At 56.7% G+C, this 50603-nt stretch carries 47 protein-coding genes, 1 tRNA gene and 1 pseudogene; 25 read left to right on the top strand and 24 right to left on the bottom strand.

Features of this window, described 5'->3' with window-relative positions; translation table 11 throughout:
* Positions 1 to 333 (bottom strand): annotated as a pseudogene (locus Q0O07_RS09425) (hypothetical protein); the annotation flags it as partial.
* 71 nt (positions 334 to 404) lie between these two features.
* Here Q0O07_RS09425 and Q0O07_RS09430 point away from each other — a divergent pair.
* From Q0O07_RS09430 to Q0O07_RS09450, 5 genes are all read left to right on the top strand, one after another.
* Positions 405 to 1379 (top strand): Mrp/NBP35 family ATP-binding protein, encoded by a 975-nt coding sequence (locus tag Q0O07_RS09430; protein WP_295492857.1) that lies wholly within the window; start codon positions 405 to 407, stop codon positions 1377 to 1379.
* On the top strand, positions 1376 to 3652 hold the full coding sequence (locus tag Q0O07_RS09435) for a molybdopterin cofactor-binding domain-containing protein (RefSeq protein ID WP_295492859.1): 2277 nt from the start codon (positions 1376 to 1378) through the stop codon (positions 3650 to 3652). Before Q0O07_RS09430 ends, Q0O07_RS09435 begins: the two co-directional genes overlap by 4 nt.
* Complete coding sequence (gene hemH, locus Q0O07_RS09440) at positions 3652 to 4650, top strand: ferrochelatase (protein ID WP_295492965.1); 999 nt, start codon at positions 3652 to 3654, stop codon at positions 4648 to 4650. Before Q0O07_RS09435 ends, hemH begins: the two co-directional genes overlap by 1 nt.
* 89 nt (positions 4651 to 4739) lie before the next feature.
* A complete protein-coding gene (phbB, locus tag Q0O07_RS09445) occupies positions 4740 to 5462 on the top strand; it encodes an acetoacetyl-CoA reductase (RefSeq protein WP_295492861.1) in 723 nt (240 codons plus the stop codon).
* A 13-nt stretch (positions 5463 to 5475) separates the two neighbouring features.
* On the top strand, positions 5476 to 5703 hold the full coding sequence (locus Q0O07_RS09450) for a ribbon-helix-helix domain-containing protein (protein WP_295492864.1): 228 nt from the start codon (positions 5476 to 5478) through the stop codon (positions 5701 to 5703).
* Between the two features lie 116 nt (positions 5704 to 5819).
* Here the strand turns inward: Q0O07_RS09450 and Q0O07_RS09455 are convergent, their stop codons facing one another.
* From Q0O07_RS09455 to Q0O07_RS09495, 9 genes are all read right to left on the bottom strand, one after another.
* Positions 5820 to 6452, bottom strand: coding sequence for a LuxR C-terminal-related transcriptional regulator (locus Q0O07_RS09455; protein ID WP_295492867.1), 633 nt, complete (start codon positions 6450 to 6452; stop codon positions 5820 to 5822).
* A gap of 77 nt (positions 6453 to 6529) precedes the next feature.
* Entirely contained in the window at positions 6530 to 7810 is a 1281-nt protein-coding gene (gene murA, locus Q0O07_RS09460) for a UDP-N-acetylglucosamine 1-carboxyvinyltransferase (protein ID WP_295492870.1), read from the bottom strand.
* 36 nt (positions 7811 to 7846) lie between these two features.
* Positions 7847 to 8449, bottom strand: coding sequence for a 2-hydroxychromene-2-carboxylate isomerase (locus Q0O07_RS09465; RefSeq protein WP_295492872.1), 603 nt, complete (start codon positions 8447 to 8449; stop codon positions 7847 to 7849).
* The gene (locus tag Q0O07_RS09470; protein WP_295492874.1) at positions 8450 to 9178 is read right to left on the bottom strand and encodes an SDR family NAD(P)-dependent oxidoreductase; all 729 of its coding nucleotides are present in this window, start codon (positions 9176 to 9178) and stop codon (positions 8450 to 8452) included.
* Positions 9175 to 9516 (bottom strand): ATP-dependent Clp protease adapter ClpS, encoded by a 342-nt coding sequence (gene clpS, locus Q0O07_RS09475; protein ID WP_295492969.1) that lies wholly within the window; start codon positions 9514 to 9516, stop codon positions 9175 to 9177. The genes Q0O07_RS09470 and clpS overlap by 4 nt, the downstream gene beginning before the upstream one ends.
* A gap of 203 nt (positions 9517 to 9719) precedes the next feature.
* Positions 9720 to 10352, bottom strand: coding sequence for a phasin family protein (locus Q0O07_RS09480; protein WP_295492877.1), 633 nt, complete (start codon positions 10350 to 10352; stop codon positions 9720 to 9722).
* Positions 10353 to 10451: 99 nt separating this feature from the next.
* On the bottom strand, positions 10452 to 11591 hold the full coding sequence (locus Q0O07_RS09485; protein ID WP_295492880.1) for an acyl-CoA dehydrogenase: 1140 nt from the start codon (positions 11589 to 11591) through the stop codon (positions 10452 to 10454).
* A 139-nt stretch (positions 11592 to 11730) separates the two neighbouring features.
* Complete coding sequence (locus tag Q0O07_RS09490) at positions 11731 to 12924, bottom strand: acyl-CoA dehydrogenase family protein (protein WP_295492883.1); 1194 nt, start codon at positions 12922 to 12924, stop codon at positions 11731 to 11733.
* 62 nt (positions 12925 to 12986) lie between these two features.
* The gene (locus tag Q0O07_RS09495; protein ID WP_295492885.1) at positions 12987 to 14579 is read right to left on the bottom strand and encodes an alpha/beta fold hydrolase; all 1593 of its coding nucleotides are present in this window, start codon (positions 14577 to 14579) and stop codon (positions 12987 to 12989) included.
* A gap of 147 nt (positions 14580 to 14726) precedes the next feature.
* Between Q0O07_RS09495 and Q0O07_RS09500 the strand changes: the two genes are divergently transcribed.
* The 4 genes from Q0O07_RS09500 to Q0O07_RS09515 all read left to right on the top strand — a co-directional run bounded on the left by Q0O07_RS09500 (position 14727) and on the right by Q0O07_RS09515 (position 19070).
* Complete coding sequence (locus Q0O07_RS09500) at positions 14727 to 16553, top strand: DEAD/DEAH box helicase (RefSeq protein WP_295492888.1); 1827 nt, start codon at positions 14727 to 14729, stop codon at positions 16551 to 16553.
* An 86-nt stretch (positions 16554 to 16639) separates the two neighbouring features.
* Positions 16640 to 17851, top strand: coding sequence for an LL-diaminopimelate aminotransferase (locus Q0O07_RS09505; RefSeq protein ID WP_295492891.1), 1212 nt, complete (start codon positions 16640 to 16642; stop codon positions 17849 to 17851).
* Between the two features lies 1 nt (position 17852).
* Positions 17853 to 18317, top strand: coding sequence for a thioesterase family protein (locus tag Q0O07_RS09510; protein ID WP_295492894.1), 465 nt, complete (start codon positions 17853 to 17855; stop codon positions 18315 to 18317).
* 12 nt (positions 18318 to 18329) lie between these two features.
* The gene (locus Q0O07_RS09515) at positions 18330 to 19070 is read left to right on the top strand and encodes a class I SAM-dependent methyltransferase (protein ID WP_295492897.1); all 741 of its coding nucleotides are present in this window, start codon (positions 18330 to 18332) and stop codon (positions 19068 to 19070) included.
* A 267-nt stretch (positions 19071 to 19337) separates the two neighbouring features.
* Here Q0O07_RS09515 and Q0O07_RS09520 read toward each other — a convergent pair whose 3' ends face one another.
* The 4 genes from Q0O07_RS09520 to Q0O07_RS09535 form a co-directional block, all read right to left on the bottom strand.
* Complete coding sequence (locus tag Q0O07_RS09520) at positions 19338 to 19874, bottom strand: adenine phosphoribosyltransferase (protein WP_295492900.1); 537 nt, start codon at positions 19872 to 19874, stop codon at positions 19338 to 19340.
* 195 nt (positions 19875 to 20069) lie between these two features.
* Complete coding sequence (gene rplL, locus Q0O07_RS09525; protein WP_295492902.1) at positions 20070 to 20438, bottom strand: 50S ribosomal protein L7/L12; 369 nt, start codon at positions 20436 to 20438, stop codon at positions 20070 to 20072.
* A gap of 74 nt (positions 20439 to 20512) precedes the next feature.
* Positions 20513 to 21028 (bottom strand): 50S ribosomal protein L10, encoded by a 516-nt coding sequence (gene rplJ, locus Q0O07_RS09530; RefSeq protein WP_295492904.1) that lies wholly within the window; start codon positions 21026 to 21028, stop codon positions 20513 to 20515.
* Positions 21029 to 21513: 485 nt separating this feature from the next.
* Entirely contained in the window at positions 21514 to 22437 is a 924-nt protein-coding gene (locus Q0O07_RS09535; protein ID WP_295492906.1) for a hypothetical protein, read from the bottom strand.
* Between the two features lie 386 nt (positions 22438 to 22823).
* Between Q0O07_RS09535 and Q0O07_RS09540 the strand changes: the two genes are divergently transcribed.
* Genes Q0O07_RS09540 through Q0O07_RS09550 form a run of 3 tightly spaced genes read left to right on the top strand, consistent with a single transcriptional unit; the run spans position 22824 to position 24726 of the window.
* Positions 22824 to 23237, top strand: a complete 414-nt coding sequence (locus tag Q0O07_RS09540) for a ketosteroid isomerase-related protein (RefSeq protein WP_295492909.1) — start codon at positions 22824 to 22826, stop codon at positions 23235 to 23237.
* Positions 23234 to 23824: a GNAT family N-acetyltransferase gene (locus Q0O07_RS09545; protein WP_295492911.1), complete on the top strand. Its 591-nt coding sequence runs from the start codon at positions 23234 to 23236 to the stop codon at positions 23822 to 23824. Before Q0O07_RS09540 ends, Q0O07_RS09545 begins: the two co-directional genes overlap by 4 nt.
* Positions 23821 to 24726 carry a carbon-nitrogen hydrolase family protein gene (locus Q0O07_RS09550; RefSeq protein WP_295492913.1) on the top strand — a complete coding sequence of 302 codons (906 nt, stop codon included), beginning with the start codon at positions 23821 to 23823 and terminating at the stop codon, positions 24724 to 24726. Before Q0O07_RS09545 ends, Q0O07_RS09550 begins: the two co-directional genes overlap by 4 nt.
* 474 nt (positions 24727 to 25200) lie before the next feature.
* Here Q0O07_RS09550 and rplA read toward each other — a convergent pair whose 3' ends face one another.
* From rplA to secE, 4 genes are all read right to left on the bottom strand, one after another.
* Entirely contained in the window at positions 25201 to 25896 is a 696-nt protein-coding gene (gene rplA, locus Q0O07_RS09555) for a 50S ribosomal protein L1 (protein WP_295492916.1), read from the bottom strand.
* 4 nt (positions 25897 to 25900) lie between these two features.
* Positions 25901 to 26332 carry a 50S ribosomal protein L11 gene (gene rplK / locus Q0O07_RS09560; RefSeq protein WP_295492919.1) on the bottom strand — a complete coding sequence of 144 codons (432 nt, stop codon included), beginning with the start codon at positions 26330 to 26332 and terminating at the stop codon, positions 25901 to 25903.
* Positions 26333 to 27191: 859 nt separating this feature from the next.
* The gene (gene nusG, locus Q0O07_RS09565) at positions 27192 to 27728 is read right to left on the bottom strand and encodes a transcription termination/antitermination protein NusG (protein WP_295444148.1); all 537 of its coding nucleotides are present in this window, start codon (positions 27726 to 27728) and stop codon (positions 27192 to 27194) included.
* Between the two features lie 40 nt (positions 27729 to 27768).
* Positions 27769 to 27969 carry a preprotein translocase subunit SecE gene (gene secE, locus Q0O07_RS09570; protein ID WP_295492922.1) on the bottom strand — a complete coding sequence of 67 codons (201 nt, stop codon included), beginning with the start codon at positions 27967 to 27969 and terminating at the stop codon, positions 27769 to 27771.
* Positions 27970 to 28220: 251 nt separating this feature from the next.
* Between secE and Q0O07_RS09575 the strand changes: the two genes are divergently transcribed.
* Entirely contained in the window at positions 28221 to 29126 is a 906-nt protein-coding gene (locus tag Q0O07_RS09575) for a DUF808 domain-containing protein (protein WP_295492925.1), read from the top strand.
* Positions 29127 to 29641: 515 nt separating this feature from the next.
* Here Q0O07_RS09575 and Q0O07_RS09580 read toward each other — a convergent pair.
* From Q0O07_RS09580 to Q0O07_RS09590, 3 genes are all read right to left on the bottom strand, one after another.
* A tRNA-Trp gene (locus Q0O07_RS09580) sits at positions 29642 to 29717 on the bottom strand.
* A 79-nt stretch (positions 29718 to 29796) separates the two neighbouring features.
* Positions 29797 to 31170 carry a glutamate--cysteine ligase gene (locus Q0O07_RS09585; RefSeq protein ID WP_295492928.1) on the bottom strand — a complete coding sequence of 458 codons (1374 nt, stop codon included), beginning with the start codon at positions 31168 to 31170 and terminating at the stop codon, positions 29797 to 29799.
* Positions 31171 to 31268: 98 nt separating this feature from the next.
* Complete coding sequence (locus Q0O07_RS09590; RefSeq protein WP_295492931.1) at positions 31269 to 32012, bottom strand: 16S rRNA (uracil(1498)-N(3))-methyltransferase; 744 nt, start codon at positions 32010 to 32012, stop codon at positions 31269 to 31271.
* Between the two features lie 101 nt (positions 32013 to 32113).
* Here Q0O07_RS09590 and ubiA point away from each other — a divergent pair, with 101 nt between their 5' ends.
* Together ubiA and Q0O07_RS09600 are read left to right on the top strand one after the other, a co-directional pair.
* Positions 32114 to 33025 (top strand): 4-hydroxybenzoate octaprenyltransferase, encoded by a 912-nt coding sequence (ubiA, locus tag Q0O07_RS09595; protein ID WP_295492934.1) that lies wholly within the window; start codon positions 32114 to 32116, stop codon positions 33023 to 33025.
* A 12-nt stretch (positions 33026 to 33037) separates the two neighbouring features.
* Positions 33038 to 34057, top strand: coding sequence for an aldo/keto reductase (locus Q0O07_RS09600; protein ID WP_295492936.1), 1020 nt, complete (start codon positions 33038 to 33040; stop codon positions 34055 to 34057).
* 471 nt (positions 34058 to 34528) lie between these two features.
* Here Q0O07_RS09600 and Q0O07_RS09605 read toward each other — a convergent pair whose 3' ends face one another.
* Both Q0O07_RS09605 and Q0O07_RS09610 read right to left on the bottom strand, forming a co-directional pair.
* Complete coding sequence (locus tag Q0O07_RS09605; RefSeq protein ID WP_295492938.1) at positions 34529 to 35983, bottom strand: Ppx/GppA family phosphatase; 1455 nt, start codon at positions 35981 to 35983, stop codon at positions 34529 to 34531.
* Between the two features lie 5 nt (positions 35984 to 35988).
* Positions 35989 to 38142 (bottom strand): RNA degradosome polyphosphate kinase, encoded by a 2154-nt coding sequence (locus Q0O07_RS09610; RefSeq protein WP_295492940.1) that lies wholly within the window; start codon positions 38140 to 38142, stop codon positions 35989 to 35991.
* Between the two features lie 239 nt (positions 38143 to 38381).
* Between Q0O07_RS09610 and Q0O07_RS09615 the strand changes: the two genes are divergently transcribed.
* From Q0O07_RS09615 to Q0O07_RS09640, 6 genes are all read left to right on the top strand, one after another.
* Positions 38382 to 38570, top strand: a complete 189-nt coding sequence (locus Q0O07_RS09615) for a hypothetical protein (protein WP_295492942.1) — start codon at positions 38382 to 38384, stop codon at positions 38568 to 38570.
* A 106-nt stretch (positions 38571 to 38676) separates the two neighbouring features.
* Entirely contained in the window at positions 38677 to 39645 is a 969-nt protein-coding gene (locus Q0O07_RS09620) for a phytase (RefSeq protein ID WP_295492944.1), read from the top strand.
* A 48-nt stretch (positions 39646 to 39693) separates the two neighbouring features.
* Complete coding sequence (locus Q0O07_RS09625) at positions 39694 to 40128, top strand: hotdog fold thioesterase (RefSeq protein WP_295492946.1); 435 nt, start codon at positions 39694 to 39696, stop codon at positions 40126 to 40128.
* Between the two features lie 78 nt (positions 40129 to 40206).
* Positions 40207 to 41442 carry an alpha/beta fold hydrolase gene (locus Q0O07_RS09630; RefSeq protein WP_295492949.1) on the top strand — a complete coding sequence of 412 codons (1236 nt, stop codon included), beginning with the start codon at positions 40207 to 40209 and terminating at the stop codon, positions 41440 to 41442.
* 78 nt (positions 41443 to 41520) lie between these two features.
* Positions 41521 to 42606, top strand: a complete 1086-nt coding sequence (gene hppD, locus Q0O07_RS09635) for a 4-hydroxyphenylpyruvate dioxygenase (protein WP_295492951.1) — start codon at positions 41521 to 41523, stop codon at positions 42604 to 42606.
* Positions 42603 to 43154: a VOC family protein gene (locus Q0O07_RS09640; protein WP_295492953.1), complete on the top strand. Its 552-nt coding sequence runs from the start codon at positions 42603 to 42605 to the stop codon at positions 43152 to 43154. Before hppD ends, Q0O07_RS09640 begins: the two co-directional genes overlap by 4 nt.
* 150 nt (positions 43155 to 43304) lie before the next feature.
* Here the strand turns inward: Q0O07_RS09640 and Q0O07_RS09645 are convergent, their stop codons facing one another.
* A complete protein-coding gene (locus tag Q0O07_RS09645) occupies positions 43305 to 44555 on the bottom strand; it encodes an MFS transporter (RefSeq protein ID WP_295492955.1) in 1251 nt (416 codons plus the stop codon).
* A gap of 65 nt (positions 44556 to 44620) precedes the next feature.
* On the opposite strand from Q0O07_RS09645, the gene Q0O07_RS09650 reads away from it, so the two are divergent.
* The 4 genes from Q0O07_RS09650 to Q0O07_RS09665 all read left to right on the top strand — a co-directional run bounded on the left by Q0O07_RS09650 (position 44621) and on the right by Q0O07_RS09665 (position 50343).
* A complete protein-coding gene (locus Q0O07_RS09650; RefSeq protein WP_295492957.1) occupies positions 44621 to 44782 on the top strand; it encodes a hypothetical protein in 162 nt (53 codons plus the stop codon).
* 200 nt (positions 44783 to 44982) lie between these two features.
* On the top strand, positions 44983 to 45519 hold the full coding sequence (locus tag Q0O07_RS09655) for an invasion associated locus B family protein (RefSeq protein ID WP_295492959.1): 537 nt from the start codon (positions 44983 to 44985) through the stop codon (positions 45517 to 45519).
* Between the two features lie 403 nt (positions 45520 to 45922).
* Positions 45923 to 48466 carry a TonB-dependent receptor gene (locus Q0O07_RS09660; protein ID WP_295492961.1) on the top strand — a complete coding sequence of 848 codons (2544 nt, stop codon included), beginning with the start codon at positions 45923 to 45925 and terminating at the stop codon, positions 48464 to 48466.
* Positions 48463 to 50343: a phosphodiester glycosidase family protein gene (locus Q0O07_RS09665; protein ID WP_295492963.1), complete on the top strand. Its 1881-nt coding sequence runs from the start codon at positions 48463 to 48465 to the stop codon at positions 50341 to 50343. Before Q0O07_RS09660 ends, Q0O07_RS09665 begins: the two co-directional genes overlap by 4 nt.
* The last annotated feature ends 260 nt before the right edge of the window (positions 50344 to 50603 follow it).

Raw genomic sequence — 50603 nt, forward strand, 5'->3', positions numbered from 1 at the left:
AATACGGTGGATGCTTGTCCACACCAGCCACAGCGCCACTAAGGCGCCAATGATCAGCGGGAACCAGCTTTTACCATCGGGGCGTTGCGGTAAACCACCAAATCCACTGCCTTTTCTGCGCAGCAGATCCTCAAGCGATGGGCCGCGCGAACGGTTGCGTCCGGCGGGTTCGGGTGTTGGGTCCCACGGGTTAACGGGATCGGGCTTCGATCCGCCCCCACGTCCGGTTGCGTTGCTTGCGCCACCTGTTTGCCCAGAATCGGGGGAATCCCAAGGTCCTTTGCCATCTGTGGCCAATATTACGGGTCCTTGCTGGTCATTTTTTGTGCTCATAAACCCAGTATAGGGATGGTTTTTCAGAAAAACAGTGTCAATCCCGCAATTCTGAATCTATTCGGCATGATATGTCCGATTTTTCGATAATATCCGATGCAATTTTTGCTGTCGTAGGAATCCGCGCGAGCGGTTTAAAAGTCGCCGATGATAACGTCTCGCTGATGCTTGACGTGTCAGGCTTAAATGCAGAGCAGCGCGCGGAGATCGAAGCCGATGTCCGCACCGCAGCCACGAAGGCCGGTGCGCAATCGGTGCGTGTCATGTTGACCGCCGAACGCATTACGCCGCGCCTGATTGCGGTGGCGAGTGGTAAAGGCGGCGTAGGCAAATCTACGCTGTCGACAAATCTTGCTATTGCCATGGCACGCGCTGGCCGTTCGGTTGGTCTGGTGGACGCAGATATCTATGGTCCGTCGCAGCCAAGGTTGATGGGTGTGGAGGGCGTGAAGCCCGAAGCCGAAGGCAAGATGATTATCCCTGTCATGGGCGCAGGCGGTGTTCCGTTTCTGTCGATGGGGCAATTGGTCAATCCGGGGCAGGCTATTGCATGGCGCGGGCCAATGGCGGGGAATGCGCTGTCGCAACTTGTCGATGCCAAATGGGGCCATATCCGCGATATCGTTGTCGATATGCCGCCTGGCACAGGCGATATTCAATTGTCGATGATCCAGAAGCACAAGCCGATCGGCGCTGTGATCATCTCTACCCCGCAAGACCTTGCCCTGATTGACGCGATGCGCGCCATAAGCTTTTTCGACACGGCAAAAGTGCCGATCATTGGTCTTGTTGAAAACATGGCCGGGTATTTGTGTCCACATTGCGGGGAAATGAGCGATCCGTTCGGCTCGGGTGGGGCAGAGGCAGCGGCAAAGGAATTGGGCATTCCGTTCTTGGGGCGGATACCGCTCGACATCAAAATTCGTGTGGAAAGCGACGCTGGCACCCCGCCTGCATTGGGTGAAGGCCCGATCAGCGATGCTTATGCTGCGATAGCGCGGCAGGTCGCCAGTTGGATCGACTCGCCGAAAGATACCGCTGCATGAATGAAGCGCCAGCAGCAAAGGACGGCATCACCCGCCGGAAACTGCTAGTTGGCGGCGGCGCAGGCGTCGGACTCTTGGTGGCATGGGGCCTATGGCCGCGTCGCTATGCGCCAAATATGCGTGCCGCGGATGGCGAGCATCTTTTCGGGCCATGGCTGAAAATTGCGGAGGATGGCAAAGTCATTATCGCCATCCCGCAGAGCGAGTCTGGCCAAGGCGTATACACCGCGCTGGCGCAGATCGTCGCTGGTGAATTGGGGGCAGACTGGCGCTCGGTTGCTGTGCAGCCAGTTTCCGCCAGCCCAATCTTTGCCAACACATTGTTGGCGCGCGCGTGGACGCCCGCATTCTTACCAGAAAATATCGCGCTCGACGTGGATTTTGATCCCGTTGCCAACAGCATTAACGAAATCGCCCGCCGCGACATGTTCGTGGTGACGGGCGGGTCGTCCTCTATCCGGCAGTTTGAACGGCCCTGCCGCGAAGCTGGCGCTGCCGCGCGGACTGTATTGTGTCAGGCAGCAGCGGCGCGCTGGGGCATTGCATGGGAGCAATGCCGGACCGATCGTGGCTTTGTCATTGCCGGCCAACGGCGCTTGTCCTTCGCAGAATTGGTGGTGGAAGCGTCGGCGCTTGACGTACCGTCGCCCATTCCGCTTAACCCGTCGGCGCGCAACCGTCTTTCTGGACGCGATGCACCGCGCCTTGACCTGTCGGCCAAGGTGGACGGCAGCGCAAGTTTTGCAGGCGATGCCCGTTTGCCCGACCTATTGTTTGCGTCGGTTCGCGCCGGGCCAGCGGGCGACACCCGCTTGTTGTCGGCAGATGAGAAGGCTGCGCTAAATGTGCGTGGCGTCCTGCAAGTGGTGAAGACCGATAAGTGGGTCGCGGCGGTGGCAAGCAATTGGTGGGCTGCAAACAATGCCCTCGATGCCATGGCACCTGTGTTCCGTACCAAGGGCCGGATGGCAGACAGCACTGAAATTGTGCAGTCTTTGTCCAACGCAATTGCCAAAGGTCCCGGCTTTCGCGCCACCAAATTCGGAGATGTCGAGGCGGCCATGGCGCAGGAAGCCGGCGCGCGCATATTCAAGGCGGATTATACCGTCGGCGCTGCCGTCCACGCACCGATTGAGACACGCTCGGCAACCGCAGACTTTCGGGATGGGCGCTTACAATTATGGCTCGCGACCCAAGCGCCAGCAGTCGCGCGACTGGCGGCTGCGCAGGCCATTGGCATTAATGTAGATGATGTTGTTCACCATCCCGTGATGGCCGGCGGCAGCTTTGATCGCAATTTCGACAACAGCATTGCCGCGCAAGTGGCGGTGATTGCCAAGGCAGTGGGCAGGCCCATCCAATTGACATGGTCCCGTCCAGAAGATTTCATCCGCGATCACGTCCGCAGTCCTGCGTTGGGTAGGCTTTCGGCGGCCATGAATGCGGAAGGGGCGGTGACAGGCCTAACGGTTCGTGTCGCCGCAGCGTCTTCGATGCGTGAGCTCGCCTACCGGATGGATGGACAGCAGGCGGACAAGGCGCGTAAGTCGGCATCCGGCCAATATGACGTGCTGGCGCTGGAAGGCGCGCAAATTCCTTACGCTATTCCAAATATCACCATCGACCATTTCCCTGTGTCCATGCCTATGCCGACGGGGCCATGGCGGGGCCTTGCCAACAGCTATAACTGTTTCTTCGTTGAAGGGTTTATCGATGAACTGGCGCATAAGGCAGGGATTGAACCATTGTCGTTCCGTATGCAGATGCTGGTTGGCCAGACACGTTTGGCGCGATGCCTGACAGGTGTGGCGACAATGGCTGGCTGGGATGGCGGCATTTCGGGCCGCGGGCGTGGCGTCGCTTGCCACAGCATGCGCGGCAGCCATATTGCCGTCATTGTGACTGCCCGCAACAGTGAGACTGGCGTGCGTGTTGACCGCATTCACGCCATGGCCGATTGTGGCCGCTTGATTAACCCCGATCTTGCGCGCCAGCAGATTGAAGGCGGCATCGTGTTTGGATTGGCGCAAGCCTTAGGAGCTGCTACCGACTTTGAAAGTGGGCTTCCTACCGCACGGCGGTTACGCGATATCGACTTGCCCAAATTGGCTGATATGCCCGAAATCACGGTGGAACTTACGCCCAGTGATGAGGCGCCGGGCGGCGTTTCCGAATTGGGCGTGCCAGCCGTGGCGCCCGCAATTGCCAATGCCCTTTTCTCCGCAGCCGGTATCAGGCTGCGAGAATTACCTTTATTGTCCAGAGGACTATGATGACATTACCGATTAATCACCCCTTCGTCGCAACGCCGAAAATTGGGGTATTGCTTGTAAATTTGGGGACGCCGGACGCGCCAACGACGTCGGCCGTGAAACGCTACCTCAAGCAGTTTCTATCCGACCGCCGCGTGGTCGAAATTCCACCGATCATCTGGCAGCCGATCTTGCGCGGCATCATTTTGAATACGCGTCCCCAGAAATCTGCCGAGGCTTATGCAAAAGTGTGGACCGACAAGGGTTCGCCTCTGGCATTTTTCACCGCTGGACAGGCCGACGCGCTTCAAGCGCGCATGGGCGATGGTGCCGATGTCCGCTACGCTATGCGCTATGGCAACCCGTCGGTCGCGGATCAGCTTGCCGCCATGAAGGCAGCCGGCTGCAACCGCATCTTGATCGCGCCAATGTATCCACAATATTCCGGCGCAACGACGGGGACTGTGTTGGATGAGGCCTATGCCGCATTGACCGCTATGCGCTGGCACCCCGCAATACGGACCTTGCCGGCCTATCATGATGACGCGGCCTATATCGGTGCACTGAAAACGTCGATTGAGGCGTCGCTGGCGGGACTTGATTTCGAACCCGACGCTATCGTCATCAGTTTCCACGGCATGCCCGAACGCACATTGCAATTGGGGGATCCCTATCATTGCCATTGTCAGAAAACGGCGCGCTTGCTGTCTGAAGCTATGGGGCGCGCATTGGTTGTCAGTTTCCAGTCACGTTTCGGTCGTGCCAAATGGCTTGAACCTGCAACGGACGACACGTTGATGCGGTTGGCGCGTGAAGGCACCAAAAAGGTCGCAATTTTCGCGCCAGGCTTTTCCGTCGATTGCCTCGAAACGCTCGAAGAATTGGCCATGCAGGGGCATGAGCAGTTCGAAGAAGCTGGCGGCACCCATTATGCGTATATGCCATGCCTGAACGACGGTGATGTTGGCATGGACATGGTAGAACGCATCATCCGTCGTGAACTCGCTGGCTGGCTTTAGACAGCGGACTCAGGACTAACGTTAACGGCAACTTGCGCTAGCGGCAGTGCGCGGTAATCATCGTCAAAATTGAACGAGGGGTGCGGTATATGACAAGAGTGGCAGTAGTTACCGGGGGGACCAGAGGCATTGGCGAAGCGATTAGCCTAAAGCTGCAAGAAAAGGGCCGTCTGGTCATCGCCAATTATGGCGGCAATGATGCGGCAGCCAAGGCTTTTTCAGAGCGTACCGGCATTGCCGTTCGAAAATGGGACGTAGGCGACCATAAAAGTTGCATTGATGCCTGCGCCGCTATTGAGGGCGAATATGGCCAGATCGACATCATGGTCAACAATGCGGGCATCACGCGAGACGCGACAATGATTAAAATGACGTTTGAACAATGGGACGAGGTTATCCGCGTTGACCTTACAGGCTGCTTCAACATGGCCAAGGCGGTGTTTGCGGGCATGCGTGAACGCAAATGGGGCCGCATTGTCAACATAGGCTCGGTCAATGGTCAGGGCGGGCAAATCGGGCAGGTGAACTATGCCGCGGCCAAATCAGGCATTCATGGCTTTACAAAATCCCTTGCGGCAGAAGGCGCACGGCATGGCGTGACGGCCAATGCCATCGCGCCGGGATATATTGGCACCGAAATGCTGTCGACGATTCCGGAAAATGTGATGGAGAAGATTGTCGCGCAAATTCCCGTTGGCCGCCTTGGGCAGCCCGAAGAAATTGCGCGTGGCGTCGAATTTCTCACCAGCGACAATGCCGGGTTTATCACCGGATCGACCTTGTCGATCAATGGTGGCCAGCACATGTATTGATGGCCATTCAAGCTTGAGCGCATTCTATCACCCGCCTGTTAAACGCAGCATGACCGTAGCTGGGCATCAGACGTCAATCAGTCTTGAGCCATTGTTTTGGGACCGGCTTCGGGCGGCTGCGGAAGTCGACGGCCTACCGGTCAATGCGTTGGTGGCGCAGATTGATGTCGCGCGGCTTGAATCGCGAACGCCCTGTGGCCTTGCAAGCGCCATCCGACTGTGGCTTTTGGCGCGGGCATAAAGAAACGCAACAGATGTGAGTGGCGGGTTGAAAACACGGCATCTTCAAGACTGCGCTGTGGGTTCGTATATGTGAAGTGCCGAATATAGCCGATAGCTTGCACCAATAAGGTCGGATCAAAGACCGGCTTCGACAGCAATTCTCACCGCGTCTGCGGCGTTTGAAGTTGAAAGCTTTTTAAACATCAACATGCGGTGCATTTGAACCGTTTTTTCGCTCAGCGAAAGACGATAGGCTATTTGCTTTGTGCGGAAACCGCGCGCCATTTGCTGCAATATTTCGCGCTGGCGTGGCGATAGACGATCAACAATTTGTGCCGCTTTTTGTTGCCGCACGAGGCCAATGCTTTCTTCTTCCGGCAGCACCTCAATTTGCGACCCGACGAAAAGCTCCAGCTTTCCTTCGTCATCAAATAATGGCGCAATCATCACCGCGTTGCGAAAGGGTGATCCGTCTTTGCGATAGTTGATAAGTTCAGCCAAGGCAGGGCGTTGTCCATAGACTGCCGAGCGCAATTTCTCTGTCTGACCATTTTCGGTGTCGGGACCACGCAAAAACCGGCAGTTTAGCCCAATCACTTCTGCCTCAGTATATCCGGTCATCGCGCAGAAGGCAGCGTTAACGGCAATCAGGGGATTGTCCGTTTGAGTGGGGTCGCTGACGACCGTTGCAATCGGGCTAAAGCGAATCGACTCCAAAACCGGATGGCTGCTGGCTTTGCTTGCCTTCGAGAAAAGTTCGGATTTCACTTGTCGTTACGATGCAATAAAAATCGACAACTGGCAACTACTCCTTCGTTACATGCGCCAAGATTTAAGGATCACTCTCACTCTGCGCCAACGCGTTCGACGTCCGCGCCGACCAACTGAAGCTTCTCCTCAAGCCGTTCATAACCACGGTCAAGATGATAGAGACGGCTTACATGGGTTTCGCCCTCCGCGACCAAGCCAGCGATGACAAGGCTCATCGACGCCCGAAGGTCGGTCGCCATTACCGGGGCACCTGTGAGTTTCTTTACGCCATGGACAATCGCGGTGCGGCCCTTGGTCTCGATATGCGCGCCCATTCGATTAAGTTCGGGCACATGCATATAGCGGTTCTCAAATATAGTCTCGGTAAGCACGCTAGCGCCGTCTGCCATGCAGAGCATCGCCATGAACTGCGCCTGCATATCGGTGGCAAAACCGGGATAGGGCGCGGTGGAAATGGTAAGTGGCTTAAGTTTGCCGTCTGAAGACACCCGAACACCGGTTCCCGTATCTTCGACCTTCACACCGGCTTGACGCAAGGCATCCAATGTCGCGTCCATCTCGCTAGCTTTCGCACCAACAAGCTCGATATCACCGCCAGTTATGGCGGCGGCACATGCATAGCTACCTGCCTCGATACGGTCGCTCATCACGCGGTAGGTCGCGCCATGTAGGCGGTCTCTGCCTTGAATGATCAAATCGGAGGTGCCGATGCCTTCAATTTGTGCACCCATGGCAACGAGCAGATTGCACAGGTCGACAATTTCTGGCTCGCGCGCAGCGTTGTGAAGCACACATGTGCCCTTGGCGAGGCTGGCCGCCATCAGGGCGTTTTCGGTCGCACCAACGGATACGACGGGAAAGGTGTAGGTTCCGCCGGGAATACCCTTTTTGGCAATGGCTTTGACATAGCCGGCGGCCACTTCAATCTCGACACCAAAGGCCTCCAGCGCCTTGAGGTGAAGGTCAATAGGCCGGTTGCCGATTGCGCATCCGCCCGGCAGCGAAACGGTCGCTTCACCCGCGCGCGCCAGCATTGGGCCAAGCACTAGAATAGAGGCGCGCATTTTGCGGACAAGGTCGTAAGGCGCGATGTTGCTGGTAATCCGCGTAGCTTCTAACGTCATAACGCGGCCGAAATCTTCGGGGCGTGACCCAGCAACCGTCGTCGAAATGCCAAACTGGTTCATCAGATGCTGAAACCCGTCAATGTCGGCCAAGCGCGGCAAATTGCGCAAAGTCAGCGGTTCATCCGTCAGCAGCGCGCACGGGATCAGCGTCAATGCACTGTTCTTCGCACCTGAAATGGGAATCTTGCCTTTTAGGGCGTTGCCGCCACGTACGATTATCTTATCCATCGCACCGTATTTAGCGGGAATTGGATAAGGCGCAACTTAGGATTTGGTGAGCGCTGCCTCAACCTGCCCAAGCCGCTCCTTTCCCCAGAACATCTCCGCATCCACAAAGAAGGTCGGCACGCCAAATGCGCCGCGTTTTGCGGCGGCTTCGGTATTGGCAATCAGCTCCGCCTTCACCTCCGGGGCATCGGCCAGAGCCAGCAAGGCGGCGCTGTCGAGGCCAGCCTTGTCGAGAATATCGCGCACAACATCCAGATGGCCCAAGTCCGCCCCATCATGCCACATCGCCGCCATGACCGCGTCGACATAAGACTCGAGGCAGCCAAGCCTCTGGGCCGCAACTGCGCCGCGCATGACGTGGAGCGTGTTGAGAGGAAAACGGGGATTCATCTTAAACGGGATTTCATGCGCTTTTACGAAGCGTTGAAATTCCAGCATTTCATATTTTTGTTTAGCGGGCGTTTCGGCATAGCGCATCATCGGCGCCTGATTATTTGTAAGCTTGAACAAACCACCGAGCAGGATAGGCACATACACGACTTGCGCGCCGGTTCGGGCGCACATCTCTGGTAACATGTTGTAAGCCAAATAGCTATTCGGTCCGCCAAAATCGAAGAGAAATTCAAAACTTTTCGCCATCTAAAAACTCTCCGTCCAGGGGCGCAAATCCATTTCATGCGTCCATGCGCTGCGATGTTGCTTGTGCAGGGCAACATATTGCAGCGCAATCGCATCGGGCGACAATATGCCGTCTGCTACTTTTGCGGCCTCGAAATCGGGGCGGATACCGCGGATAAAGGCCGTATCGATGCCGCCATCGATGATGACGTGCGCGACATGAATGTTTTGCGGGCCCAACTCGCGCGCCATGGACTGCGCCAGCATGCGCAGCGCGCCCTTTGCGCCGGAAAAGGCGGAGAAGCCTTTACCGCCACGCATACTCGCCGTTGCGCCTGTGAAGATGATGGTGCCTGATTGGCGCGAGACCATGCGGCGTGCGGCCTCACGCCCCAGTAGGAAGCCAGCGAATGCCGCCATTTCCCATACCTTGCGGTACACTTGCGCGGTCATATCGAGTATAGAAAAATTAACGTTCGCGCCGATGTTAAAAACTGCGACCTCTATTGGTCCAACGTCGCGTTCAATCGCATCGACCATCGCAATGACTTCGTCTTCGATACGGGCGTCGGCAGGGTAAGCGCGGGCTTCATATCCCTCATCGCGGATCGATTGTGCGAGCGCCTCCAACTGCTCGGTATTGCGCGCGCGGCGGTTGACGCAAGCGATATAGCCTTCGCGCGCAAATGCCTTGGCGATTGCCCCGCCTGTGGCGTCACCGGCGCCGACAATCAGGGCTGCCTTAGTCAATCTTTCTCCAGCGTGCATTGCAACGGATGCTGGTTCTTCTGCGCGAAGTCCATGACTTGTGTGACCTTGGTTTCGGCCACTTCATAGGTGAAAATGCCGCAAACGCCGACGCCCTTTTGATGAACATGAATCATAACGCGTGTAGCCTGATCCGTATCCATCTGAAAAAACGCCTTGAGCACATGCACCACAAATTCCATCGGCGTGTAATCGTCGTTCAGCAGCAGCACTTTATACAGGCTTGGCTTTTGGGTTTTCGGGCGCGTGCGCGTGGCGAGGCCGACCCCAGGTCTGCCGCCATTTTTATCGTCATCATCTTGCGCCATCAAAATCTGCATAAGCCCAAAATAGAGCAGAGGAGGGGGACTCTGCAAGCCCCGTTCGTCATCTATTCTCTTGCACCAAAAAGAAACCGCCCTTTCCTTAACGGAAAGGACGGTTGCTTTGTGGAATTGCACCGGTTGATCTCGACGTCCTGCCACCAAAAGGAGGAGAGAGGGTGGTAGGTGGATGACCCACCGGCGCAATATCTTGAGAGAGCTTATGCAGCTTTCTTGAAAAGTTCGGTTGTCGCCGCAATGCGGTTCGAGATTGGCTGGAACATTTCGCTGACCAACTTGACCATCGCTTCGGTGTTCTTCGAACCCTGCGCAACAGCGGTATCGAAACCCTTGCGCGCCAGTTCACCCTGAAGCTTGACGAAGTCCGTTGGTGACTTGACTGAAGTCAGTTCCTTGACAGCCGCCTGGACTTCTTCGAAATTCTTCTTGGCGAAGTCCATGTTGGTCTTGCCGATTTCCTGGGCGCCCTTTGCAACAATCTTACCGGCTTCAACAACGGCTTCGACATTTGCCTTGTTGAATTCAACGGCGTCAGCAGCAAACTTCTTGCCCTTTTCAGCGGCTTCGGTAGCCTTTCCACGGATGTCAGCGAAAAATTCTGTTGCCTTTTCGGCGGTTTTTTCTGCAGTGGCTTTAACAGTGTCAGTCATATTGGATACTCCTTGAGCAAAGGGTGTTGTTTCAACAGACACGGATTTGGAAGGCGACGAAGCTGAAGGTGTTTCGACCTTAGTCTTCGCAACGGTGCTGGGAGCAGTTTTGACAAGCACGTCTTCTGGCGCTGCAACTTTTGCAGTTTTTGTCGAGACGTTGGCTTTTGTCTTGCCGGCCATGTGTAAGCACCATTTCTGTTGTGTTGCGCTGCACAATAAGGCAAATGCAAACTATGTCAACAAAAAATGTTGCAGTGCACAAAAACTGACTTAGGCGCCTTAATCCGCCAAAGTCAGCCGTTCAAAGCGTTCATAATGGTGATCCGCAGAGCCAAATTGGTTCTCGATCATCGTCGCCCGCTTAAAGAAGTGGCCAATGGCCAGTTCTTGCGTGATGCCAATGCCGCCATGCGTTTGAATGGCGTTCTGCCCCACAAACTGTGCTGAACGCGACACCTTCGCTTTGCATGCCGATACTGCGGCCATACGTTCCGCCGCTGGTAGATCGAGCTTGAGCGTTGCCATCGTGGTCATGGACTTTGATTGCTCAACTTCCATGAACATGTCGACCATGCGGTGCTGAAGCACTTGGAAGCGCGAGATCGGCTGACCAAATTGATTGCGCTGACGGGCATATTCCAATGTTCCCTGATGCAGCTTGGCAGTCACACCGCAGGATTCAGCGCAAACCGCAACGGTCGCTTCATCCACGATGCGTTCAATCAGCGGCAGGCCAGCGCCTTCATCACCCAACAAAGCGTCGGCAGGAATCGCGGCGTTTTCGAAATAGATTTCGGATGCTTGAAAGCCGTCAACAGTCGGATAATCGCGGCGAACAATGCCCTTTGCGTTGGCGTCAATGAGGAACAAAGACACGCCGTTTACATCGGTGTTAGCGCCGCCTGTGCGCGCGGTGACGAGCAAATGCGTTGCCCATGGCGCGGCGTATACAACGCCTTTATGGCCGTTCAATACATAGCCCGCGCCGTCCTTCTTCGCGGTCGTGCGGATATTGGCGAGGTTGTAACGGCCCTGCGGCTCGGCATATGCAAAGGCAATTATGACATTGCCATTGATGATTTCCGGGATCACGGCATCCGCCACTGCGCCGCCGACCGCCTTCAACGCGCCACCGCCCAGAACGACAGTCTGGAGATAAGGCTCAATCGCGATAACTTTGCCCAATTCTTCCATGATCAAGGCGTTTTCGAGATGACCACCGCCGAGACCGCCATGGTCTTCGCTGAACGAGGCTCCCAACATACCTAGATCCTGCGCCAAAGCTTTCCAGATGCCAGAATCACGTCCCGTGCTGCTGGCAATCATCTTGCCGCGGCTATCGAAGTCATAGGTGTCCGCCAAAAAACGGCTCAATGTGTCGCGGATCATGTCCTGCGTTTCGGTGTAGCTGAAATCCATGTGAAGTGTCTCTCCATCGTCGCCTTATTGGCGGTTGCATTCCCCTACCGCGTGCGGGAGGGGTCGGGGGAGGGCGAATCACGTCTTTCGCGGACGTAACCCTCCCCTAAATCCTCCCGCAGACGGGAGGGGGAAGCGTTTAAATCCCCAGCACCATCTTGGCGATGATGTTGCGCTGGATCTCGTTTGATCCACCGTAAATCGTCGTCTTGCGGGCGTTGAAATAAGTCGGTGCCGCGCGGTGCGCATAGTCCGGACCAATCGGGTGTTCATTGTCACCTTCGCCAAAGCCACGGAAATATGGCGCGCCATAATGGCCGACTGCCTCTAGGGCGAGTTCGGTAATCCGTTGCTGGATTTCCGACCCCTTGATTTTCAACAAGCTCGATTCCGGGCCTGGGCCCTTGCCCGCTGCTTCGCCAGCAAGGCTGCGCAATTCGGTGAATTCAAGAGCCGTGAGGTCAATTTCAAGTTCCGAAATCTTACGCTTGAAAAACGGGTTAGCGATCAGCGGGCGGTCGCCATCCTGTTCAGTGCGGGCAATTGCCTTAATCTTTTCAACGCCGCGCTTTGAACGGGCAACGGCAGCAATGCCGGTGCGTTCGTGCGCCAACAGGAACTTGGCGCAGGTCCAACCTTTATTTTCTTCATAAACACGGTTTGCAACCGGTACGCGGACGTCTTCCAACCAGACTTCATTGACCTCATGCTCGCCGCCCAAGGTAATGATCGGACGGACGGTTACGCCCGGCGACTTCATGTCGATCAATAAGAAGCTGATGCCCTCTTGCGCCTTGGCATCGGCATCGGTGCGCACAAGGAAAAAGCCCCAGTCGGCATATTGCGCCATAGTGGTCCAGGTTTTTTGGCCATTTACGATGTAATCGTCGCCATCACGAACAGCCTTGGTGCGCAGCGATGCAAGGTCGGAACCGGCGCCGGGCTCCGAATAACCCTGGCACCACCAATCATCGCCCGACAAGATACCGGGCAGGAATTTGGCTTTCTGCTCAGGCGTGCCGAAGGTGTAGATCACTGGACCAACCATCGACAGGCCAAATGGCATCGTACCCACGCAATCTGCTGCGGCGAGTTCTTCGGACCAGATGAAGCGCTCGGTTGCTGTCCAACCGGTGCCGCCATATTCAACGGGCCATGCAGGCGCGATCCAGCCCTTCTTGGCGAGAATGCGATGCCATGACAGGAAATCTTCCTTCGAAAGATCATGCCCTTCGTCTTGAACAGAGCGGAGATTTTCGGGGTAATTTTCGGCGATGAAAGTGCGCACTTCCTTCTGGAAGGCGATTTCTGCGGGGCTGAATTCCAGTTGCATCACGATTCTCCTAAAATATTGCGTTGAAACTAGTCGACGTTTACGTAAACGTCAATTGAATCTCATCGCGCCTTCACATAACTACCCGGAGCCGATTCTAGCGTCTTCAGAATGCCTTGGCCGGGTTGACGTGGACCGGTTGCTGGCACGTATGTGTCACCCTTCTCTGTCAGCCAGACGAGCCAATCGGGCCACCAGCTTCCCTTGGTCTCCGTTGCGCCTTCAATGAATGCCGCGAGCGAAGGTGGCGCAGCGTCATTGGTCCAATATTGATATTTCATCTGCGCAGGCGGATTGACCACACCTGCAATATGGCCGCTGCCCGCCAGCACGAATTTGGTCGGGCCAGCAAAATGCTCCTGCAATTTCCAGACGCTTTCGGCAGGCGCAATATGGTCCTCACGCCCGGCCTGAATATAGGTCGGCGTTTTCACCCGGCGTAGGTCAATTGGAGTGCCGAGTGCCGACATGTCATTTGGTTTTACCAGCCGGTTGTCGCGATAGAGGTCTACGACATAGTTGCGGTGCCATTTAGCGGGCAGGTTGGTGACGTCGCCATTCCAGTGCAGTAAATCAAACGCCGGATAGTCCTCCCCCAGCAAATAGTTTTTGACGACGGTGGACCAGATCAGGTCCTTGCCGCGTAGCATGTTAAAGGTCAGCGCCAGGAAGCGCCCATCCATATAGCCTTGCGGCGCGCTCAAGGCCTCCATCATCGCGATTTGCTGATCATCGATGAAGTGCAGCAGTTCGCCGCCTGAACTGAAATCGACTTGAGCGGTAAAAAATGTCGCGCTGCGGACCTTGTCGGCTGCGTCAGTCGCATCAAGGATTGAGAGCGTTGCCGCCAAGGTTGTTCCGGCGACACAATAACCTATTGCATGGACATCAGGCACATCAAGGCCTGCGCGCACCGTATCAAGCGCGTCGATCTGCGCTGCGATATAATCGTCCCAAATAATGTCCTTCATCGAAGCATCTGCCGATTTCCAAGACACAACGAAAACCGTAATGCCTTGGTCCACGCAATATTTGATGAAGCTTTTTTCCGCGGTGAGATCGAGAATGTAAAAGCGGTTTATCCATGGCGGAAAAATGATTAGCGGTGTTTCCAGCACATTTTCCGTTGTCGGGTCATATTGGATGAGCTGGTATAAAGGCGTTTGGTGCACGACCTTGCCCGGCGTTGCCGCGATGTTTTCGCCAAGCGTAAACGCGCTTGAATCGGTATGGGTCAATTGCCCGCGCTGCATATCCTGCATCAAATGCTGCATCCCCGACATCAGGCTCGAGCCCTTAGTGTCCAAGGCGCGTTCCAGTGCAACCGGATTGGTAAAGGGTGAATTTGCCGGGCTCATCGCCTCGATGATACTACGCAGAGCAAAGCCCATTTTTGCTTTATCATTTTCGGACAAGCCATCCAATTGGTCAGCGGCGGCCAACATATGTTCGGACATGACCTGATAGCTTTGCCGGATTAAGTCGAATATGGGATGCTCCCATTGCGGCGCGGCAAAACGGCGGTCTGTCGTATCGACCTTGTCCCGGCCCGCTTTGGCCAGCGGCTCCAACACGGTTCCCCAGGCATCCAAAGCAGCGCGATAGGCCTTTACCGGGTCGGTCGTGACCACAGCGGTTTGTTCAAAAAACTTCATGAACTGTTTAGGGTCCATAAAAGGGGGGATTTCGGATGAGTCGGCCATGTTGACAGGCATATCAAAGCAAATGAAATTGTCGAAGATTGTTTTGTTGTGCGGCGCAGCATGGACATTGTGTAAAAAAGAGCGCAAAGGCGCCGTATAATGACATTTGAAAATATTCCTCCGCTTCTCGATGAAGCGCTCACCGTGCGTGGCTATACTACGCTGACACCCGTTCAAAACGCCGTTATCGCGGAGGAGGCCGTCGGACGCGACCTCGTCGTGTCGGCACAAACCGGCTCCGGCAAAACCGTGGCCTTTGGCCTCGCTATGGCACCCCAAATCCTTGATGGCGGGCTAGTTAGCCTCGCACGTGAGCCTGCTGCACTCATCATCGCCCCGACCCGCGAGCTTGCCTTGCAGGTAAGCCGCGAATTGATGTGGCTTTATGCCAAAGCAGGCGTGCGCATCGCGACATGTGTTGGTGGGATGGACGCTTCGAAAGAACGCCGCACTTTAAACCAAGGCGCACAGATTGTTGTCGGCACCCCGGGACGACTGCGTGACCATTTGGAGCGCGGCGCGCTTGACCTGTCGGCTTTGAAAGTTGCGATCCTAGATGAAGCGGACGAAATGCTCGACATGGGCTTTCGCGAAGAGCTTGAGGAAATATTGAACGCTACGCCGGAAGGTAGGCGGACATTGCTGTTCTCGGCCACCATGCCGAAACCGATTGTTTCGCTGGCAAAACGGTATCAGCGCGATGCTTTGCGAATCTCGACCGTTGGCGAAGACCGGGGCCATGGCGACATCAGCTATCAAGTGGTTACGGTCGCTCCACCGGACATTGAAAACGCAGTGGTCAATTTGCTGCGTTTGCACGAAGCCGAAACCGCAATCCTGTTTTGCGCGACACGCGAAAATGTCCGCCGCTTGCACGCCAGTCTGACCGAGCGCGGCTTTAACGTCGTTGCCTTGTCAGGCGAGCATTCGCAGTCCGAGCGGAACCAAGCGCTTCAGGCTTTGCGTGACCAGCGGGCGCGCGTGTGCGTTGCAACCGATGTTGCTGCACGCGGAATCGATTTGCCGAACCTATCGTTGGTTGTGCATGTCGAACTGCCGCGTGATGCAGAAGGGCTTCAGCACAGATCAGGACGGACTGGCCGTGCAGGCCGCAAGGGTACCGCTGTGTTGATAGTGCCCTATCAGCGCCGCAAGCGCGTTGAATCCATGCTGCGCGGTGCAAAGATCGAGGCGGATTGGATCAAGGTTCCAACTGCTGCAGATATCCGCGCCAAGGACCATGATCGTCTGCTTGAAACGCTTTTGACCCCAGTTGAGGTTGAGGACGAAGACCGCGCTTTGGGTGCAAAATTACTTGAGACGATGTCTGCAGAAGACATCGCGGCTGCTTTGGTGCGCGTGCATCGGGCCAAGATGCCGCAAGCCGAAGACCTACTGGATGACGGCAGCCGTGAACGCCCACGCGACGACCATCGTGCAGGATTCGACGATTCCGTTTGGTTCAAACTGAATGTTGGTCGCCGCAACAATGCTGATCCCAAATGGATATTGCCATTATTGTGCCGCCGTGGCGGCGTGACCAAGAATGACATTGGTGCCATCCGCATTGCCGCGAATGAAACGCATGTCGGCATTGCGGCGGCGGCTGTGGCCAAGTTCACTAAAGCCATTGCCCAACCAGGGCATGATGAAGACAATGACGTCGAAATCGTGCAAGCCAATGGCCCGCCACGGGAAGCGGCGCGCGAAAATAAGCGTATGGGCCGCGATGGCGACCGCCCACAGCGTGCGCAACTGGGCGTCAATCCACGCGGCGACGGGCCACCACGCGGCGGTAACTTCCGCGGCGACGGACCACGTGCTGGTGGTGGAAACCGCGATGGCGCACGTCCTTTCCGTAAGGATGGACCGCCCCCGTCAAAGCATGGCGTCAAACACAAGGCCAAGGGCAACCGCCCGCGTTAATGGATGCGAATATAGTTTTTCTGGAAATGCGGTAAAACTTCGCGCATGAGGGCGGTCTTGAATTAACCAACCCGAAACGGGAGCTTATGTCCGAAGAATTCTACCGCATGAAGCGTCTACCGCCATATGTCATCGCTGAAGTCAACGCGATGCGTGCGGCGGCGCGCGGCGCGGGTGAGGACATTATCGATCTCGGCATGGGCAATCCCGATTTGCCGCCGCCGCCGCATGTGATCGAGAAACTGTGCGAAGTAGCACAGAAGCCTGATGCCCACGGTTATTCGGCTTCCAAGGGTATTCCAGGGCTTCGCAAAGCACAGGCAAATTATTATGGGCGGCGTTTCGGGGTTGATGTTGATCCCGAACATGAAGTTGTCGTGACGATGGGTTCTAAAGAAGGCTTGGCAAGCCTTGCCACCGCCATCACTGCGCCGGGCGATGTTGTTCTGGCACCGAACCCAAGCTACCCCATTCACACCTTTGGGTTCATCATTGCCGGCGCGACGATCCGTTCGGTGCCAACCACGCCGGACGAAAATTACTTCCGTTCGCTTGAGCGTGCCATGGCCTTCACTGTCCCGCGTCCGTCGATATTGGTGGTCAATTATCCATCCAACCCGACGGCTGAGACCGTTGATCTGGCGTTTTACGAACGGCTGGTCGCGTGGGCGAAGGAGAATAAGGTCTGGATATTGTCCGACCTTGCATATTCCGAGCTTTATTTTGACGGCAACCCGACACCGTCAATTTTGCAGGTGAAGGGCGGCAAGGATGTTGCCGTCGAATTCACGTCCTTGTCCAAAACTTATTCCATGGCCGGATGGCGCGTTGGTTTTGCCGTAGGCAACCGTGACCTGATTGCGGCGATGACGCGGGTGAAAAGCTATCTCGATTATGGGGCCTTTACCCCCATTCAGGCCGCAGCCTGCGCCGCGCTGAATGGTCCGCAGGACATTGTTGAACAAAATCGGCAGCTTTACCACAAACGCCGCGATATCCTTGTCGAGGCGTTCGGGCGGGCCGGTTGGGACATTCCGCCGCCAAAGGCGTCGATGTTTGCATGGGCCCCCTTGCCACCCGCGCTCGCGCATTTGGGCAGTCTTGAATTTTCCAAGCAGTTGCTGACCGAGGCGAAGGTCGCGGTCGCGCCTGGCGTTGGCTATGGCGAAGATGGCGAAGGCTATGTCCGCATCGCCATGGTCGAAAATGAACACCGGTTGCGGCAGGCTGCGCGCAATGTGAAACGCTATTTGCAATCCATGGGCGTAAACACCCCTGCGCAGTCCAAGGCGATCTGACATGGCCCGTGGCGATTTTGCTTTTCATCATAGCTTGCGCGTACGCTGGTCGGAAACCGACGCGCAAGGCGTAGTGTTTAACGCCCGTTATCTCGATTATGCGGATGTCGCGGTTACCGAATATTGGCGCGCGGTGCAGTTTCGCCACTATGCCGATGGGGCACCGATGGAATTTCATGTGAAGAAAGCCACCGTGACATGGTTTGCCCCGATCAAGCCCGATGAGATGATTGAAGTCATGGCGCGTACCGTTGCAACGGGGCGCACAAGCATGACGCAGCTTGTTGAAATTCATGGCCTCACCGAAGATGGTTCGGACGATGTGCGGGCGACGGTGGATTTGGTGAACGTGCATGTGGATCTCGACACGCATCGTCCCATTCCATTGCCCGATTGGGTGAAGGACGTTTTTACAGCGTTTGATAGCCAAGCAGCTAATCCGCCGTCTGCGTTGGCCCAAGCCTGAGGCGCGGCGGCAATGCTACGGAACGTCCTGCCCCATAAGTTCGCAGCCCTCATGCTTGGGCTGGCTCTGTTGGGCGCTTGTACCGAAAGCCCCAGTGGCGAGCAAAGCGCAACTGCATTAGATTTCCCCCGCGCCGACAGGACGGTATCGGCGATTGGCGATACCGAGTTTTCGACCGAAGCCGCCCGCGACGAAGCAGGCGAAGCCGAATATGTCATGGATTGGGCGGGCATTCAGTTGGGAACCACGGTTGCCGACATTGGCGCAGGCGAGGGTTATTACACCATCCGCCTTGCCGATCGCGTTGGCCCCAAAGGCCGCGTCTTGGCGCAGGATATTAACCGCGGCGCGCTCAATCGTCTGGGTGAGCGCGTGACCCGCGAGCAGCTCGACAATGTCGCGATCAAAGAAGGGGCGGTCGACGATCCCCGCCTGCCACAGAGCAGCTTTGACCGGATATTCATGGTGCATATGTATCATGAAATTGAAGAGCCTTATGCGTTTCTGTGGCGGATGCGGCCGGCGCTGGCAAAAGGCGGCCAAGTGATTGTCGTCGACCGGGACCGGGCTACGGACCGGCACGGCATAACGCCAAAGCTGCTATTTTGTGAATTTGAGGCGGTGGGCTACCGCCTGACCGGCTTTACCGAGCAATTGAAACTTGGCGGCTATATCGCCCGGTTTGAAGTCAGCGGCGATCGGCCCGAACCATCGGCCATAAAGACCTGCGCCAGCCGCTATCCGCAATCCTGAGCCGAGGGTCAGGACCACTTAAATCCACCTTCGCGGCGTCAAAATGGCAAAGATATCGAAGTAAAATGTCCGCCGCAGGCAGTAATTCTGCCTGCAAGGGCATTTTGCTTTGAGATCGAAGCCATTTTGGCGTCCTTCGGATTTGACCCATTTTGTCCATTGCTGCGTTGGCAAGCTTGGACTTAGAACCACTAAGCCCTGCGCTTGCCGCCTTGCACTGAACAGTATGGCCTCAAACCGCGAAGGTGGATTTAAGTGGTCCTGACCCTAGTCGCCGTCAAAGCCGATGAGGGCGTCGACGCGGATATTTTGCGCCCGCAATTTCTCTGCGCCGCCAAGGTCTGGCAAATCGACGATGAACAAGGCCTGTTCGACATGGCCGCCGCCTTGCCGGATGAGGTCAAGGCCAGCCAAAGCCGTGCCGCCTGTGGCAATCAGATCATCGACCAACAGCACTTTTTGGTCCGGCTGGACATGGCCGACATGCATTTCGATGCGGTCGGTGCCATATTCCAACGTGTAATCGGTGCCGATTTTGTCACCGGGCAACTTCCCCGGCTTGCGCAACATCAATTGCCCAAGGCCAAGTGCATAAGCCAAGGCCGACGCCACGATAAAGCCGCGCGCCTCGATACCGGCCACCAGCTCTGTATCGGGGTCAACCAAGGCCGCCAGCCGATCAATCGTTCTGCGATAGCCGCTTGCATCAAGCAAAAGGCTCGACACGTCGCGGAACATGATGCCGGGCTTGGGATAATCCGGAATGTTGCGGATCAGGGCCGCGAGGTCAGCGTTATTGTGCATATCGCATGACTGCCTGTTGCAGCGCAGGATTTCAAGCATTTCCGGCGCGGCGGTGTCCCTTGGTCTCCAACTCGTTTTCGTCATCCTGAAACACGTTCAGGATGACGAAAACGCGGCAGTTAAAAAACACGGCAACAAAAAAGGGCGGCCCATTGCTAGGCCGCCCCATTTGCATATCCCCAAAGGGAGACTGAATTACTTCAGTTCGACGGTTCCGCCAGCAGCAAGGATCTTCGCCTTGATGTCTTCGGCTTCTGCCTTGTTTACGCCTTCCTTGATCGCCTTTGGCGCGGACTCAACAAGAGCCTTTGCTTCGGTCAGACCAAGCTGGGTGATTGCGCGGACTTCTTTGATGACTGCAATCTTGTTTCCGCCGTCGCCGGTCAGGATAACGTCAAATTCAGTCTGCTCTTCAACAGCAGCAGCAGCAGCGGCAGGCGCAGCAACAGCAACAGCAGCAGCGGCGCTAACGCCCCATTTTTCTTCCAAAGCCTTTGCAAGGTCAGCCGCTTCAAGAACGGTCAAGGTTGAGAGTTGCTCTACGAGCTTTTCAATATCAGCCATTTAAATAACACTCCGATTTTCTGTCATATCTGTAGGGCTCGCCCAAATGGACGCAGCCGGTTTCATGTAAAAAGTTACGCTGCCTTTTGGTCAGCATAGGCACCAAATACCCGTGCCAATTTCGCAGCCGGTGCGGTCGTCAATTGAGCGATCTTCGTTGCCGGTGCTTGTACAAGCCCGATAATCGTCGCGCGCAGTTGATCGAGCGATGGCAATGAAGCCAGCGCCTTTACACCATTTACATCGAGGAAAGTGTCACCCATCGCACCGCCGACAATTTCTAATTTGTCATTGGTCTTGGCGAACTCGACCGCAATCTTTGCAGCGGCGACCGGGTCCGACGATGTGGCGAGCGCCGTAGGTCCAGTTAGCAATTCTGCTAACGCACCATAAGACGTTCCCTCAAGGGCGATTTTGGCAAGACGGTTCTTGGCAACCTTATAGTTTGCGCCCGCATCACGCATCTTCAAACGAAGGTCGGTCGATTGTGCAACTGTCAACCCGAGGTTACGGGTAACAACAACAACCGCCGCTTCATTAAAAGTGGCGTTCAGCGATGCAACTGTTTCGGTCTTTTCAGAACGGTTCATGCATTACTCCTTATTCGGGCCATTCCGGCGAACCGGTCAAGCCCAACACGAAAAGCGAAGCACCCGGATGGGCACTAACGCTGACTTGGTCCGTGGGGAAGTTTCATGCCGAACGCACACGACAGAGTGTCGGAGCAGTGGCGAAGGATGGCAAAGCCAATCCTGAAATCTCTATCCCCGTCTAGGCTGGACATTAAGAACGGCACATTCCGTTCACCAACTGTCTCGGACGGTTGCCGGTGAAGCCGTCGCTCCACCGAACAGGGGTGCAATTAGCAGGGTTGGACGCAGAGTCAAGGGTTCGCGCCGCTTGATCCTCCCCATCGACTTGCGATGGGGAGGGGGACCGTTCGCGCAGCGAAGGGTGGAGGGGCCTTTGACGTCCGAGGCCCCTCTGTCACACTTCCGCTTCGCTCCAGCGCGCCATCTCCATCCTGAGCGCAGTCGAAGGGCAAGTCGATAAGGTGGATGCGGGAAGGGCTCCCTCACGCCGCGGACCTTTCGCCAAACCACGCGTCGCGCGCCTTGGCCGCGGCGTCGATCCAGGGCTGTCGCTTGCGCTGCAATGCCTCCAAATGCGCGACCTCTTCGGCCTCGGTGAGCGTGCGTTCATAATCCGCATCGCCAAAAAAGCCCGTTTCGGTCAAAAATTCTGTGCCACGCCCATCGGGCTTAGGGTAATTTGTCCGCCATCCACGCACATCCTCATCAAACCATATGCCAAGCCGATCGGCAACGATAGCAGGTTCGTCGTCCAAAATATCTGGCACAGCCCTGTCACTGGCGGAAATCCTGCCAAGTTCACACCCAATTGCAGCATTGTGCGCGCCAGAAACTTCGGGCGCGGGACCATCGTCGCGCGCGGTGCAAAACGAAGCGGCCTGCGGCCCCGTGCCGCCCCCTTCAATGAGGTCGAGGAAGCTTTCAAAATCCTGCACGATACATTGTATATGCGCGTTCCGGCTGCCCCGCACCGCCTGCGCGTCGGCCAAACGGTCCAGCCGGTCGAGCAGGCTTTTGCTCAACCGGTTGTCAAACCGTCCGCGTAATGTGGTGCCATCGTCTTGCTTGGTCGAAATTTCCTCATAGCCGTTCACCGCGCGGTCCATGAGCATGTCCTGCAAGGCATAACGCGACACCAAAATCGCCGCGTCCCAACCCAAAGCAAAAGCCGCGCCGTCCCGCCGAAAGCGCAAACCATAGGCCGAGCGCGGCGATTTACAGACAGTCTTCGCCGCACGCAGGACGCTGCCACCAAAGGCAAGCGCCTCCAAAAAAGCGCGCTGGCACTGCGGGGTCCAGCGATAATCATTGCGGATTTCGGTCATGTCGGGGTCGGGTTCAATACGATCCCCAATCTCGCATACCCCGTTGTTTGCTTGTATTTGCTGCCATTCGTTATTCATCATCTTTCACCTCATCAGATAAAAGATATATAATAAATCACCATATAGGTTGTATGAAAGCAATTTTTGGGGATGGGATTTGGTGATGTGGGCGGGGGTGGTGATAAGAGAGCATGTTTCCCCCAAACGTCATGCTGAACTCGTTTCAGCATCCATCGTGCCACGTAGACCGATGTTTTCGGCTGATAAATGGACCCTGGAGCCGTAGGCGTGCAGAGCACAAACAAGTTCAGGGCGACGGTAAGGTTACCCTCTGTTTTGTATGAGGGACAAATGCACTGGCCAGCCCAAAACTTGTGTGGATTTGGATAATTAATCTTACTGGACAGGCTTTGCCGCGCTGACTTAATCAGGTCGTTCGAATGATCCAACGCAAGATAGGAGCAAATATGCCGAATGTCCGTGAAAATACTATGGCCCTGATAGAGCGTTATTATGCCGCGTTTAACGCCATGGACATTGACGCGATCTTGGCCTGTCTGACCGACGATGTGGCGCATGATATTAATCAGGGCGAACGCGAAACGGGTAGGAATGCGTTTCGCGCGTTTCTGGGGCGGATGGACCATGCCTATAGCGAGCAATTACGCGACATCGTTATAATGACCAGCACGGACGGCGCCCGCGCTGCCGCCGAATTCATGGTACATGGGGTATATAAGGTCGCTGACGAAGGTTTCCCGCCGGCGCATGGCCAAAGCTATGTTTTGCCGGCTGGCGGCTTTTTTGATATCACCGATGGAAAGATTTCGCGCGTGTCGGTCTATTATAATTTAACCGACTGGATTGCACAGGTTTCATGACAATCCGCGTCCGCAGTTTGACAGATCCGCACGCGCGTCACGCGGCGATACCGGCGCTGTCCGATCTGCGGATCCGTATCTTTCGGGGCTGGCCTTATCTGTACGACGGCACGGCGGATTATGAAGCGGCATATCTTGCGGAGTTTATCCGCGAACCCAATGCGGTGCTGATCGTCGCAACGGATGATGATGCGGTTATCGGTGCGGCAACGGCCTCGCCCATGGCGGGACAGAAGCCAGAATTCCAGTTGCCCTTGCGGGCCCTCGGGATGGATGTTGCGCGGATATTCTATTTCGGGGAGTCGGTTTTGCTGCCCGATTATCACGGGCAGGGCATCGGCCATCAATTTTTCGACGCGCGTGAGGCGGCGGCGCGGGCCGCAGGCGCGGTTCAAGCCAGCTTTTGTGCCGTGGTCCGTCCACCCGACCATCCGATGCGTCCCGATTCGCCCCGCGACCTTTCCCCCTTTTGGCGCGCGCGGGGCTATGCACCATTGGCAGGATTGACAACTATGCTGAAATGGCAGGACCTTGGCGAAGCTGACGACAGCGCGCATATCATGCAATTTTGGATGCGGGACCTATGACCGCGCCTGTGCGCATCGCCGCTGCCCAATATCCCATCGGGCAACCGACGAGCTTCGTCGAATGGCAAGACAAAGTCGCGGCTTGGGCGGCCGATGCGTTAGCGCAGCGCGCGCAGCTTTTGGTATTTCCCGAATATGCGGCGATGGAACTGGCGGCGATTGACACAGCAACCGCCAGCGACCTGCATGCATCCTTGCGCGCGGTCGTGGCGTTAGGGCCGCAAATTGACGCCCATTATATCGATATGGCTCGGCTTTTCGGGGTTGCGGTGCTGGGCGGAACACGCCCGCATGCTTTGGATGAAGGACGGGTTGTGAACCGCGCAAGCCTCTATTTTCCCGACGGGCAGAGCGGACATCAGGACAAGATCATGATGACACGCTTTGAACGGGAATCTTGGGACATCAAAAGCGGGACAGATTTGCGCGTTTTCCGCACGCCGTTGGGCATGATGGGCATTTCGACCTGTTATGATGTCGAATTCCCGATGATCGCGCGGACGCAGGCTGCTGCGGGCGCGCAGGTCATTCTCTGCCCGTCGTGCACCGACAGCTTGCAAGGCTATCATCGGGTCCGGATCGGCGCGCAGGCACGGGCCTTGGAAAATCAGATTTTCGTGGTGCAAGCGCCAACGGTCGGCATGGCACCCTGGTCCCCTGCGCTTGATGAAAATTACGGCGCAGCGGGTGTTTTCGTTCCCCCCGATGGCGATAGTCCGGATGATGGCGTGCTGGCCATAGGGACCGAGGGGCAGGGGGCATGGGTCTTTGCCGATGTGGATGTTGCCCGCGTTGACCGCTGGCGCAGTGCAGGGGCGGTGCGTCCGTTCGCGCATTGGCCCGAACAATATTACGGGGCAAAAGCCGATGATCTGCCCGTGGAAGTTGTGCCACTGGATTGAATGGCATCGATTATTTGCGACTGGGCGCTTTGCCTGCGCTGGGGCGACGAAAAAGGGTTCACGCAGAGGCGCGGAGATCGCAGAGTCGTCCCCAATACCAACCACCGTCGCTCCAGCGAAGGCTGGAGCCTATCACGCCTCGCCGGATAGCGCTGGGCTGGGACGATAGACGCGATAGGCCCCAGCCTACGCTGGGGCGACGGTGATAAGAGAGCGTGTTTCTCCCAACGTCATGCTGGAGCCGCAGGCGTGCAGAGCACAACTCGGTTCAGCATCCATCGTGCCGCGCGTACCGGAGATTAGAGACGAGAAATGGACCCTGAACCAAGTTCAGGGTGACGGTTGGGGGGGTGACGATGGGGGGGCATGGAGGTCGCGGCAGTATTCGGCGCAGTCGGCTGCGTGCGTGCCACCTAAACAAAAAGGGCCGGAGGTTTCCCTCCAGCCCCTTTTTTGTGCCTATTGCGCAGCGCGTTACGCGCCAGCGACGTCCGCCAGATCGATCTTAAGGCCTGGGCCCATGGACGAGCTGATTGCCACGCGGCGGACATATTTACCCTTTGATCCGCTTGGCTTGTTCTTGATGACGGCGTCGACCAATGCGTCGAAATTCTTGCGCAGATCGGAATCGGAGAAGCTTTTCTTACCGATGCCGCTGTGGATGATGCCCTGCTTTTCAACGCGGAATTCCACCTGACCAGCCTTTGCCGCCTTCACGGCTTCGGCAACGTCCATGGTGACGGTTCCAAGCTTCGGGTTTGGCATCAGGCCCTTTGGACCCAAGGTCTTACCCAAGCGGCCAACGATGCCCATCATGTCCGGCGTTGCAATGACGCGGTCATAATCGAGATTGCCAGCCAGCATATCTTCCATCAGGTCTTCCGCGCCAACCTTGTCCGCACCAGCGGCTGTTGCTGCAGTGGCCTTGTCGCCACGGGCGAACACGGCAACCTTCATTTCCTTACCGGTACCGGCTGGAAGCGAAACCATGCCGCGGACCATTTGGTCGGCATGACGTGGGTCAACGCCCAGGTTCAACGCAACTTCGATGGTCTCGTCGAACTTTGCAGTCGCCATTTCCTTGATTGCCTTCAACGCTTCATCAACACCGTATAATTTGTCCGCATCCAGATGCGCGAGCGACTTTGCTTTTTTGGTTAGCTTGGCCATGTTCTTAACCCTCCACAACTTCGAGGCCCATGGCGGTAGCCGAGCCTGCGATGATTTTTACAGCCGCGTCCATGTCGTTCGCGTTGAGGTCGGCCATTTTCAGGGTCGCGACTTCTTCCAGTTGCTTGCGGGTAATCTTACCAGCCGACAGCTTGCCGGGCTCTTTCGAACCGGCCTTCAAACCCAAAACCTTTTTAATCAAATAGGTTGCGGGCGGTGCCTTCATGATGAAGGTAAAGCTCTTGTCGGAAAAAACCGTAATCTTCGTTGGAATCGGTGTGCCTTTTTCCATGTCGGCGGTCGCCGCATTGAACTGCTTGCAGAATTCCATGATGTTTACGCCGCGCTGACCCAAAGCAGGGCCGATTGGCGGGGATGGTGTGGCTGAACCTGCAGGGACTTGCAGGCCGATATAGCCGTCAATTTTCTTTGCCATTTATGGCGTCCTTTCATTCTTTCCCCGCCAAAGCGTCAGCAACGGCGGGTCAAATTAAGCGGTCAAACGGTCGCGTCCAAATTTCTTTGGCAACTTCCTCCCGCACGGGTTCCGCTGATTCTCATCAGTGGAGGTGGGCAATTAGTCTAAGACGACGTTTAAATCAACACACTCGTCACGCTGGGGCGACGGGAATATTCGTTTACGTACCCCAATACCCCAAAATTGTCATTCCCGCGAAAGCGGGAACCCATGGTCTGACATGTCCGTGCGCGATACGTTTTTGGTTCGCACGAAGACACGAAGACCCGGAACAACTTCTTTATGCCTTCGTGCCTTTGTGCGAACCATTTCGCCGATAGTTCGGCTCATGGATTGACCTTACGGTCACTAAGTTCTCCGCTTTCGCGGGAATGACAAATCAAGGGGTTCACGCAGAGGCGCGCAGGACGCCGAGGTGCATTACCCTCAACGTCATGCTGGAGCCGAAGGCGTGTAGAGCACAACTTGGTTCAGCATCCATCGTGCCAGATAGACCGAAGATTAGAGAGGAGAAATGGACCCTGAAACAAGTTCAGGGTGACGGTTTTTTTGGAGGGCGACGGTTGGGTGGGGCGACGGTCGGGGGAGGTGGCGGGAATAAGAAGGCGTGTTTCTTCCCAACGTCATGCTGAACTCGTTTCAGCATCCATCGTGCCACGTAGACCGAAGGGTAGAGACGAGAAATGGACCCTGAACCAAGTTCAGGGTGACGGTTTGGGGTGAGGGCCAAGGCGGAAAAAGGAACACGCAGCGGCGCGGAGGACGCGGAGGGACAGTTAATGTCTCTGTGTCCTCTGCACCTCTGCGTGCACCAAAATCACTTCATCAATTCGACTTCTTCAAAGTCCAGTTCAACCGGCGTTGCGCGGCCGAAGATGCTGACGGATACCTTGACGCGGTTCTTGTCGAAGTCGAGTTCCTCGACCAAGCCGTTGAAGCTTGCAAATGGTCCGCCCAGCACCTTGACCTGATCGCCAATTTCATAGTCGACCGAAACGCGCTTCTTGGGCGCGGCTTCGAGTTCCTGCTTGGTGTTGAGGATGCGCGCGGCCTCGGCTTCGGTGATGGGCTGCGGCTTGTTACCCGCGCCCAGAAATCCTGTGACCTTTGGCGTGTTCTTGACCAAATGGTACACATCATCATTCATGTTCAGCTTTGCCAGAACATAGCCCGGGAAGAATTTACGTTCGGCCTTGATCTTCTTACCGCGACGCACTTCGGTGATCTGCTCGGTCGGAACCTCGATAGCTTCGACCAATTGCGTGAGGCCAATGCGCTCTGCTTCGGCCAGAATCTGGTCGCGAACCTTGTTTTCAAAGCCCGAATAAGCGTGAATGATGTACCAGCGTGCCATAATATATTTCTATTCCCCAAAACTCTCTATAGGGTCTGCCTTAGCCTTCGGCCAGCGCGAGCAATCCCTTTACGATTGCGGCAAACACCGCGTCGACGCCTAAAAAGAAGATGGCCAAGATGATCGTCATGATCAACACCATGATCGCGGTCTGCACGGTTTCCTGGCGCGAGGGCCATACCACCTTGCCGATTTCGGTCCGCGCCTGACGGATGAATTCACCGGGGCTATTTTTTGCCATATCGTTTCTTCCTGTTCGATCCCGAGGATAGCCGCCAGCGCTCCGACCGGCGGGTCGAGAGCGATATAGGTTCCTATTTCGGAAAGACTAGGCCTTTAACGAGGGATTCGCCGCAACGCAAGATGGCAAACAAAACGGAGCAAGCGGGTTTGGGAAAGCATATTGACCGCATAAGCGATGTCGAAGTGCCTTGAACTATCGCAGGTTTTGGGTATCTCCTAAGGCTCAAATTTACCAAGGAAACACCCCCCATGCCCTCCGGTCTTGCTGCGCTTCTTGATGATATTGCCACCATTGCAAAAGTTGCGGCGGCTTCCGTCGATGATGTTGCCGCCGCTGCGGGTAAGGCGGGCAGCAAGGCCGCAGGGGTTGTTATCGACGATACGGCGGTGACGCCGCAATATGTCACAGGCTTTACCCCTGACCGCGAATTGCCGATCATCTGGCGCATTGCCAAGGGGTCATTCTTTAACAAGCTGGTCATCATCTTGCCCGTGGCTTTGCTGTTGAGCCTGTTCCTGCCATGGGCGATCACGCCGATCTTGATGCTGGGCGGGGCATATTTATGTTTCGAAGGCGCGGAGAAAGTGTGGGAAAAAATCGCCCCGCATGCGGAAGTGGGCTTAGCCGAAGAGCTTGCAGAACTGACCAGCACCGAACATGAAACCGCGATGGTCAAAGGCGCGGTGCGCACCGATTTCATCCTGTCCGCCGAAATCATGGCGATTGCCCTTAATGAAGTGAAAGGCCTTGCCGAAACATCCATCTGGTTGGAGGCAGCGACATTGGCCTTTGTCGCTATCGCCGTCACCATCGGGGTCTATGGCATGGTTGGCCTGATCGTGAAAATGGACGACATCGGCCTGAAATTGGCTGGACGCGACAACGCCGGTTCGCAAGCCATTGGCCGCACGTTGGTAAAAGGCATGCCCAAATTGCTCGCCGCCTTGTCGACCATCGGCACCGCCGCAATGCTATGGGTGGGCGGGCAGATTATCGTCCACGGCTTTGGCATCCACCCCGCAGAGTTTTTGGGTCTATATGAAGGGGCGCTGGCCTGGGTCGCAGATGCGGCAATGAGCGGCGTTGTCGGCCTTGCCATCGGCGCGGTGATTGTGGTGGTGTATCATCAGGTGACTAAGCGCAAGGCGGGTTGAGGGTGTAGCCAGAATGTGGTGGGCGTGGGGGCTGCGTGGTGCCTGTTATTTTATCGCACAAAGACGCGAAGGCGCGAAGGCGCATTCCCCCCAACGTCATGCTGGAGCCGAAGGCGTGCAGAGCCCAACTCGGTTCAGCATCCATCGTACTACATAGACCGAAGGGTGCAGAGGCAAAACCAGATCCCTCCAAAAACACCGTCGCTCCAGCGTAGGCTGGAGCCTATCGCGTCTCGCCGGATAGCGCCGCGCTGGGACGATAGACGGGATGGGCCCCAGCCTGCGCTGGGGCGACGGGAAAGGTTCACGCAGAGGCGCAAAGGTCGCGGAGGCGCATTCCCCGCAACGTCATGCTGAACTCGGTTCAGCATCCATCGTGCCAAACAGACCGAAGGGTAGAGACGAGAAATGGCTCCAGGGTGACAGCTTCGGGGGCGGTGACGGTGTGATAAAAATGTGTGTCAAAATTGGCTGCGCCGGAGCGCGCAGTGATCATTTCTAAAAATGTAAGAAAATGGCAGGAGTTGGGGGACTCGAACCCACGACCCTCGGTTTTGGAGACCGATGCTCTACCAACTGAGCTAAACTCCTGCACTCCGCATTTCAGCGAAGAAGGGTGCCCTTAACGCCGATATGCGCACGGGGCAAGTCTGCTTTCGACAATAACGGGTTAGAAGCTCATCTCGTCATAGACGCGCGACACATCGCCGCCCCATTCGCCGTGATATTTCTCCAGCAACACTTCTGCGACGGTTTTGCCGCTGACGACGATTTCGCGCAGCGGGTCGAGATAGCCGGTTTCATTGTCACCGCTGGCGTTCAGGCAATTGCGCGCTGCCAAGCCGGATGAGGAGATATCGAGAATACGTCCCGCCAAATCCAGCAGCTTGCCACCGCCCGGTATCGCGGCGTTCAGGCCTTGGGCTGGCACCGCACTGCGCAGGGCCTCGCGCTCTTCCATCGTCCAATGCTTGACCTCGTCCCATGCGGCATCCAAGGCGCCTTGATCGTAGAGCAAGCCGACCCAGAAAGCAGGGAGCGCGCAGATACGGTTCCACGGGCCGCCGTCGGCACCGCGCATTTCGAGGAAGCTTTTCAACCGCACTTCGGGGAAGGCGGTGGACATATGGTCTTCCCAATCGCTGACCGTCGGCTTTTCGCCCGGTAGCACTGACAATTCGCCCTTTAGGAAGTCGCGGAAATCAAGACCTGATGCATCGATATATTTGCCGTCGCGATAGACAAAATACATTGGCACCTTGAGCATATAATCAACATATTGTTCATAGCCGAAATTGGCGTCGAATACGAACGGCAACATGCCCGTGCGTTGGGGGTCTGTGTCGGACCAGATATGGCTGCGATAGGAGAGGAACCCGTTTGGCTTGCCTTCCAAAAATGGCGAATTGGCGAACAAAGCGGTAGCAAGTGGTTGCAGCGCGAGTGATGTCCGGAATTTATGCGCCATGTCGGCTTCGCTGGCATAATCGAGATTGACCTGAATCGTGCAAGTCCGCAGCATCATATCGAGGCCCATGCTGCCGACGCGCGGCATATGACGCAGCATGATGTCATACCGCCCCTTGGGCATGATCGGCAGTTCCGCGCGCGTCTTGTCGGGCCACAGCCCCAACCCTAAAAAGCTGGTATTCGTCTTGTCGCCAATGGCCTTAACCTGCTTCAAATGCCGCCCGGTTTCAGCGCAGGTTTGGTGCAGGTTTTCAAGCGGTGCGCCCGACAATTCCAGTTGCCCGGCAGGCTCAAGACTGATGGCGCCGTCGCTGCCGCTCATCGCGATAACTTTGCCATTTTCGTACACAGGTTCCCAACCAAATTCGGTCATCGCCATTAACAAATCGCGAATACCGCCCGGTTCGTCATAAGATGGCGCGTGATGATCGCTGCGATTATACACAAATTTTTCATGCTCGGTGCCAATGCGCCAGCGGTCCTTGGGCTTTTCACCCTTGGATATTGCGGCGACCAATTGATCGCGTGATTCGATGACGGGATCGACGCGGTTGGAAACGGTTTTTGTGCTCATGGCGGCGGTTTAGAAATGTCGCGGCGATATTGCCAGCAGATTCATTTTATGACATTATTGTTGCAATATTGTCTCCGACGGCATGCGCTGATATGGCTTTACGCCGCCCAGTCGCCATTCTTGGCCATCCAAACCGATATTGCCGCAACCGCAGCGGTGTCCGCCCGCAATATACGCGGGCCAAGCGATACGGGCCGTGCGTTTGCATGCGCGCGAATCAAGGCATTTTCGTTATCGGTGAAGCCGCCCTCCGGCCCGATCAGCAGGGCCGCTGGTCCAGCGCTTATCGCCTCCAACATCGGCGCGCCGCCACGTTCATCGCAGAAGTATAATATCCGGTCGCTGGGCCAATCCTTCAGCACCGCGTCCAGTTTCGTCAGCGGCGCAATCTGCGGTAAGGCGGTGCGTTCGCATTGTTCGGCCGCCTCAATCATATGCGCGCGCAGGCGATCATCCTTCACCTTATCCACCACGCAGCGCGCGGTTAGCACAGGCACAAAGCGCGCCACGCCCAATTCGCACGCCTTTTCGGCGATCCAGTCAAAGCGATCCTTTTTGATCAGAGCTTGGACAAGCCACAGATCAGGCGTCGTTTCGCGTCCGCGCAGTTTAGCCTCGACGGTCAGGTCAAGGTCGCGTTTGCTTATGTTGGTGACAGTGGCAAGATATTCGCCCGAAATATCGTCAAACAATTTAACCGGCGCACCTTCTTTCAGGCGCATCACACCGATCAGATAATGCGCGCTATTGCCCGAAATGTTCAGGGTCGCGCCAAGCGCCAACACTTGTTCCACAAACAAGCGCGGCGTTGATTTTGGGGGCCAGGCGGGGGTTGCGGGCATGGCTTGCCTCTACCTGCAAAAGCGGGCGGCGTCATCTGCGAACTTATACGGATGTAACTTCGCAGATGACGCGCCGAATAAATTTTGGCAGGGCCTTTGCCATGACGTCTAAACTTGTCCCCGACAGCGAATTTACTGGCATCATTGCCCTGTTGCCGGTGAAGCTGCGCGCTTTGGTGCTTTTGGCGCGGTTGGATCGTCCGATTGGCTGGTGGTTGTTATTCTGGCCCTGTATATTCGGGCTGGCGCTTTCGGGCGGGCTGATTGCGCGTTGGGACCTTGCACTGTGGATGCTGCTGGGCGCAATCGTCATGCGCGGGGCAGGGTGCGTATATAATGACATTGTCGACCGCGATCTGGACGCGCAAGTCGCGCGCACGGCGTCGCGGCCATTACCAAGCGGTGATATCGGTGTGCGCGGCGCGTGGGTGTTTCTGCTTGGCTTATGCGCTTTTGGCTTGCTGGTGCTGGTGCAGCTTCGGTGGGAGGCGCAGATTGTCGCGGTGAGCAGCGTCCTTCTTGTCGCGGCCTACCCCTTTATGAAGCGCATTACTTGGTGGCCACAAATCTGGCTGGGGCTGGTGTTTAGCTGGGGCGCGTTGGTCGGCTGGGTCGCGATCATGGGGCAAGCCAATGTGGCGATGCTCTGGCTCTATGCAGGTTCGATATTCTGGGTCGTTGGCTATGATACGATCTATGCCATGCAAGACCGCGAAGATGACGCCTTGGTCGGGATTAAATCGAGCGCCCTGCGGCTGGGCGGCAGCGTCCGGTTGGGCGTGGCGGCATTCTATGTTTTGACGATTCTGGGATGGGGCATGGCGATTTGGAGCGTTCGACCCGAAAAGCAGGCGTTGGTCGCGCTCCTGCCGGTCGCCTTTCATTTGGGCATGCAAGTCGTATCGCTGAAATCCGATGGCAGCAACGCGCTTGGCCATTTCCGTTCAAACCGCGTGGCAGGGTTGCTTGCCGCGCTTGCCTTTTTGGTCGTTGGTGCGGCTGGTCAATATTAGGGAGAGAAAAATATGGAACATCGTCGCATCGGCAAAAGCGCCATTTACGTGTCCGACATTTGCATGGGCACCATGACCTTCGGGTCGCAAACCGATGAGGCGGAGGCGCACCGCATTCTCGACAAATGTCTGGATGCAGGCATCAACTTTTTCGACACCGCCGAAGGCTATCCCGTGCCGCCGGACATTAAATGGGTTGGCCGGACCGAGGATATTGTCGGGCGCTGGATGAAGGGGAAGAATCGCGACGCCATCATCATGGCAACCAAGGTTTCCGGCCCCAGCCACACGTGGTTCAAATCGCCCAAGCGCGGCGGCATGACGACGCTGGACCGCCACAATATCATCACCGCAGTCGAAGAAAGCCTGCGCCGTTTGCAGACCGATTATATCGACCTGTATCAAACGCATTGGCCCGACCATGGCCTTGCTTATGACGAAACGATGGAGGTGCTCGATGAGCTGGTGCGGTCGGGCAAGGTCCGCGTGCTGGGTTGTTCGAATGAGACAAGCTATGGCCTGATGAAGTCGCTGGCGACGTCGGAACGGCTGGGCGTGGCCCGTTACGAGAGCATCCAGAATAATTTTTCCATCAATAATCGTCGGTTTGAGGATGAGCTAAAGCAAGTCTGCCGCCAAGAGGGCATATCGTTGCTGCCATATTCGCCGCTGGGTGGCGGCGTGTTGTCAGGCAAATATCTCGACGGCGCCCGCCCCGAAGGCGCGCGTTTCTCCCGCTATCTCGAAATGGCCGGATCACGTCAGGTCGAAATGGCGCAGCGTTTTGCGGGCCCCCGCGCATTGGAGAGCACGATGCGGATTGTTGCGATTGCGCAAGAGGCAGGCATGTCGCCGGTGACGCTGGCAACGGCTTGGTCGAAACAGCATGATTTTGTCGCGTCGACAATGGTGGGCGTGAGCAAGGAAGAGCAGCTCGACGACATCTTTGCGGCGATTGACCTAAAGCTGAGCGATGAGGTGATGACCGCAGTGCACAAGGTGACGAAAGAGATATTATACCCGATGGGGTGAGGGGTAGGCGGGTGCCGAAACGCCTCGTCATTTGGACTAAAAAACCTCGTCATTCCCTATAAAAACCTCGTCATTCCCGCCTACGCGGGAATGACGAACTGAAAGCAAGTGGAAGGACTGCGATAGCAGGGAAACCAAAACCGAAGCTATTAAAGGGATTACGCACCCGTCACTGGAATTCCTGTTAACATAACTCCCTTTCGTCATCCTGAACTTGTTTTGGCTCTGCCAGCCTACGGCTCCAGGATAACAGGCGACGGTTTTTTGTTATCCTGAAACAAGTTCAGGATGACGATGGGGTATGTTCAGGATGACGATGGGGTATGTTCAGGGTGACGATGGGGGTATGTTCAGGATGACGCGTAAGGGATGACGGGTAAGGATGACGGGTAGGTGGGTGCAATTGGACGGCCCCATTGAGACAGGTTCAAGCTCAATAAAAATTTGTGCGGCAACGTGGTGTTACCCCCCCTAACCCATAATCTCCGCCTGCGCGTAGCCCAAAGCTTCGCCCAAAGCCTGCAAACGCCGCAACACGCTATTCGACTGCAACCGCACCGCCGAGCCGCTCAAGTGCAGCCGTAACGTCGCGCCGTCGCCGTCGATGCGGCTGTCGGGTAATGCGCCGCCGGTGCCGCCGTCGAGGCGGTGGGCCAAGCGGATGGCGAGGCCCCAGATGACCGCTTGGGCCAGCGCGCCGGGCGTGGCCAAGGCGGCCAGCATTTCGGGCAAGGTCCGCTTTCCGGCGTGCACCGTCCATAAGGCGGCGGCGATGACCGCGCGGTCGCTGGCGCTGACGCCGGGCCAACTGCCGTCCAATGCAAGGTCAAGCGCATGGTCGGCGCGATGTTCGGGGTTCACGTTCCACACGCTGTCGGACAGCAAGCACGCCGCGCGGCACAGCCTAGCGTCATGCGCGCTTTGCCCGGCAAAGACGGGCGCAATCCATTCGGCAAGCGCGTCGCCATGAAAGGGAAAACGGCCCAGCCGCTCACCTTCAAAGCGGGCCGCCGCGATCAACGGGTCTTGGTGGCGCTCATCTGCGGTCAGTTGTTCATACAACAAGCCCTCACGCAGGCCGTAAATGCTTGTTACAAGCTTGCGGGGCTTGAACAGCCCGATTATGCCACTCAACAACGCCGTCGCCCCGGGTAGTTCCGAAATACGGCCCGTAGCGATCACGTTCGACCGCGTCAGGGCGTCGCGGTCTTGCGCAAGCGGCGTGAGCAATTCAGGTGCCTCGGGCGGCATTTCATAATTGGCGAGGATGGTCAGTGGATAGCCGGTTGCATGCATGTGCAGCCGTGCAAAACTGCGCCACGAACCGCCGATCATGTAGAAGGGCAGGCCAGCCTCTATCGGAAAGGCGTTTTTGCCCATCGTCTTTGCAATATCATCGCGCAGCATTTGCGTGATTTGCTTGGGCGATTTTCCGGTCAATATGCCATGCCGCAATGTGCCCAGCGGCAAGGATATGCGCGCGCCCAATTTGCCGTCGGCTATGCGGATAAGTTCAAGGCTGCCGCCGCCCAGATCGCCGACATAGCCATTGGCGAGAGGATTGTCGCTGAGCACGCCATAGCCCGCCGCTGTGGCCTCAGCATCGCCGTCCAGCACATCGACGCGGATGCCCAAGGCGGCGGCCTTGTCGACCAATTCCTGACCATTTTTCGCTTCACGCGTTGCGGCGGTGGCGACCACGCGCATGCTGTCGACCTTCATCGCGCGGGCCAGCGTTTCAAAGCGGGCCAAGGCGGCCAGCGCCTTTTTCATCGTCGCTTTGTCAATTTCGCCGTCGCCTGCAAGGCAGGCGCCCAGTTTTACCCGGCTTTTTTCATTGTAAATGGGCAAAGGCGCACGCGGCGCGCCTGCATATACCACGAGCCGGACAGTGTTGGAGCCAATATCAATGACGGCCTGACGCACCGCCTTCATCTTTGTCGGACGAGGCTCAAAGTTGGAACCTTCTTGTCATCCGCAAGCGCGCCTCCGCGTCCTGAAAGCGACGCATTGGTCATGAAATAATGATGCAGATTAAATGGCATGCTACCCGCTTTTACCCTTTCATAGCGTCCGTCCGAACGCAGCATCCAGCTTTGCTGGTTGTCGAGCAGGTTTGCAACCATAACCTGATCAAGGATCTGGTCATGGACGGTAGGGTTCTCAATTGGCAGCATATATTCGACGCGGCGGTCGAAATTGCGCGACATCCAGTCCGCCGAGGAGATGAAGACTTTTGCGTCCCGATTGGGCAGATCAGCGCCATTGCCCATCGCCCAGATGCGGCTATGTTCCAGGAAACGGCCAACCACAGACTTGACGCGGATGCGCGATGACATGCCCTTGACCCCCGGTCGCAGGCAACAAATGCCGCGCACCACAAGGTCGATTTCCACACCGGCCTCGCTTGCCTCATATAATTTGTCGATCACGGCCTTATCGACCAGCGAGTTGACCTTGGCCCAAACCGCGCCGGGTCGCCCAGCGGCAACATGGGCGATTTCATCGTCGATCAACGACATGACTTTTTCCCGCAGGCCAAGCGGGCTCATGGTCAACAGCTTCAAATCCGTCGGGGGGATATAGCCCGTGATATAGTTGAAAATCTGTCCGGCATCATGGCCGACGCGCGGGTCGGCGGTAAAGAAGCTGATGTCAGTATACACTTTGGCGGTGATCGGGTGATAATTGCCCGTGCCCAAATGGCAATAGGTCCGGAAACCATCCGCCTCACGCCGGACGACCAATGAAATTTTGGCATGCGTTTTCATATCGACAAAGCCGTAGACCACTTGAACGCCGGAATTTTCCAACTGCGACGCCCAATGCAGATTTTGCTCTTCGTCAAACCGGGCCTTTAATTCGACAATCGCGGTGACCGATTTTCCGGCCTCGGCGGCTTCGCATAAGGCGCGGATCACGCCCGATTGCTTGCCAGCGCGATACAATGTCTGTTTAATGGCGACAACGTCGGGGTCCAGCGCGGCCTGTTGCAGGAAGGCGAGCACCACGTCGAAGCTTTCATATGGGTGGTGAATGACGATGTCTTTTTGGCTGATCGCCGAAAAACAATCGCCATCATGTTCCAATATGCGTTCGGGAAAGCGCGCAGAATAAGGCGGGAATTTCAGCGTTGGGCGGTCTTCGTCGACCAATTGGTTCAAATCGCCAATACCCAAGAAACCGACGGTTTCGACCACGATAGACGCGCCTGCGCCAAGTTCGGTGCGGATCAACGTGGCCAATTCGCTTGGCAGGCCTTTTTCCAGCTTCAGCCGGATAATCCGCCCGCGACGGCGGCGCTTGATCGCGCTGCGGAAATAGCGGACGAGGTCTTCGGCCTCTTCCTCCACTTCAATATCACTGTCGCGGATAATGCGGAATGCGCCAGCGGCGATCAGCCGATAATCGGGAAACATCTGGCCCACGAAATGCTTGATGAGCGCCTCAATGGTTACAAAACGCGTGCCGGGGCCAGGTAGTCGAACAAAGCGGGCCAGCGATTGCGGGATCAAGACCAATTGTCTTACGACTTCATTATCATCCTTGCGGCGCATATCGAATATCAGGCTAAGGCCTTGATTGGGGATGAAGGGAAATGGGTGGGCGGGGTCCAACGCTTGCGGGGTAAGCACCGGCAAGATTTGTTCGCGAAAATATGTGCCTACTTGCGCCTGTAAGTTTTTGCCCATGGCGGATGGTTGAACGATCTTAATGCCCGCTCTGGCCAATTCCCCCATCAGCTTGCGCCACAGCTTCTGTTGCTGGATCATCAACCGGTCAGCCGCGGCAACGGTGTCGGCAAGCTGCTCGGATGGCGTGCGGCCATCAATCGACAGCTCTAAAATCTGCCGTTGCTGCTGCCCGCGCAGACCCGCCACGCGGACCATGAAAAATTCATCAAGGTTTGTGCCCGAAATCGACAAAAAGCGCAGGCGCTCCAGCAACGGGTGCGCTGGGTTCGACGCCTCTTCCAACACGCGCTCGTTAAATTTTAACCATGACAGCTCGCGGTTAAAATAACGCGCATCAGTTGGTGTTTTTCGAGCTTTCAAACTGCTTGGAGCTGTCAGGGGCTTCACCAAAAATATTCCTTCTTCATCAATAAAGGTTCGGTGCCATGGAAACATTGCATATTTACGGCAGCAGAAAGGCTAACTGTAACAGTATCCCGACAAAATTGTCATTGCTTATATATCAAAAAGTGACACCTCCTACCTATAGGAAAATTGGCATCTTCACGGGCTAAATATATGCAAACGCGTTCTACACATGCACGAAGACTTTCATGCAACGCGATGTTTTGTGGCGCAGATTTTAGTTGATGGATAATGCCAATCTGAACATGATGAAGCAGGAAAGCCATAGCCTAGCTGGTCAGTTGCCACAGAAATGGTCGGCAGGCAAAACCAGCTTAAGGCTTGGCTATTCCCGTTGTTCCGCCGATCAGGTGAACACCGAGTTTGAGGTTGATTTTGACCGCAGCTTCGACGCATATGGTTTGGTCAGGTAAAGAGCAGGTCCAGATTCCAGATTATGGTCCAATTCACAATCTAATGCATAAACAGCTCCTCCTTGTGCCATTATTGCTCACAGGTTGCGCTTCGACGCAGCCGGTGATGAGTCTGTTGCCCACGGCGTCGGTTACGGCCAAGGTCGAGACGCAGCCGGTTGCGACGATGGAGGATGCGGCGGATGATCCTGCGATTTGGCGCAATGCCGCCAATCCAGCGCAAAGCCTGATCATCGGCACGGACAAGCGCGCGGGCATTCATGTCAATGATGTGCAGGGGCGTCAGGTCAGTTTTACGCCGTCGCCGCGCCTCAACAATGTCGATCTGCGCGATGTCGGAGGCAGCATCGGTGTCCTCGTGGCGGCCAGCGACCGTCAGGACCTTGCGCAGGCACAGATGGCGTTGTTCCGGCTGGACAGTGCGGCCCGCAAACTTGTGCCTTTGGTTACCCTGCCTGTTGGGGCTGGCGAGGCCTATGGCATGTGCTTGTGGCAACGCGCTAGCGACAAGGCATTGTTCGGCTTTGTCGTGCTTAAAGATGGCCGCATTGATCAGGTCGCGATTGATGTAAGCGGCCCTGTTCCCAGAGGCAAAGTCGTGCGCAGTATGAAATTGGGTACACAGTCCGAAGGCTGCGTCGTCGATGACCGCACCGGCATTTTATATGTCGCCGAAGAAGATGTCGGCCTGTGGAAATTTGACGCCGCGCCCGATGGTTCCAATGTCCCCACGGCTATTGCCAAGGCCGATGGCAAGGAAATCGTGATGGATGCCGAAGGCGTCGCCCTGGCTCCATCCGGCACCGATGGCGGCTATGTCATCGTATCGAGCCAAGGCGACAATGCCTATGCCGTCTTTAAATTGCCTGAGGCCAATTATGTGGGCCGTTTCCGCGTCAATGACGGGGCCATTGACGGCGTTCAGGAAACCGACGGCATAGAATTGATGCTGGGTGATTTTGGCCCTGACTTTCCGGACGGGCTTTTTGTCGTGCAAGATGGCGACAACCGCCCCGCGACCCAGAATTTCAAGATCGTCGATTGGGCCGAAATCAAACGCGCACTTGGGCTTTAGCGGCAACTTGGTCTAGACAGTTTCTGTTGCTTCGCGCATGGAGACTGCATGTCTATATGGTTTCACGAAAAGCTTGATCTTGCCGCGCTGACTGCGGGTAGCGCGCATTGCATGCCCGGTTTTGTCGGTATCGAATTCGTCGATTATGGAGACAATTGGATCAAGGCGCGCATGCCCGTCGATGCACGCACGAAGCAGCCTTATGGGCGGCTTCATGGCGGCGCATCTGTGGTTTTGGCCGAAACGGTGGGTTCCACGGCGGCGGCTATGACCGTGGACCCCAGCAAGTTTGCGACCGTGGGCATGGAAATCAACGCCAACCATATTCGCCCCGTGAAGGACGGCTTTGTTTTTGCCACGGCCATGTCGGAATCGATTGGCCGCACGACGCAAATCTGGTCAATCCGGATAGAGGATGAAGCCGGAAAGCTGGTCTGCATCTCGCGCATCACGATGGCTGTCATCGCCACTGACCGTGCATAAATTATTGCGTAAAACAGAGTAAGCGTGCACGGACCGTCAGAATATGACACCGTTAGACAGAATTTGGGGTTTAGGCGCATGTCGCTTCGTTATGTAAGAGAATTTAAGGGCTTCGCAGGCATCAGGCTTGAGGCCGACGATATTGGGTCTGCCGATGACCCGTCCATTGTCCTGCTGCATGGCTTTGGCCAGACCCGCAAAGTGTGGGAAGATGTGGCCATTGGTTTGGAACAGGCCGGACGCCATGTCATCAATGTTGACCTGCGCGGCCATGGCGGCAGCGAATGGCCATCTGACGGTCGTTATGACTTCAACGCGTATGTCGAAGATTTGCGCGCAGTCTTGGGCCAAATGCGGACGCGTCCCGTCGTTGTCGCGGCGTCGCACAGCGCGTGGATTGCGACAATGGCCTTGGCCGAAGATGCCGCGACCTTGGCATCAGGCTTGATATTTGTCGATCCGCCGGCGGACCATGATGCAAAGGCGGTGCGCGCGGCGGCAGACCGCATGTCCGCGGCGCTTGGGCAGGGGTTGAATCGCGCGGATTATGACAATGCTATTTTTGCCGCGTTCGACACCAATGACATCGGGGAAGCACTGACCGAAGCCGCGTCGCACATTGCGGTACCGTCGCTGGTCATTCGTGGTGCCTTAGGCCAAGTTGACCCAGATAGTGCGCAACCGGCTTTTGTGGACAGCCTGCTGAATGTTGAGGCCATTGACGTTGATGGTGGCGGCTTGTTGATTATGGCGGAACGGGCGGAAGCGTTTAACGGGCTACTCATCGACTTTTTGGAGCGCAAGCAACCGCGCTTTATTCCCGAATATCGTTCCGGATCCGACGCGCGGACATTGCGGGATGCCATGGGGTGTTTTGCGACAGGTGTGACGATCATCACCGCGCATGACTCGGATGGAAAGCCTGTCGGCTTGACCGCCAACAGCTTCACCAGCGTGTCGCTCGACCCGCCATTATTGCTGGTGTGCATCGCCAATAATTCCGGCAGCGCAGAGGTTTTGCGCGGCATTGACGATTTCGCCGTCAACGTGCTGCAAATCGGGCAGCAGCCCGTTTCCAACCTGTTCGCCGGGAAAAGTGAGGATCGCTTTGCCGGAACGCGGTGGGAAGTCGGCGAATATGGCGCGCCGATTTTACCAAGCTCGCTTGGCATGTTTGAATGCAAACGCCATGCCTTGCATGAAGCTGGCGACCATTTCATTCTGGTCGGTCGCGTCGAAAAAGCGAGCTTTGAACCGCGCCGTGACCCGTTGCTCTACTTTCGGGGCAAATACCGCCGCCTGCACTTTACCTAACCCGTCCTTGTGTTGACTCAAGGCTGCCGATGACCTAATCTGGTTGCAAATGTAACCATTTTTTGCAGGAGCGTGCCTATGACCGATTTGTTCGAAAACCCGTTGGGACTCGATGGGTTCGAATTCATCGAGTTTTCTGCGCCGGAAAAAGGCCTGCTGGAACCTGTGTTTGAACGCATGGGTTTCAGCCGCATCGCGCGGCATCGGTCGAAGGATGTCGACCTGTGGCGTCAAGGCGAAATCAACCTGATTGCCAATTACGAGCCGCAAAGCCCTGCCGCTTATTTCGCGGCAGAGCATGGTCCTTCGGCGTGCGGTATGGCGTTTCGGGTGAAGAATGCGCGTATGGCCTATGACGCAGCGATTGCGCGTGGCGCGGAACCGGTTGAAACGCGCACCGGCCCTATGGAACTGCGCTTGCCCGCCATTCGCGGCATTGGCGGCGCGATGATCTATCTTGTGGATCGCTATGGCGACGCCTTGTCGATTTATGATATCGACTTTGATTATCTGCCCGGTGTGGACCGCAACCCCGTCGGCGCTGGTTTTAAGATCATCGATCATCTGACGCACAATGTCTATGGCGGACGCATGGCGCATTGGGGCGGCTTTTACGAACGCGTTTTCAACTTCCGCGAAATCCGCTATTTCGATATTAAAGGCGAATATACCGGCCTCACCAGCCGCGCGATGACTGCGCCAGATGGTAAAATCCGCATTCCGTTGAACGAAGAAGGCAAGGCGGGGGGTGGCCAGATTGAGGAATATCTGCGCGCCTATAATGGCGAAGGCATTCAGCATATAGCCTTTTCCTGTGATGATTTGCCGGCGTGCTGGGACCGGTTGAAAGCGTTGGGCACGCCATTCGCACCGCCGCCGCCCAAGGCTTATTATGACATGCTCGAGGAACGCTTGCCGGGCCATGGCGAGCCAGTCGACGCGCTGCAGTCGCGTGGCATCTTGCTCGACGGGTCGACGCAAGATGGCGACCCGCGCTTGCTGTTGCAGATATTCTCGCAAACCATGATTGGCCCTGTCTTCTTCGAATTTATTCAGCGCAAGAAAGACGAGGGCTTTGGCGAAGGCAATTTTACTGCCTTGTTCAAAAGCATTGAGCGCGACCAGATTGAACGCGGCGCGTTGCAAGTCGAGCCTGTCGCATGACCGCGCCCGTAAAGCTCGAACGAATCCACCATGTTGCCTATCGCTGTAAGGACGCAAAGGCGACGGCGGATTGGTATGCGCATGTGCTGGGCATGGAATTCACCACCGCCTTTGCCGAGGATCATGTGCCGTCGACGGGCGCATATGACCCTTATATGCACATCTTCTTGGATTGCGGCGGGGGCAATGTCATCGCTTTCTTTGAACTGCCGAACCAGCCCGAAATGGGTAAAGACCCCAATACCCCGGCCTGGGTGCAACATATCGCGTTTGAGGTTGCGGATCTGGATGCGTTGTTGGCGGCCAAGGCGCATATTGAGGCGCAAGGCATAGATGTGGTCGGCCCGACCTTTCACGGCATATTCCGGTCGATCTATTTCTTTGACCTTAATGGCCACCGATTGGAGCTTGCCTGCAACATCGGCACGGCGCAGCAGCATGCCGAATTAAAACGCGTCGCGCCGTTGATGCTGCAGCAATGGAGCGAGACCAAAAAAGCCCCGCGCCATGCCGATTGGCTGCATGTTGATCCGGATAAGCAGGCATAATCTGTCACCGCGGCGCAGGCTGGCATCTGAGGTTCAGAACGCAAAATTGGCAGGCACGCGCATTGGACGGACACATGCTGCGGGTTCAGCATCAACCCGCGAAATGTACCAAAGCGGCTATTATCATGTTTTGCGGCGCGCGAAATTGACCTAATGCTTGGCGAAGGCTGGTGCCGTCTCAGGCATGTGCCAAAATACGATGATCACGCATAATGCGACACATGCGATCATTGCGCCGGGAGCAGCGGCCCATCCACTGTTGGTCACCAATAGATGCGCAACCAAAGGGGTAAGACCCCCGAATATGGCCGTTGCGGTTGTCGCGCCCAATGCAAGGCCGCTGAGCCTTCCCTCGCCGGGAAATTGCTCGGCAGTCGTGACTGCGCCGACGGCGCTCACTGCTCCGCCGAGTGCAGCCAAAACAATTGCGCCAGTCCAAGTCGCAGTTCCACCGCTTACCATTGCGGCAAAGATGGTAGTTGGCAATATTATGCTGCCAAGTGCGAGCGCCAGCAATGTAGGACGACGACCAAAACGGTCGGATGCAATCCCTATTATGGGGGTCACCAGAATAACCGTCAGCGCGGCCAAGACCGAGATCGACAGAGCGCGCGTCTCCGGCATGGTGCCAGTGGCATCAAGGAATGTCGGCACATAAGTGATGCCGACATAATAAGTGATTGAACCCAGCGCCGAGATCGCAAAGCCGCGTCCAATCGCGCCACGGTGTCGTTTCAGGGTCTGCCGGATCGGTTTTTCCGGCACGGTGCCAGCATCACGCTGGCGAAGAAACTCAGGCGTTTCTTCCAAAGTTGCGCGGGTTATCAGGACCAAGCCGGCAAGCGCTGCGCCGAACAGGAAGGGCAGGCGCCATCCCCATGAGACAAGCGACTCCTCGGGCACAGCCCAAACGGTCAGCGCCGCGGCGGCGGCCGCGAGCAGCGCGCCGATCTCGCTTGCCGCTGATGCGCAGCTGGTAATCAATCCACGCCGACTGTCTTTCGCGCCTTCCAACAAGTAAGCGACGACGCCAGTATACTCGCCGCCAACCGAAAACGACATTAAACAACGCAGCGCGATCAGCAGCACGCCGGCAAGCGGACCAATCTGCGCATAAGTCGGCAGCATCGCGGTCGCGAGCATCGCTACGGTCATCACAGACATCGAACCCAGCATCGTCAACCGCCGCCCCATCCGATCACCAAAATGCCCAAAAACGAGCGCTCCGACTGGCCGCATCAGGTAAGCGATCGCAAAGCCGCCGAGCGTTTCTATCATCGACTGCGGGCCTGTTCCAAAAAACACGCGCGCCAGTACCGTTGAAAAATACAGATATAGTGTGAAATCATACCATTCAACAACGGTCGAAAGGCCAGCGACAATCATGGATCGCCGCGACATCGGCGCGCGCAAAGCAGAAGAAGCAATGGGCGCATTTGGGTAAAGGATTTTAGCCACGAGGCAAGTTGGCGATTTTTGCGGCTGGTGACAAGGTCCCTTGGTCCGTCCGTCAGCTTATGATTGGTAACATCTGGGCCGAAGGCGGACGGTCTGGTTTTGTCAGTGGATCGCTGGATAGCTGCCGTGTTGGCGGATTCGAACGCTTGGAGGCTGTGGCTAAACCCTAGCTCCTTAATCGCTCCATTTTTGTGTTGCGCAACATTTTGGGACGACCTCAAGCACAGAGGCGAGCTCTAGCACTGAGACCAATAATGAGGATGATGACAATGCTGCGAGCGCAGGTGGCCAGCCAGCGAAGCCAAAAAGATAGGAAGACAATTCCCGGATACAGGCTTTAGGCTTCTAAAAAGACGATGAAAGAACCCAAATGATAAGAACTTTAACGCTTCTGCTTTTTGCAAACTTTGCCATTATCGCCGCAGCCAGTGCCGCCGATCCAATTGAAAAAACGGATCAAGTTGGTGACTGGACCGTACGCTGTGTTTCGCGTGCTGCATTACCGCCATGCGAGATAGTACAAGCGGTAAAACGTAAGGATGTTGAGCAAAACATTCTACAATTTTCACTCTCATACGCCGGTACAGACGATCGCTACGCAATTCAGTTTATGTTGCCACTTGGCCTTTTTATTCAAGGAGAAGCATTGGTACGTCTCGACGATAAGACAGACCTTAACGGCTACGTCTTTACACGTTGCGAGCCACAAGGATGTTTTATCGATAGGTTGACAACGCGCGCGGATTTGAACCCGTTCTTTGCCGCAAAAAAGGGCATTGTTGCGGCAAGGCAGACAAATGGCCAAACGCTGGTCGCACCAATTTCCTTTGAAGGGTTCGGCGACGCTGTGAAGATGATGGTCGCCAAAAATGAGGCTTGGGCGAAAGCACAAGGGGTTAAAAAATAGAGAGCTTGCGGTATTCATCCGTTCCTAGGACGCCCACTTTCCTGCGTCTGTTTTTGTATTTGATGGATAGAACATCGTCTATGTCGCAACTTGGGTCTGAAATGTTGACGCTCCGCCGTAGAACCGGGCAGTCCGCTCCCAGCTCATCTCATGCCGTTCTGCTATTCGCCCAACGTCCGTCATTCGGGGACTTGTCAGAATCGTGCAAAAGCGGCCGTTAATTCGCCACAACAAATTGGCAGCAATGGTAGTGGTTGGTGATTAAATGTTTAACTTTGCTGAACCAGTGAGCGCGAAAAGAATTAAGCACGCAGTGGCATTGCCGCGCCACTGATCACTGCCGCGTCATCTATTTGTCACTTTGAGTTAGTAACCGACGCCAAAGAATCACGGGGACAATGCAATGACTTTTAAAAATCAGGCCATCACAGTTCTTCTCGCATCGACATGCGCCGCTTGCCCCACCTTTGCTGTTGCGCAAGAAGCTGAAGAACAGATTACCGTCACTGGCTTTCGCGCCCAGAACCGGCTTGCAGTTCAGTCCAAGCGATCGAGCGAGCTGGTGGCCGAGTTCCTAAAAAGCGATGATATAGGTCAGCAGCCTGATTATAACATCGCCGACAGTTTCCGCCGCCTGCCGGGCGTGCAGACGGTGTTTGATGAAGACGAGGGCCGCTACGTGTCGGTGCGCGGACTTAACCCAAGCTATACGGTCGGCTCGTTCGATGGCGCGACAATGGCGACCGCCGAGCGCGGCAATCGCCAGCTCAACCTCGAGGCGATCCCGTCAACCGCGGTTGCTTCGCTCGAAGTCCTAAAATCGCGCACGCCGGAGATTGAAGGCAATGCTATTGGCGGATCGATCAACCTCGTCACACGTTCCGCATTCGACCGGCCGGGACTCTACGTGTTCGGTAACGCTTTCATCGGCACGTCGGATTCGAAAGGGGTGCCCGGTCGCGGCTTTGGACGCAACGGGGACGACGGGCTCAACTACCGTGCCGACGGAACGATCTCGACGCGCTTCGGGCCCGATGGCAATTTCGGCATCCTGGTTTCGGGTTCGTTCAGCCGTAAGCGCCGAGACCAGGAGCGACTGCTTCCGCAGGTGGTGCCAGTAACGACGCCGCAGGTCGGCGCGGGACCGGCTACGACGCCAGCGGGGGCGGGTACCAACCTGTTGTGGTCTAACTATCCCAATTCGGTCGATCGCTATGGCGGCACCGCGAAGCTCGAGGCGCAGCCCGCGCCGGGGCTAGAAGCTTCGATAGCCTACACTTACTTCGCGCAGGACGACAACGAACTGCGTCAATCGCAGCAGTTGCTTAACACTAGTGGCGGCAGCTTCGTGCGCTTCAATGATTTCCCGATCCGCAAGCCGCTGCATGTTGGCCAGGCGAAGCTCGACTATGAGACTGACGATGGCCACGACTTCGCACTACGCGGCTCCTATTCGAAAGCGACCTTCCTTGAGCCGTCAAACGAGACTGCGTTCAACCTGGTCTCGCCAGCGGCAAACTTTAACCTAGGGCTCGATGGCGAATATCCGGTGCTCACCGGCACCAGTCCGCGCGTCGGCGATCCCAGCCAATACCGCTTCACCCAATATCGCCCCTATGAGGACGATTCAACGGACAAGGTGACCGAGGGCCAGTTTGACTATGGCTGGAATCGTGCAAAGGGCGACGATGGCCTAGGATTTGGCACTGGCTTCAAGTATCGTCAGACTATCCGCGACAACCAGCGGACTCAGAATTTCTTCAACCCAGCGGCAGGCGTCGACCTGCGGCTGAGCCAGTTCAACCAAGCAGAGACCTACCGGCCGATTTACGCCGATTTCAACCAGCTTTTCGTCGATTTTCAGAGCTTCCTGACGTTCTTCAACGCCAACCCCGCCAGATTCACGCGCGACGCGGTGGCCAGTAACCGGCAGATCATCGGCGGCGACTGGCGCTTCAAGGAGGATGTCGGCGCAGGCTATGGTCTAATCCGCCACAAGGGTGAACGGCATTCGATTATCGTCGGCGTCCGCTATGAGAAGACCGACGTAGCAGCGACCAGCGTGGTACGGCGCACGGTGACGGGCACAGATCAGTTCACCACGGTGACACGTAACAGCAGCTATGATGACTTTTTGCCCTCTATCACTGGGTTGTACGACGTCACCGACCAACTGCGGCTGCGTGCGGCGTATTTCAAGGGGGTAGGCCGCCCCAACCCCAATTCGGTGGCGGGGCAGGAGTTGATCAACGCCGACGAGTCGATCAGCCGCCCCAACCCTGAGCTCGGCCCGCGCCGCGCCGACAGCTTCGAGGCGAGCGCTGAATATTATCTGCCCGACGAACTCGGCATCGTCGCTGTCGCCGCGTTCCGTAAGAATATAAAAGACGAAATCTACACCTTCGCGTCGCAAGAGACAATCGACGGCGTTGCGCGCACAGTCAGCCAGCCCCGCAACTCCGAGGGTGCGAAAGTCACAGGTTTCGAGGCCAATGTCATCCTCAACAAGCTGAGCTTCCTGCCTTGGGTGTTCAGTGATCTTGGCGTTTCGGGCAACCTGACCTTCTTGAACGGGAAGATCGACATCCGTGATGCGACCGCACGCCGGTCGCTTGACCAATTGCCCGGCCAAGCGGACTTCCTCGCCAACGCGGCGGTGTTTTATGAGCGCGGCCCGCTGCGCGCACGACTGACTTATTCCCACGTCGGCAAGTTCCGCAATTCTGTGAGTGCTTCCGCGCCCGCGAACGACCAGACCACGGCGGCGTTCGAACAGATTGATGCGCAAGCGCGGATCAAACTCATGGAAGGTATCGAAATCATAGGCGAAGCGCGCAACCTGACAAACGCCGCCCGTCTGGTCCTGACCGGGCCTAACCAAAACATCGCGCGCGACATCAATCGCTTCGGACGCCAATACTGGCTGGGCTTGACGTTCACGTGGTGAGCACGTGGCGCGCGGCTCTGGTCGCGGCTGCTACACTGGCAGTGCCTGTCAGCGCGGGAGAGCCGCAGCGCGCCGAGGCAGTAGTGTCGGGGCCGGTGGGGGTGGAACTGTGCCTTGGCAGCGGCGGTGAGCAATGCAGCGTGGCACCTGGGGTCACTTATCGTCGGATCGTGCGCGCCGGACCAACGCCGCTGGTAATGCATGTCGCCGAGGTTGATCTGGCCGCGCCAGGAATTCGCGTCGCGATGACGCCAGCCGATCGCTCGGCGGGGATGGAATATCGTGCGACGCCGGTCAGCACCTATGTTGCGCGCAGCGGCGCGGTGCTGGCGGTCAATGCCAGCTATTTCCTGCCGTTCGTCGGCGGATCGGCGGCAGGTGACAATTTCGTACCACAGCCCAGCGGCGCAGCGGACGCGTCGGGTGCGGTGCTGGCGGGCGGTGAATATGTTTCCAAGGCGGATGCCGTCGACGCGCGGGTCGATTCTATGGCCTGCTTTACTGTCGGCCGGGCGGTGATCGTAGAGGGTCAGGCTTGCCCGGCGGGCTTCCCCGAGGGCGTGTCGGCGGGGCCTCGGCTGCTTAACGCTGGAGCAGAGGTACCGCGCCGACCGATGGGACGCGACGGCGTGTTCCACGGTGCCGTGCCGCTGGCAGGCGAAGCGGCAGCGTTGGCCGAAGCGGCGGCATCTCCAGTGGCACGGGGCGGGGGGCCGCGCACCGCGCTCGGGCTAAACGAAGCAGGCACAAGGCTGTGGCTTGTGGTCGCCGACGGGCGGCAGCCAGGCTATAGCGAGGGTGCGACTAATGCCGACCTGCTCGCGCTGTTTCGCGAGGTCGGCGCGACGCAGGCGATGAGCCTTGATGGCGGCGGATCAGCGACAATGGCGGCAATGGGACCGTCCGGCTCGATCGTCCTCAGTCGGCCGATCCACACTGGCGTACCTGGTCGCGAGCGGCCCGTGGGCAATCACCTTGGTGTGTTCCGTGACGGGATGGCAACGACGGCGCGGTTCGGCGCGCTGCTCCCGCCTAAGGCTGAGCGGGTTGTGGCCCAATATGATGCGGTGCTTGAGCGGATTTACGGCGCAGCTGAGGCGCGGCAGGGGGTTGCGGTCGACGCGACGCATTTCTACGCGGTGGTGAACACTGCAATCGGCAAGTATGAGCGCACGACGGGACGCTTGGCTGCGCGTTGGGCGGGGCCGCGTGGCGGGCTGATTCGCCATCTGAATAGTTGCACCGTATTTGGCGCCCAGCTGGTTTGCGCGCACTCCAACCATCCTGAAGTGCCACACGGATCGTCGGTCGAGATCTTTGATACCGCGACGCTAAATCATGTGGGTAGCGTCAGCCTCGGTAATCGCGACGAGGGATCGTTGACGATCGTTGAGCCAATGGGTGACGGCTGGTTGCTTGGCTTCGCCCATTATTCCGATGAGACCGGCGTTCCCTTTAAGGGGCACGACTATTCGCAGTTGATCAGCACGGATAGCGAATGGCGTCGGCGCGAGGGTTGGCTAATTCCACCATTGATCCGCAAGCGGATGGCACCCCAGGCAGCGTCTGGCGGCGCGATCGGCGACGATGGCCTGCTCTATCTATTCGGCCACACAATGCCAGAAATGTATGTCTTGGCTAGGCCAAAGTCTGGCGCTGAGTTGATCCACGTCGCGACGATCAAGGTCGCTGTGGAAGGGCAAGCGTTCGGCTTCGATCCCTCCGACACGCGGAGGATCTTTGCGATAGATAGGCCGAGCGGAACTGTGCGCGTATTCAAACTGCCGACTGTTGGCGAACTGCCGGTCGATGCTAAATTGTTCGCGCGCCGACTGCCCGGAACTGGCAGCGTCAAATCGGCAATCAAGCCAAGGTAAAATTCATCTCTCCCAGGTCGCTCCGCCAGCCGTCGGCGCCCCCCGCAACCACATCCGCTTGGTTTCCGTCACAAACTCAATTCCAGCATTACGCTCCACCTTGCGTTTGTAAGGCTGTCGAGTATTGGGCTTCGCAACACCGCAACACCTTATAATGCCCATCAGCTGTAACGAACGTGTAATAGCGGATCGATAGTCCCATAAAATCTAGTCTGGACTTAATTTGAGTTTCTCGATTGGCTAGCCAGCGTTTTATCGGG

This window comes from Sphingorhabdus sp. EL138 (genome assembly GCF_945890115.1).
Taxonomy (GTDB): Bacteria; Pseudomonadota; Alphaproteobacteria; order Sphingomonadales; family Sphingomonadaceae; genus Sphingorhabdus_B.

What these genes read in the sequence shown, in the direction of transcription:
- rplA (WP_295492916.1), bottom strand. Translation starts at nt 25,896, where the DNA reads ATGGCCAAGCTAACCAAAAAAGCAAAGTCGCTCGCGCATCTGGATGCG.
- phbB (WP_295492861.1), top strand. Translation starts at nt 4,740, where the DNA reads ATGACAAGAGTGGCAGTAGTTACCGGGGGGACCAGAGGCATTGGCGAA.
- Q0O07_RS09575 (WP_295492925.1), top strand. Translation starts at nt 28,221, where the DNA reads ATGCCCTCCGGTCTTGCTGCGCTTCTTGATGATATTGCCACCATTGCA.
- Q0O07_RS09585 (WP_295492928.1), bottom strand. Translation starts at nt 31,170, where the DNA reads ATGAGCACAAAAACCGTTTCCAACCGCGTCGATCCCGTCATCGAATCA.
- Q0O07_RS09550 (WP_295492913.1), top strand. Translation starts at nt 23,821, where the DNA reads ATGACCGCGCCTGTGCGCATCGCCGCTGCCCAATATCCCATCGGGCAA.
- Q0O07_RS09485 (WP_295492880.1), bottom strand. Translation starts at nt 11,591, where the DNA reads ATGGATTTCAGCTACACCGAAACGCAGGACATGATCCGCGACACATTG.
- ubiA (WP_295492934.1), top strand. Translation starts at nt 32,114, where the DNA reads ATGACGTCTAAACTTGTCCCCGACAGCGAATTTACTGGCATCATTGCC.
- Q0O07_RS09540 (WP_295492909.1), top strand. Translation starts at nt 22,824, where the DNA reads ATGCCGAATGTCCGTGAAAATACTATGGCCCTGATAGAGCGTTATTAT.
- Q0O07_RS09600 (WP_295492936.1), top strand. Translation starts at nt 33,038, where the DNA reads ATGGAACATCGTCGCATCGGCAAAAGCGCCATTTACGTGTCCGACATT.
- Q0O07_RS09625 (WP_295492946.1), top strand. Translation starts at nt 39,694, where the DNA reads ATGTCTATATGGTTTCACGAAAAGCTTGATCTTGCCGCGCTGACTGCG.
- Q0O07_RS09640 (WP_295492953.1), top strand. Translation starts at nt 42,603, where the DNA reads ATGACCGCGCCCGTAAAGCTCGAACGAATCCACCATGTTGCCTATCGC.
- Q0O07_RS09660 (WP_295492961.1), top strand. Translation starts at nt 45,923, where the DNA reads ATGACTTTTAAAAATCAGGCCATCACAGTTCTTCTCGCATCGACATGC.
- Q0O07_RS09615 (WP_295492942.1), top strand. Translation starts at nt 38,382, where the DNA reads ATGGATAATGCCAATCTGAACATGATGAAGCAGGAAAGCCATAGCCTA.
- clpS (WP_295492969.1), bottom strand. Translation starts at nt 9,516, where the DNA reads ATGCAGATTTTGATGGCGCAAGATGATGACGATAAAAATGGCGGCAGA.
- Q0O07_RS09430 (WP_295492857.1), top strand. Translation starts at nt 405, where the DNA reads ATGTCCGATTTTTCGATAATATCCGATGCAATTTTTGCTGTCGTAGGA.
- Q0O07_RS09545 (WP_295492911.1), top strand. Translation starts at nt 23,234, where the DNA reads ATGACAATCCGCGTCCGCAGTTTGACAGATCCGCACGCGCGTCACGCG.
- Q0O07_RS09655 (WP_295492959.1), top strand. Translation starts at nt 44,983, where the DNA reads ATGATAAGAACTTTAACGCTTCTGCTTTTTGCAAACTTTGCCATTATC.
- Q0O07_RS09515 (WP_295492897.1), top strand. Translation starts at nt 18,330, where the DNA reads ATGCTACGGAACGTCCTGCCCCATAAGTTCGCAGCCCTCATGCTTGGG.
- Q0O07_RS09620 (WP_295492944.1), top strand. Translation starts at nt 38,677, where the DNA reads ATGAGTCTGTTGCCCACGGCGTCGGTTACGGCCAAGGTCGAGACGCAG.
- Q0O07_RS09505 (WP_295492891.1), top strand. Translation starts at nt 16,640, where the DNA reads ATGTCCGAAGAATTCTACCGCATGAAGCGTCTACCGCCATATGTCATC.
- rplJ (WP_295492904.1), bottom strand. Translation starts at nt 21,028, where the DNA reads ATGAACCGTTCTGAAAAGACCGAAACAGTTGCATCGCTGAACGCCACT.
- Q0O07_RS09490 (WP_295492883.1), bottom strand. Translation starts at nt 12,924, where the DNA reads ATGCAACTGGAATTCAGCCCCGCAGAAATCGCCTTCCAGAAGGAAGTG.
- Q0O07_RS09645 (WP_295492955.1), bottom strand. Translation starts at nt 44,555, where the DNA reads ATGTCGCGGCGATCCATGATTGTCGCTGGCCTTTCGACCGTTGTTGAA.
- rplL (WP_295492902.1), bottom strand. Translation starts at nt 20,438, where the DNA reads ATGGCTGATATTGAAAAGCTCGTAGAGCAACTCTCAACCTTGACCGTT.
- rplK (WP_295492919.1), bottom strand. Translation starts at nt 26,332, where the DNA reads ATGGCAAAGAAAATTGACGGCTATATCGGCCTGCAAGTCCCTGCAGGT.
- Q0O07_RS09590 (WP_295492931.1), bottom strand. Translation starts at nt 32,012, where the DNA reads ATGCCCGCAACCCCCGCCTGGCCCCCAAAATCAACGCCGCGCTTGTTT.
- murA (WP_295492870.1), bottom strand. Translation starts at nt 7,810, where the DNA reads ATGGATAAGATAATCGTACGTGGCGGCAACGCCCTAAAAGGCAAGATT.
- Q0O07_RS09510 (WP_295492894.1), top strand. Translation starts at nt 17,853, where the DNA reads ATGGCCCGTGGCGATTTTGCTTTTCATCATAGCTTGCGCGTACGCTGG.
- Q0O07_RS09480 (WP_295492877.1), bottom strand. Translation starts at nt 10,352, where the DNA reads ATGGCCGGCAAGACAAAAGCCAACGTCTCGACAAAAACTGCAAAAGTT.
- Q0O07_RS09495 (WP_295492885.1), bottom strand. Translation starts at nt 14,579, where the DNA reads ATGAAGTTTTTTGAACAAACCGCTGTGGTCACGACCGACCCGGTAAAG.
- Q0O07_RS09500 (WP_295492888.1), top strand. Translation starts at nt 14,727, where the DNA reads ATGACATTTGAAAATATTCCTCCGCTTCTCGATGAAGCGCTCACCGTG.
- Q0O07_RS09520 (WP_295492900.1), bottom strand. Translation starts at nt 19,874, where the DNA reads ATGCACAATAACGCTGACCTCGCGGCCCTGATCCGCAACATTCCGGAT.
- hppD (WP_295492951.1), top strand. Translation starts at nt 41,521, where the DNA reads ATGACCGATTTGTTCGAAAACCCGTTGGGACTCGATGGGTTCGAATTC.
- nusG (WP_295444148.1), bottom strand. Translation starts at nt 27,728, where the DNA reads ATGGCACGCTGGTACATCATTCACGCTTATTCGGGCTTTGAAAACAAG.
- hemH (WP_295492965.1), top strand. Translation starts at nt 3,652, where the DNA reads ATGACATTACCGATTAATCACCCCTTCGTCGCAACGCCGAAAATTGGG.
- secE (WP_295492922.1), bottom strand. Translation starts at nt 27,969, where the DNA reads ATGGCAAAAAATAGCCCCGGTGAATTCATCCGTCAGGCGCGGACCGAA.
- Q0O07_RS09465 (WP_295492872.1), bottom strand. Translation starts at nt 8,449, where the DNA reads ATGGCGAAAAGTTTTGAATTTCTCTTCGATTTTGGCGGACCGAATAGC.
- Q0O07_RS09435 (WP_295492859.1), top strand. Translation starts at nt 1,376, where the DNA reads ATGAATGAAGCGCCAGCAGCAAAGGACGGCATCACCCGCCGGAAACTG.
- Q0O07_RS09535 (WP_295492906.1), bottom strand. Translation starts at nt 22,437, where the DNA reads ATGATGAATAACGAATGGCAGCAAATACAAGCAAACAACGGGGTATGC.
- Q0O07_RS09630 (WP_295492949.1), top strand. Translation starts at nt 40,207, where the DNA reads ATGTCGCTTCGTTATGTAAGAGAATTTAAGGGCTTCGCAGGCATCAGG.